At 61.1% G+C, this 57,671-nt stretch carries 46 protein-coding genes, 1 tRNA gene and 1 pseudogene (1 of these 48 cut by a window edge); 13 read left to right on the top strand and 35 right to left on the bottom strand.

Going from position 1 to position 57,671, the window contains the following annotated elements:
* Window positions 1-130 precede the first annotated feature (130 nt).
* From ACSSVH_RS14825 to ACSSVH_RS14775, 11 genes are all read right to left on the bottom strand, one after another.
* A complete protein-coding gene (locus ACSSVH_RS14825) occupies window positions 131-2,083 on the bottom strand; it encodes an acetoacetate--CoA ligase (protein WP_492633387.1) in 1,953 nt (650 codons plus the stop codon).
* A gap of 145 nt (window positions 2,084-2,228) precedes the next feature.
* A complete protein-coding gene (locus ACSSVH_RS14820; protein WP_492633386.1) occupies window positions 2,229-3,002 on the bottom strand; it encodes a 3-hydroxybutyrate dehydrogenase in 774 nt (257 codons plus the stop codon).
* A 7-nt stretch (window positions 3,003-3,009) separates the two neighbouring features.
* A complete protein-coding gene (locus ACSSVH_RS14815; protein WP_029293751.1) occupies window positions 3,010-4,401 on the bottom strand; it encodes a GntP family permease in 1,392 nt (463 codons plus the stop codon).
* 278 nt (window positions 4,402-4,679) lie between these two features.
* A complete protein-coding gene (locus ACSSVH_RS14810; protein WP_169956536.1) occupies window positions 4,680-6,086 on the bottom strand; it encodes a sigma-54 interaction domain-containing protein in 1,407 nt (468 codons plus the stop codon).
* A 105-nt stretch (window positions 6,087-6,191) separates the two neighbouring features.
* Window positions 6,192-7,769 (bottom strand): ABC transporter ATP-binding protein, encoded by a 1,578-nt coding sequence (locus tag ACSSVH_RS14805; protein ID WP_492633385.1) that lies wholly within the window; start codon window positions 7,767-7,769, stop codon window positions 6,192-6,194.
* A gap of 14 nt (window positions 7,770-7,783) precedes the next feature.
* Window positions 7,784-8,806 carry an ABC transporter permease gene (locus ACSSVH_RS14800; protein WP_170057146.1) on the bottom strand — a complete coding sequence of 341 codons (1,023 nt, stop codon included), beginning with the start codon at window positions 8,804-8,806 and terminating at the stop codon, window positions 7,784-7,786.
* Window positions 8,806-9,867, bottom strand: a complete 1,062-nt coding sequence (locus tag ACSSVH_RS14795) for a microcin C ABC transporter permease YejB (protein WP_492633384.1) — start codon at window positions 9,865-9,867, stop codon at window positions 8,806-8,808. The genes ACSSVH_RS14800 and ACSSVH_RS14795 overlap by 1 nt, the downstream gene beginning before the upstream one ends.
* Window positions 9,867-11,726, bottom strand: coding sequence for an extracellular solute-binding protein (locus ACSSVH_RS14790; RefSeq protein WP_492633383.1), 1,860 nt, complete (start codon window positions 11,724-11,726; stop codon window positions 9,867-9,869). The genes ACSSVH_RS14795 and ACSSVH_RS14790 overlap by 1 nt, the downstream gene beginning before the upstream one ends.
* Window positions 11,727-11,861: 135 nt before the next feature.
* The gene (locus ACSSVH_RS14785; RefSeq protein WP_032861429.1) at window positions 11,862-12,143 is read right to left on the bottom strand and encodes a peptidylprolyl isomerase; all 282 of its coding nucleotides are present in this window, start codon (window positions 12,141-12,143) and stop codon (window positions 11,862-11,864) included.
* An 80-nt stretch (window positions 12,144-12,223) separates the two neighbouring features.
* Window positions 12,224-13,294, bottom strand: a complete 1,071-nt coding sequence (locus tag ACSSVH_RS14780; protein WP_169956525.1) for a 3-deoxy-7-phosphoheptulonate synthase — start codon at window positions 13,292-13,294, stop codon at window positions 12,224-12,226.
* A 339-nt stretch (window positions 13,295-13,633) separates the two neighbouring features.
* Entirely contained in the window at window positions 13,634-13,768 is a 135-nt protein-coding gene (locus ACSSVH_RS14775) for a hypothetical protein (RefSeq protein WP_262376865.1), read from the bottom strand.
* Window positions 13,769-13,939: 171 nt separating this feature from the next.
* Here ACSSVH_RS14775 and ACSSVH_RS14770 point away from each other — a divergent pair, with 171 nt between their 5' ends.
* On the top strand, window positions 13,940-14,389 hold the full coding sequence (locus tag ACSSVH_RS14770) for a GNAT family N-acetyltransferase (RefSeq protein ID WP_169956618.1): 450 nt from the start codon (window positions 13,940-13,942) through the stop codon (window positions 14,387-14,389).
* A 36-nt stretch (window positions 14,390-14,425) separates the two neighbouring features.
* Here ACSSVH_RS14770 and ACSSVH_RS14765 read toward each other — a convergent pair whose 3' ends face one another.
* Complete coding sequence (locus tag ACSSVH_RS14765; protein ID WP_169956523.1) at window positions 14,426-14,665, bottom strand: DNA-binding protein; 240 nt, start codon at window positions 14,663-14,665, stop codon at window positions 14,426-14,428.
* An 81-nt stretch (window positions 14,666-14,746) separates the two neighbouring features.
* Between ACSSVH_RS14765 and ACSSVH_RS14760 the strand changes: the two genes are divergently transcribed.
* The 6 genes and pseudogenes from ACSSVH_RS14760 to ACSSVH_RS14735 all read left to right on the top strand — a co-directional run.
* Window positions 14,747-15,112: a helix-turn-helix domain-containing protein gene (locus tag ACSSVH_RS14760; protein ID WP_169956521.1), complete on the top strand. Its 366-nt coding sequence runs from the start codon at window positions 14,747-14,749 to the stop codon at window positions 15,110-15,112.
* Between the two features lie 151 nt (window positions 15,113-15,263).
* Window positions 15,264-15,905, top strand: a complete 642-nt coding sequence (gene gacA, locus ACSSVH_RS14755; protein WP_029293774.1) for a response regulator transcription factor GacA — start codon at window positions 15,264-15,266, stop codon at window positions 15,903-15,905.
* A gap of 16 nt (window positions 15,906-15,921) precedes the next feature.
* Window positions 15,922-17,745 carry an excinuclease ABC subunit UvrC gene (gene uvrC / locus ACSSVH_RS14750; RefSeq protein ID WP_169956616.1) on the top strand — a complete coding sequence of 608 codons (1,824 nt, stop codon included), beginning with the start codon at window positions 15,922-15,924 and terminating at the stop codon, window positions 17,743-17,745.
* A 32-nt stretch (window positions 17,746-17,777) separates the two neighbouring features.
* Entirely contained in the window at window positions 17,778-18,338 is a 561-nt protein-coding gene (gene pgsA, locus ACSSVH_RS14745; protein ID WP_029293776.1) for a CDP-diacylglycerol--glycerol-3-phosphate 3-phosphatidyltransferase, read from the top strand.
* 63 nt (window positions 18,339-18,401) lie between these two features.
* Window positions 18,402-18,477: transfer RNA gene (locus ACSSVH_RS14740), tRNA-Gly, on the top strand.
* Window positions 18,478-18,706: 229 nt separating this feature from the next.
* Window positions 18,707-18,952, top strand: a pseudogene (locus ACSSVH_RS14735) (Arm DNA-binding domain-containing protein); the annotation flags it as partial.
* 852 nt (window positions 18,953-19,804) lie between these two features.
* Here the strand turns inward: ACSSVH_RS14735 and ACSSVH_RS14730 are convergent.
* The 13 genes from ACSSVH_RS14730 to ACSSVH_RS14670 all read right to left on the bottom strand — a co-directional run bounded on the left by ACSSVH_RS14730 (window position 19,805) and on the right by ACSSVH_RS14670 (window position 34,681).
* Window positions 19,805-21,001 (bottom strand): MFS transporter, encoded by a 1,197-nt coding sequence (locus ACSSVH_RS14730; protein WP_169952905.1) that lies wholly within the window; start codon window positions 20,999-21,001, stop codon window positions 19,805-19,807.
* Window positions 21,001-22,041: an MDR family NADP-dependent oxidoreductase gene (locus ACSSVH_RS14725; protein WP_169952907.1), complete on the bottom strand. Its 1,041-nt coding sequence runs from the start codon at window positions 22,039-22,041 to the stop codon at window positions 21,001-21,003. Before ACSSVH_RS14725 ends, ACSSVH_RS14730 begins: the two co-directional genes overlap by 1 nt.
* Window positions 22,042-22,187: 146 nt before the next feature.
* Window positions 22,188-23,687, bottom strand: a complete 1,500-nt coding sequence (locus ACSSVH_RS14720) for a 4-hydroxyphenylacetate 3-hydroxylase N-terminal domain-containing protein (protein WP_492633382.1) — start codon at window positions 23,685-23,687, stop codon at window positions 22,188-22,190.
* A 256-nt stretch (window positions 23,688-23,943) separates the two neighbouring features.
* A complete protein-coding gene (phzG, locus tag ACSSVH_RS14715; RefSeq protein ID WP_275941748.1) occupies window positions 23,944-24,570 on the bottom strand; it encodes a phenazine biosynthesis FMN-dependent oxidase PhzG in 627 nt (208 codons plus the stop codon).
* A gap of 38 nt (window positions 24,571-24,608) precedes the next feature.
* Window positions 24,609-25,445, bottom strand: coding sequence for a PhzF family phenazine biosynthesis protein (locus tag ACSSVH_RS14710; RefSeq protein WP_492633381.1), 837 nt, complete (start codon window positions 25,443-25,445; stop codon window positions 24,609-24,611).
* A 2-nt stretch (window positions 25,446-25,447) separates the two neighbouring features.
* Complete coding sequence (locus ACSSVH_RS14705) at window positions 25,448-27,361, bottom strand: anthranilate synthase family protein (protein ID WP_492633380.1); 1,914 nt, start codon at window positions 27,359-27,361, stop codon at window positions 25,448-25,450.
* Window positions 27,358-27,981, bottom strand: coding sequence for an isochorismatase family protein (locus ACSSVH_RS14700; RefSeq protein WP_170041205.1), 624 nt, complete (start codon window positions 27,979-27,981; stop codon window positions 27,358-27,360). Before ACSSVH_RS14700 ends, ACSSVH_RS14705 begins: the two co-directional genes overlap by 4 nt.
* A complete protein-coding gene (locus ACSSVH_RS14695) occupies window positions 27,978-29,195 on the bottom strand; it encodes a 3-deoxy-7-phosphoheptulonate synthase (protein WP_169952920.1) in 1,218 nt (405 codons plus the stop codon). Before ACSSVH_RS14695 ends, ACSSVH_RS14700 begins: the two co-directional genes overlap by 4 nt.
* Window positions 29,196-29,218: 23 nt before the next feature.
* On the bottom strand, window positions 29,219-29,707 hold the full coding sequence (locus ACSSVH_RS14690; protein WP_492633379.1) for a PhzA/PhzB family protein: 489 nt from the start codon (window positions 29,705-29,707) through the stop codon (window positions 29,219-29,221).
* A gap of 23 nt (window positions 29,708-29,730) precedes the next feature.
* Complete coding sequence (locus ACSSVH_RS14685) at window positions 29,731-30,219, bottom strand: PhzA/PhzB family protein (protein WP_492633378.1); 489 nt, start codon at window positions 30,217-30,219, stop codon at window positions 29,731-29,733.
* 43 nt (window positions 30,220-30,262) lie between these two features.
* Window positions 30,263-31,363, bottom strand: a complete 1,101-nt coding sequence (locus tag ACSSVH_RS14680; protein ID WP_169952926.1) for an acyl-CoA dehydrogenase family protein — start codon at window positions 31,361-31,363, stop codon at window positions 30,263-30,265.
* Between the two features lie 18 nt (window positions 31,364-31,381).
* Entirely contained in the window at window positions 31,382-32,647 is a 1,266-nt protein-coding gene (locus ACSSVH_RS14675; RefSeq protein ID WP_492633377.1) for an MFS transporter, read from the bottom strand.
* 9 nt (window positions 32,648-32,656) lie between these two features.
* On the bottom strand, window positions 32,657-34,681 hold the full coding sequence (locus ACSSVH_RS14670) for a TonB-dependent receptor (RefSeq protein ID WP_172311667.1): 2,025 nt from the start codon (window positions 34,679-34,681) through the stop codon (window positions 32,657-32,659).
* A gap of 162 nt (window positions 34,682-34,843) precedes the next feature.
* Between ACSSVH_RS14670 and ACSSVH_RS14665 the strand changes: the two genes are divergently transcribed.
* On the top strand, window positions 34,844-35,779 hold the full coding sequence (locus ACSSVH_RS14665; protein ID WP_169952932.1) for a helix-turn-helix transcriptional regulator: 936 nt from the start codon (window positions 34,844-34,846) through the stop codon (window positions 35,777-35,779).
* 106 nt (window positions 35,780-35,885) lie between these two features.
* Here the strand turns inward: ACSSVH_RS14665 and ACSSVH_RS14660 are convergent, their stop codons facing one another.
* The 3 genes from ACSSVH_RS14660 to ACSSVH_RS14650 form a co-directional block, all read right to left on the bottom strand.
* Window positions 35,886-37,229 (bottom strand): MFS transporter, encoded by a 1,344-nt coding sequence (locus ACSSVH_RS14660; RefSeq protein WP_492633376.1) that lies wholly within the window; start codon window positions 37,227-37,229, stop codon window positions 35,886-35,888.
* A 336-nt stretch (window positions 37,230-37,565) separates the two neighbouring features.
* Entirely contained in the window at window positions 37,566-38,957 is a 1,392-nt protein-coding gene (locus ACSSVH_RS14655) for an FAD-dependent oxidoreductase (protein WP_172311663.1), read from the bottom strand.
* Between the two features lie 41 nt (window positions 38,958-38,998).
* Window positions 38,999-39,349 carry a RidA family protein gene (locus ACSSVH_RS14650; RefSeq protein ID WP_170041213.1) on the bottom strand — a complete coding sequence of 117 codons (351 nt, stop codon included), beginning with the start codon at window positions 39,347-39,349 and terminating at the stop codon, window positions 38,999-39,001.
* Between the two features lie 133 nt (window positions 39,350-39,482).
* Here ACSSVH_RS14650 and ACSSVH_RS14645 point away from each other — a divergent pair, with 133 nt between their 5' ends.
* The 4 genes from ACSSVH_RS14645 (at window position 39,483) to ACSSVH_RS14630 (ending at window position 45,825) form a co-directional block, all read left to right on the top strand.
* A complete protein-coding gene (locus ACSSVH_RS14645) occupies window positions 39,483-40,364 on the top strand; it encodes a LysR substrate-binding domain-containing protein (protein WP_170041214.1) in 882 nt (293 codons plus the stop codon).
* Between the two features lie 162 nt (window positions 40,365-40,526).
* Window positions 40,527-42,245, top strand: coding sequence for a hydrogenase maturation protein (locus ACSSVH_RS14640; protein WP_170057175.1), 1,719 nt, complete (start codon window positions 40,527-40,529; stop codon window positions 42,243-42,245).
* A 149-nt stretch (window positions 42,246-42,394) separates the two neighbouring features.
* Complete coding sequence (locus tag ACSSVH_RS14635; protein ID WP_407073415.1) at window positions 42,395-44,764, top strand: DUF3772 domain-containing protein; 2,370 nt, start codon at window positions 42,395-42,397, stop codon at window positions 44,762-44,764.
* A 92-nt stretch (window positions 44,765-44,856) separates the two neighbouring features.
* Window positions 44,857-45,825, top strand: a complete 969-nt coding sequence (locus ACSSVH_RS14630; protein ID WP_492633375.1) for a DUF2931 family protein — start codon at window positions 44,857-44,859, stop codon at window positions 45,823-45,825.
* A gap of 44 nt (window positions 45,826-45,869) precedes the next feature.
* Here the strand turns inward: ACSSVH_RS14630 and ACSSVH_RS14625 are convergent, their stop codons facing one another.
* From ACSSVH_RS14625 to ACSSVH_RS14605, 5 genes are all read right to left on the bottom strand, one after another.
* A complete protein-coding gene (locus tag ACSSVH_RS14625; protein ID WP_492633374.1) occupies window positions 45,870-47,096 on the bottom strand; it encodes an MFS transporter in 1,227 nt (408 codons plus the stop codon).
* Window positions 47,097-47,326: 230 nt separating this feature from the next.
* Window positions 47,327-48,250, bottom strand: a complete 924-nt coding sequence (locus tag ACSSVH_RS14620; RefSeq protein WP_432754261.1) for a LysR family transcriptional regulator — start codon at window positions 48,248-48,250, stop codon at window positions 47,327-47,329.
* Window positions 48,251-48,292: 42 nt separating this feature from the next.
* The gene (yghX, locus tag ACSSVH_RS14615; protein WP_170041219.1) at window positions 48,293-49,180 is read right to left on the bottom strand and encodes a YghX family hydrolase; all 888 of its coding nucleotides are present in this window, start codon (window positions 49,178-49,180) and stop codon (window positions 48,293-48,295) included.
* A 46-nt stretch (window positions 49,181-49,226) separates the two neighbouring features.
* On the bottom strand, window positions 49,227-49,721 hold the full coding sequence (locus tag ACSSVH_RS14610) for a PaaI family thioesterase (RefSeq protein ID WP_172311651.1): 495 nt from the start codon (window positions 49,719-49,721) through the stop codon (window positions 49,227-49,229).
* A gap of 52 nt (window positions 49,722-49,773) precedes the next feature.
* A complete protein-coding gene (locus ACSSVH_RS14605) occupies window positions 49,774-50,664 on the bottom strand; it encodes a DMT family transporter (RefSeq protein WP_432754260.1) in 891 nt (296 codons plus the stop codon).
* 91 nt (window positions 50,665-50,755) lie between these two features.
* Here ACSSVH_RS14605 and ACSSVH_RS14600 point away from each other — a divergent pair, with 91 nt between their 5' ends.
* A complete protein-coding gene (locus ACSSVH_RS14600) occupies window positions 50,756-52,078 on the top strand; it encodes an aminotransferase-like domain-containing protein (protein ID WP_169952959.1) in 1,323 nt (440 codons plus the stop codon).
* A gap of 19 nt (window positions 52,079-52,097) precedes the next feature.
* Here the strand turns inward: ACSSVH_RS14600 and ACSSVH_RS14595 are convergent, their stop codons facing one another.
* Window positions 52,098-57,092 (bottom strand): glycosyltransferase, encoded by a 4,995-nt coding sequence (locus tag ACSSVH_RS14595; protein WP_492633373.1) that lies wholly within the window; start codon window positions 57,090-57,092, stop codon window positions 52,098-52,100.
* A gap of 140 nt (window positions 57,093-57,232) precedes the next feature.
* Window positions 57,233-57,671: the 3' end of a TonB-dependent siderophore receptor gene (locus ACSSVH_RS14590; RefSeq protein ID WP_169952963.1), read on the bottom strand. 1,973 nt of this gene lie beyond the right edge of the window; only the last 439 of its 2,412 coding nucleotides appear in the window; its start codon lies off the right edge, out of view — the gene reads right to left on this strand; its stop codon occupies window positions 57,233-57,235.

The following is a 57,671-nucleotide window of genomic DNA, read 5'->3' as shown; positions in this document are numbered from 1 at the left end:
CGTAACGTCTTGAAGAATGACAGAAGCCGATTATCCCGTGCTGCGGAAACGGCTGGCTACCCCTCGAAAAATAGCATGCTTGAGGGGTTTATCTTCAAATGAGTGTGTGGGCGCTGAAACCTTTCATCTTTTATGCCAGCTCAGGGCGGTCGCGAAACTGCTCCAGGGCCTCGGGGTTGGCCAGGGCATCGGTGTTTTTCACCGGTTCGCCATGCACGACATTTCTTACCGCCAGTTCGACGATCTTGCCGCTGATGGTGCGCGGGATGTCACTCACGCTGAGAATCTTCGCCGGCACGTGGCGCGGCGTGGTGTTGGCGCGGATCACCTCGCGGATCTGCTGTTCGAGGGCGGCGTCCAGGTGTTCGCCGTCATTGAGCCGCACAAACAGCACCACGCGCACATCGTCCTGCCAGCGTTGGCCGATGGCCAGGCTTTCCAGGACCTGCGGGACTTTTTCCACCTGGCGGTAGATCTCCGCCGTGCCGATGCGTACTCCGCCGGGGTTGAGCACTGCATCCGAACGCCCGTGGATCAGCAGGCTGCCATTGGCGCGTTGCTCGGCATAGTCGCCCTGGGCCCACACACCTGGGAACTGGCTGAAATACGAGGCGCGCAGTTTTTCCCCCTGGGGGTCATTCCACAGGCCGATGGGCATGGCCGGGAAGTGCCGGGTGCACACCAGCTCACCTTTTTCGCCGACCAGCGGCCGGCCCTGGTCGTCCCACACTTCGATGGCCATCGCCAGGCTCTTGCATTGCATTTCACCGCGCCGTACCGGCAGCACCGGGTTGCCGATGACAAAGCAGGAGACGATATCGGTACCGCCCGACATCGACGACAGGCACAGCTCCTGTTTGATCTCGCGGTACACGTAGTCGTAGCTCTGGGGCGACAGTGGCGAGCCGGTCGAGATCAGGCCCTTGAGGCTGCCCAGGTCATGGCTGCGGCGCGGTTGCAGGCCGGCTTTTTCCAGGGTGGCGAGGAATTTCGGGCTGGTGCCGAACACGCTGATGCGCTCCTGGTCGATCAGGTCAATCAGGCGCTCGGGCCCCGGATGAAACGGCGAGCCGTCATACAGCACCACCGTGGCGCCGATGGCCAGTACCGAGACCAGCCAGTTCCACATCATCCAGCCGCAGGTGGTGTAGTAGAACAAGCAGTCGTCGCGCGACAGGTCGGCGTGCAGGCCGTGTTCCTTGAGGTGGGTCAGCAGCACGCCACCGGTGCCGTGGATGATGCACTTGGGCACGCCGGTGGTGCCGCTGGAGTAGAGGATGTACAGCGGGTGGTCGAAGGGCACGGCGACAAACTGTGGTTCGCCGCCCGGGCGGTAGAAGTCATCCCACAGGGCTACGTTGGCCTGGGTCTGGTAATCCTCGACGCGCGCCTCGGGCCGGGCGTAGGGCACGATGATCAGGTGTTGCAGGGTGGGCAGGCGCTCGAGGATTTCATTGAGCTTGGCGCTCTGGTCGATCAGCTTGCCAGCGTAGCGATAGCCGGCGCAGGTGATCAGCACCTTGGGTTCGATCTGGCCGAAGCGGTCGATCACCCCTTGGGTGCCGAAATCCGGCGAGGAACACGACCAGATCGCCCCGAGGCTGGTGGTGGCGAGCATGCCCACCAGGGTTTGCCAGGTATTGGGCATGCACGCCGCCACCCGATCTCCCAGGCCCACGCCGGCTGCTTGCAGGCTGCGCTGCAGGCCGGCGACGTGGCGGGCCAGTTCGGCATAGGTCAGTTGTTCGCGCTGGCCGTCTTCGCTGATGGCGACCACGGCGGGGTGGTCATCGCGGCGGCGCAGCAGGTGCTCGGCAAAGTTCAGGGTGGCGCCGGGAAACCACTGCGCGCTGGGCATCTGCGCGCCTTCCACCAGCACTGTGCCGGGCGGCGTACGAAACTGCACGTCGAAGAACTCGACAATCGCCGCCCAGAACGCCGGGCGCTGGTCGATGCTCCATTGGTGCAGGCTGGGGTAATCGTTGATCTGCAAGGCGTGGCGATCATTGATAAAGCGCCGGAACTGGTCCATCCGGGTGTTGTGGATGCGTTCCGGGCTGGGTTGCCAGAGGATATCGGACATGGCGCACTCTCTTGTTCTTGTATGAAATCTGCCAGGCATCACACATCCAAACTGTGGGAGCTGGCTTGCCTGCGATAGCAGTGGTGGCTGGCCGACCGCTATCGCAGGCAAGCCTGCTCCTACAGAGGGGGTGCGGTGTTTGGGTTTACTGGGCCAACCACCCGCCATCGATGTTCCACGCCGCGCCACGCACCTGGCTGCCGGCCTCGCTGCACAGGAACAGTACCAGCTCACCCAACTGCGGTGGCGTGACAAATTCCAACGACGGCTGCTTCTCGGCCAGCAGGTCATGCTGGGCCTGTTGCGGGTCGACGCCTGCGGCAATGCGGTCATCGATCTGCTTTTGCACCAGCGGGGTCAAGACCCAGCCCGGGCAAATGGCGTTGCAGGTCACGTTGCTGCTGGCGGTTTCCAGGCCAACGACCTTGGTCAGGCCGATTACCCCATGCTTGGCCGCGACGTAGGCCGCCTTGCCCACCGAGCCGACCTGGCCGTGCACCGAAGCGATGTTGACGATCCGCCCCCAGCCCTTGGCCTTCATGCCCGGCAGGCTCAGGCGCGTGCTGTGGAACACCGACGACAGGTTAATGGCGATGATCGAGTCCCAGCGCTCCACCGGAAAATCTTCCACCGCCGCCACATGCTGGATGCCCGCGTTATTGACCAGGATGTCGATGCCACCGAACTCGCGCTCGGCGTAGGCGACCATCTCGGCGATCTGCGCCGGGTCGCTGACATCGGCCGGGTGATGGCCGACCTTGCCGCCAAACGCCTGCACTTGGGCGATCACCGCGCTGGCATCGCCGAAGCCGTTGAGGATCAGGTTGGCGCCGGCCTTGGCCAGGCTCAGGGCAATGCCCAGGCCGATGCCGCTGGTGGAGCCGGTGACCAGGGCGGTCTTGCCGTTCAATGTCGTCATGAAAACCTCACACAATGCCGGTGGCGTAGAAAGTACCAATCACCACGAACACCGCGAGGGTCTTGATGATCGTGATGCCGAAAATGTCCTTGTAGGCTTCGCGGTGGGTCAGCCCGGTCACTGCCAGCAGCGTGATGACCGCGCCGTTGTGTGGCAGGGTGTCCATGCCGCCGCTGGCCATGGCCGCGACCCGGTGCAGCACTTCCAGGGGGATATTGGCGGCATGGGCCGCGGAAATAAAGCTCTCGGACATGGCCGCCAGGGCGATGCTCATGCCGCCGGAAGCAGAGCCGGTGATACCGGCCAACAGGGTCACGGTAATCGCCTCGTTGACCAGCGGGTTGGGGATGCCCTTGAGCCAGTCCGCCAACACCAGGAAGCCCGGCAGCGAAGCGATCACCGCACCGAAGCCGTATTCCGAAGCGGTGTTCATCGCCGCCAGCAACGCGCCGCTGACTGCGCTTTTACTGCCTTCGGCCAACTTGCTCTTGATCGCCGAAAAGCCGAACACCAGGACCATGATGATCCCCACCAGCAACGCCGCCTGCACCGCCCAGATTGCGGTGAGCTTGGCGATTTCCGTGGTCACCGGCGCGCTCATGCCCGGCAGGGCAAGGCTGTGGGTCTTGCCGTACCACTGCGGGATCCAGTGGGTGAACAGCAGGTTCATCACCCCCACCAGAATCAGCGGCGACAGGGCGATCCACGGGTTGGGCAGGCTCAGGTCTTCGGCGGTTTCCGGCTCGTTGCGCAAGTCGGTGCCATAGCCTTCGCCGGCACGCTGGGCCTTGTTGCGCTGGCGTGCCAGGTACAGCATGCCGGCGCAGAACACAAAGATCGTGCCGATCAGACCCAGCCACGGCGCGGCCCAGGCGGTGGTGTTGAAGAAGGTGCTGGGGATGATGTTCTGGATCTGCGGCGTGCCGGGCAGGGCGTCCATGGTGAACGAGAACGCGCCCAGGGCAATGGTCGCCGGGATCAGGCGCTTGGGGATATTGCTCTGGCGGAACATCTCGGCGGCGAACGGGTACACCGCAAACACCACCACAAACAGCGACACGCCGCCGTAGGTCAGCAGGGCACACACCAGCACGATCACCAGCATCGCCTGGCGGGTGCCGAGCAAACGGATGGCGGCCGCGACGATCGAGCGCGAAAAGCCTGACAGCTCGATCAGCTTGCCGAACACCGCGCCGAGCAGGAACACCGGGAAGTAGAGTTTGATAAAGCCGACCATTTTTTCCATGAACACCCCGGTAAAGGCGGGGGCGACGGCGGAAGGGTCGGTGAGCAGTACGGCGCCAAGGGCGGCGATGGGGGCAAACAGGATGACGCTATAGCCACGGTAGGCGGCCAGCATCAGCAGCGCGAGCGCCGCCAGGGCAATGATCACACTCATGGTGTGTCTCCATCGGATTGTTATTGTTGTGGGGTAATGCTGTAGGAAGGGGCTATAGCGGGAATTGTGCCAAGTTTGTAAGCTATTGATATATATAGATATTTATAGTTTGTGGTCAAGCCGTGTCTCTATATCAAGACAAATCCAGATCAAATGTGGGAGCGGGCTTGCCCGCGATGGCGGTCTACCTGGCACGGATTTGTTGCCTGACACACCGCTATCGCGGGCAAGCCCGCTCCTACAGGGGGGAGTGTCTTGGTAAATAGATTTTCGTCTCTTTATTGAGATTGAGCGATGCCCAGCGCCACCATCTTCTTGTACAGCGTCGAGCGCCCAAGCCCCAATTGCTTGGCCGCCTCGATCACATTGCCCTCGCACTGGCGCAACGCGGCCGCAATCAACTGCCGGTCAAACCGCTGCCGTGCCGCGCTGAAGGTCTGGACCTCGACTGGCGCCACGGCGCTGCGCTCTACCGGGCTGAACGTACCAATCGCCGCACGAATTTCCCGCGCATCCAACACCAGGTCATCGCTGAGCAACGCAGCGCGCTCCAGCACGTTGCGCAACTCGCGGATGTTTCCTGGCCAGGCATGCTCGGCCAGCAGCGCCAGGGCTTCGCGGTCCAGCTCATGCTGGCTGCGCAGTTCTTCCAGGATCGCTTCGCTCAACGCCGGAATATCATCCAGGCGTTCGCGCAGGGGCGGGACCTGGATCGGCAATACGTTGAGGCGGTAATACAAATCGGCGCGAAATTCGCCGCGCTTGATCGCGGCTTCCAGGTCGGTGGAGGTCGCGGCGATCACCCGTACGTCGCTGTGGATCATTTCGTTGGAGCCCACCGGCTCGAACTCTTTCTCCTGCAGCACCCGCAGCAGTTTGCTTTGCAGGGGCAACGGCATGTCGCCGATTTCATCGAGAAACAACGTCCCGCCCTGGGCGATTTGCAGTTTGCCGGCGCGGCCCTTGCGGTCGGCGCCGGTGAATGCGCCGGGCGCGGTGCCGAAAAACTCGGCTTCCAGAAGGTCGTGGGGGATGGCGGCGCTGTTGATGCTGACAAAGGCCTTATGGGCGCGTGGCGAGGCGCCATGGATGGCCTGGGCCAACAGCTCCTTGCCGGTGCCGGTTTCGCCCAGCAGCAACACCGGCGACTCGGCACTGGCACTGCGCCGCGCCCGGCGCTTGACCTCCAGGCTGGCAGCGCTGGTGCCGATAAAGTGCGCGAAGTTGTATTTGCTCTGGCGCGAGCGCAGCAGCGAACGGGTCGAGGCCAACTCCTGTTGCATGCTCAGGTAGCGCTCGATCATCGGCGAGAGGTTGCGCAACTCATCGAACAGGGCAAAACCGATGGCGCCGATGACCTTGCCGGCATCGTCGTGGATCGGCAGGCGCATCACCACCAACGGGCCTTTGGGCGTGTCCTGGATATCCAGGAGGATCGGCTGGTCACTGCGCACCACCTGGCGCAGCAGGCTGTTGGAGATCACCTGCTCGCACGGCTGGCCGATGGCCTGGTCGGCGCTTTTGAGGCCGAAGCGCTTGGCGTAGCGCTCGTTCATCCACACGATGTTGGCGTCGCGGTCGACAATCACCGTGCCTTCGCTGGACTGCTCGATGATCTCGAACAGGGACTGGATCGCCAGGCCACGAACGTGCGGGTAGTCCTTGAGGCTTTCGGTGGTGTTCATGCTCGGGGCGCCAACAAAAAAGATGAATGAATGACCTGATCCCCTGTAGGAGCCGGCTTGCCGGCGATGGCGATTTTACTGGCGCCATCGCCGGCAAGCCGGCTCCTACAGAGGGAGTTGCGTTGCGGCCAGCAGTTCCTGGGTGTAGGGGTGCTGTGGTGAGTCGAACACCGCCTGGCTCGGCCCGCGCTCGACCACCTTGCCGTCCTTGATCACGATCATGTCGTGGGCCATGGCCCGCACCACGGCCAGGTCATGGCTGATAAACAGGTAGGTCAGGCCGTACTTTTCCTGCAATTCACGCAGCAGCGCCACCACTTGTTTTTGCACGGTGCGATCCAGGGCCGAGGTGGGCTCGTCCAGCAGCATCAAGGCCGGGCGCAGCACCAGGGCGCGGGCGATGGCGATGCGTTGGCGCTGGCCACCGGAGAATTCGTGGGGGTAGCGATGGCGGCTGGCCGGGTCGAGGCCCACATCTTGCAGCACCTTGATCACCTGCGCGTCACGCTCCTGCAGGCTGCAGGGCGCGTGCACTTCCAGGCCTTCGCTGATGATCTGTTGCACCGACATGCGCGGGCTGAGGCTGCCATAGGGATCCTGGAACACCACCTGCATCTGCTTGCGCCACGGGCGCATCTGTTTCTGGCTGAGGCTATCGAGGGCCTCGCCCTGGAAGCGGATGCTGCCGCTGGAGTCGAGCAAGCGCAGGATCGCCTGGCCGAGGGTGGACTTGCCGGAGCCGGACTCGCCGACGATCCCCAGGGTCTTGCCCCGTTGCAGTTCCAGGCTGATGCCGTCCACCGCTTGCAGGTACTGCTTGCGCCGGAACAGCCCGCCAGCGATGGGGAAACGCACACTCAGTCCGTCGACCTGCAACACCGTCTCGCGTGCATCCTGGCACAGTGCCGTGCCGACCGGTTCGGCATCCAGCAGCAGGCGGCTGTAGGGGTGTCGTGGGACGTTGAACAGGGTTTGGCAGTCGGCCTGCTCGACGATTTCCCCGGCCTGCATCACGCACACGCGCTGGGCAATGCTGCGCACCAGGTTGAGGTCATGGCTGATCAGCAGCAAGGACATGCCCAGGCGTTGCTGCAAGGATTTGAGCAGCAGCAGGATCTTGCGCTGCACCGTCACATCCAGGGCGGTAGTCGGCTCGTCGGCGATCAGCAGTTCCGGCTCGCAGGCCAGGGCCATGGCAATCATCACCCGCTGGCGCTGACCGCCCGACAACTGATGGGGGTAAGACTTGAGGCGTTCCTGGGGATTGCGGATGCCCACCAGGTCCAGCAGCTCGAGGATACGCGCCTGGGCCGCCTTGCCGCCGAGGCCCTTGTGCAGCAGCAGGGTTTCGCCGATCTGCTTTTCGATGCTGTGCAAGGGGTTGAGGGAGGTCATCGGCTCCTGGAAGATCATCGCGATACGGTTGCCCCGCAGTTTTTGCAGGGTGCTGGCGGTGGCGCCGAGCAGTTCCTGGCCGCGATAGCGCACCGACCCTGTGGTAGCGGTGCCGGCCTGGGGCAGCAGTTGCAGGATCGAATGGGCCGTCACCGATTTGCCCGAGCCCGACTCGCCCACCAGCGCCAGGCACTCGCCGGGGCGGATATCCAGGCTCAGGTTGCGCACCACGGTCTGGCCGCTGAAGGCGACGCACAGGTCGCGGATCTCGATCAGGTTGTCAGTCATGGATGCATCGCCCTTCATGATCGTGGGTCGAAGGCGTCACGCAGCGCCTCGCCGATAAATACCAGCAGCGACAGAATCAGCGCCAGGGTGAAAAAGGCCGTGAGCCCGAGCCACGGCGCCTGCAGGTTTTGCTTGCCCTGGGCGATCAGCTCACCCAGGGACGCGCTGCCCGCCGGCATGCCGAAGCCGAGGAAATCCAGGGCGCTGAGGGTGGAAATCGCCCCGGTCAGGATGAAAGGCAGGTAGCTCAGGGTGGCGGTCATCGCGTTCGGCAGGATGTGCCGGCGGATGATCTTGCCGTCACTCAGGCCCAGGGCTCGCGCGGCTTTCACATATTCCAGGTTGCGCCCGCGCAGGAATTCGGCGCGCACCACATCCACCAGGGCCAGCCAGGAAAACAGCGCCATGATCCCCAGCAGCCACCAGAAGTTGGGCTCGACAAACCCCGAGAGGATGATCAGCAGGTACAGCACCGGCAGCCCCGACCACACTTCGAGGATGCGCTGGCCAAGCAGGTCGACCCAGCCGCCGTAATAGCCCTGCAAGGCACCGGCGGCAATGCCGATGACGGCGCTGATCGCGGTCAGGCCGAGGGCGAACAGGATCGATACCCGCGCGCCGAAGATCACCCGCGCCAGCACATCGCGGGACTGGTCGTCGGTGCCCAGCCAGTTCACCGTGGACGGCGGGCTGGGGGCAGGGCGGGTCAGTTCGTAGTTGGGCGTGTCATCGCTGAAGGGGATCGGCGGGAACAGCATCCAGCCGCCGTCTTGCTTGATCAGTTGCTGCACGTAGTCACTGCGGTAGTCGGCCTGGAATGGCAGTTGCCCGCCGAACTGCTGCTCGGTGTAGCGCTTGAACACCGGGAAATACAACTGGTCCTGATAGCTCAGCACCAGCGGTTTGTCGTTGGCGATCAACTCGCCGCCCAGGGTCAGGATAAACAGGCCGATAAACAGCCACAGCGACCACCAGCCCCGGCGGTTTTGCTTGAAGCGCTCGAAGCGGCGACGGGCCACGGGAGACAGATTGAGCATCAGGCGTTCCTCGCGGCAAAGTCGATACGCGGGTCCACCAGGGTGTAGCAGAGGTCGCCGATCAGTTTTATCAAGAGGCCAAACAGGGTGAAGATAAACAGTGAGCCAAACACCACCGGATAGTCCCGCGACACCGCCGCTTCGTAGCTCATGCGGCCCAGGCCGTCGAGGGAGAAGATCACCTCGATCAGCAGCGAACCGGCGAAGAACACACTGATAAACGCCTGGGGGATCCCGGAGATCACCAGCAGCATGGCGTTGCGAAACACATGGCCGTAGAGCACGCGCCGTTCGCTCAGGCCCTTGGCGCGTGCGGTGACCACGTACTGACGGGTGATTTCATTGAGGAACGAGTTTTTGGTGAGGATGGTCAAGGTGGCGAAACCACCGATCACCAGGGCGCTGACCGGCAGCACCAGGTGCCAGAAATAATCGGCGACCTTGCCCAGGGTACTCAGTTGCTCGAAGTTCTCCGACACCAGGCCCCGCACCGGGAACCAGTTCAGGGTGGTGCCGCCGGCAAAGACTACGATCAAGAACATCGCGAACAGGAAGGCCGGCATCGCGTAGCCAATGACGATGGCGGTGCTGCTCCACACATCGAAACTGCTGCCGTGGCGCACCGCCTTGCGGATCCCCAGGGGGATCGATACCAGGTAGGTGATCAGCGTGGCCCAGAGGCCGAGGGAAAGGGTCACCGGCATCTTTTCCAGGATCAGGTCGATCACCGTGGCGCCGCGAAAGAAGCTGTTGCCAAAATCCAGCTGGGCGTAGTTCTTGAGCATCAGCCACAGGCGTTCGGGCGCGGATTTGTCGAAGCCGTATTGTTTTTCGATGTCCTTGATCAGCTTGGGGTCCAGGCCGCGACTGGCGCGTGAGCCACTGCTGACGCCGTCGCCGGCCGAGCCGCCGACGCCCCCGCCGCCAATCCCCTGCAAGTGGGCGATGGCTTGCTCCACCGGCCCGCCGGGCGCGGCCTGGACGATCACAAAGTTCATCAGCAGGATGATCACCAGGGTCGGGATGATCAGCAGCAGGCGCCGCACGATATAGGCAAACATCAGCGGGCACCTCGCGGCTGGTTCAGTTCGGCTTTCATCTGCTCATTGGTCAGGGGTGTGGGGCTGACCTCCCACCACGACTCCAGCGCCTCGTCGTTGCTGGCCTCGATGGCCGGGCGACCGAAGCGGTTCCACCACGCGGCCGAGGTGCCGGGCGGGTAGTAATTGGGGATCCAGTAGTAATTCCATTGCAGCACCCGGTCCAGGGCATGGGCGTAGCTGAGCATCTGCGCCTGGGTGGTGGCACGCACCAGGCCGGTGACCAGGGTGTCGACCGCCGGGTTTTGCAGGACGATGTAGTTGTTGCTGCCCGGGTCGAAGGCCGACGAGGAACCGAAGAAGTTGTACAGCTCCATGCCCGGCGAGGTGGTGACCGGGAAGCCGGTGACGATCATGTCGTAGTCGCGGGTCATCAGGCGGTTGACGTACTGGGATGAGTCGATGCGCCGGATGTTGAGGGTAATGCCGATCTGCGCCAGGTTGCGTTTATAGGGGAGCAGCAGGCGTTCGAGGCCGTTTTGCACATTTAGGAAGGTGAACTCCAGGGGTTCGCCGGCAGCGTTCACCAGCTTGTCGCCCTTGGGCGTCCAGCCGGCGTCTTCCAGCAAGGCCAGGGCTTGCAGTTGCTTGTCGCGGATCATGCCGCTGCCGTCGGTGGTCGGCGCCTTGAACACTTGGGTGAAGACTTCGTCGGGGATCTGCCCGCGCAAGGGTTCGAGAATCGCCAGTTCCTGGGCGTCGGGCAGTTGGGTGGCGGCCAGCGGGCTGTTGGAAAAGTAGCTTTGCTGGCGGATATACAGGTTGCGCATCATCTGCCGGTTGGCCCACTCGAAATCCCAGAGCATGGCCAGGGCCTGGCGCACGCGGCGGTCCTGGAATATCGGCTTTTGCATATTGAACACGTAGCCCTGGGCCGCTTGCGGGGCTTGCTTGGCCAGGTGCGCGCGTTGCAGGCGGCCATCGTCCAGGGCCGGGCCGTTGTAGCCGATGGAATAGCCGGTGGCGGAGAACTCGCGGTTGAAGTCATAGGCGCCGCCGCGCAGGACCTGGCGCGCGACTTCGGTATCGCCGAAGTACTCCAGGCTCAAGCGGTCGAAGTTGTACAGGCCGCGGCTGACGGGCAAGTCCTTGCCCCACCAGTCGGGGTCGCGCTGGAAGGTGATAGTGCTGCCGGAATTGATCTTGCTGACTTTGTACGGACCGCTGCCCAGGGGCACCTCATAGCCGCCGCCGTTGGCGAAGTCGCGGCTTTTCCACCAATGTTCGGGGAACACCGGCAGGGTCGCGATATCCAGGGGCAGGGTGCGGTTCTCGTTGCTGGAGAAGTCAAAACGCACTTGCAGCGGGCCTTCGACCTCGACGTGCTTGACGTCGGCAAACAGCGTGCGAAAGCGCAGGCTGCCCTGGGTCATCAGCAGGTTGAAGCTATAGCGTACGTCTTCTGCGGTGATCGGCTTGCCGTCGGCAAATCGCGCCTTGGGGTTGAGGAAAAAACGCAGGTACAGGCCGTCCTCGGCGCGCTCCATCTTTTGCGCGACCAGGCCGTAGACGGTATAGGGCTCATCCAGCGAGCGGTAGGCCAGGGGCGAGTACACCCAGCCGTCCAGCTGGCTGACGCCGATGCCTTTGTCGATATACGGCAGTACATGGTCGAAGCGGCCGACTTCGAGGGCCGAGCGCTTGAGGCTGCCGCCCTTGGGGGCATCGGGGTTCACATAGTCGAAATGCTTGAAATCGGCGGGGTACTTGGCAGGTTCGCCGTAGACGGTCAATGCCTGTTGCGGGGCAGCAAACGAGATGGAACTCGCCAACAGCAGGGCCAGGGTAGAGCCAACTAACGTGAGTAAGTCCAGTCGCATTATCAGCCTTGAGCGCCGGGTGAAGAAGGAAGGGGACTTGTACCCTAACCGCACGCGGGTCGCCAGTCACCCCACTGGCACACAAACACAACGGCCCACCAAAAGGCGGGCCGTTGTGTTTTGCAAAGATGTGGATCAGTCCTGGCGGCTGGTCACTTCCAGCAGGTGATAACCGAACTGGGTTTTCACCGGGCCCTGCACGGTGTTGACCGGGGCGCTGAACACGACAGTGTCGAATTCCTTGACCATCTGGCCAGGGCCGAACGAACCCAGGTTGCCGCCATCACGGCTCGATGGGCAGCTGGAGTTGGCTTTGGCGATTTCTGCGAAATCAGCGCCGCCTTCGATCTGGGCTTTGAGTTCGTTGCACTTGTCTTCGGTGGCAACCAGGATGTGACGGGCGGTAGCTTTAGCCATGATGGGTAACTCCTTGAATAAAAAAGGTGAGCGTACCGGATTCAGGCGGTTATTTCCCGGCAAAGTTCCACTGATTTACATCAGGCTTGATCGCGCAGACGTGCGGCCGCTTCACGCAGCAACTGCTCAGTCCCATCCCAACCCAGGCAGCCGTCGGTCACCGAGACGCCGTAGCGCATCGACGGGCTGAGCGGCTGGCAGCCTTCGAACAAATGACTCTCCAGCATCATGCCGATCAGCGAGGTGTCGCCCTGCAAGCGCTGCTCCAGCACGTCATTGAACACCGCTGGCTGGCGCATCGGGTCCTTGCCGCTGTTGGCGTGGCTGCAATCGACCATGATCCGCGTGGCCACTTTGCTTTTGGCCAGGTCGGTCTTGACCTGGGCCACGCTCTGGCGGTCGTAGTTCGGGCCGCGATGGCCGCCGCGCAACACCAGGTGGGTGTCGGCGTTGCCCGGAGTCTGGATGATTGCCGGATGGCCCTGGCTGTCGACGCCAAAGTGGCGGTGCGGATGGGCTGCCGAACGCATGGCGTCGCAGGCGATGGCCACGCCGCCGTCGGTGCCGTTCTTGAAGCCGACAGGCATGCCCAGGCCGCTGGCCATTTCCCGGTGGATCTGCGATTCGGTGGTGCGGGCGCCGATGGCGACCCAACTGAGCACATCGTCGAAGTAGCCGGCGGCCATTGGTTGCAGCAACTCGGTGGCGACCGGCAAGCCCAGGCGCAGCATTTCGCGCATCAATTCCCGTGACAGCGTGAGGCCGGCGGCCATGTCATCGCTGCCATCGAGGTGCGGGTCGTAGGCCAGGCCTTTCCAGCCGATGGTGGTGCGCGGTTTTTCGACGTAGGCGCGGATTACCAGGAGCATTTGGTCACTGACGTCATTGGCCAGTTTCTTCAGATTGCGCGCGTATTCCATGGCGGATTCGGGGTCATGGATCGAGCAGGGGCCGACGATGACCAGCAGGCGCGAGTCTTCACCCGTGAGAATCGCGCGGATCGCCTGGCGATGAGCGTTGACTTGCTCGGTCAGGAACGGGCTCAGAGGCAATTGGTGCTTGAGCTCAAGGGCGCTGGGCAAACGCTGGGTCAGCGCTTCATTGGCGCTGGACAGGGTGGTGACGGGCAGGGCGGCGATGGAGGAGTTCATATGTTCTGCTTCCTGGGCAAGCGGCGGGCTGTTCCCGCGCGCTCTGCCCTACTGGGGTGTTCGACAATTGGCCGTATTGGCTGCGTGTGTTGGCTTGCCACCAAGAGGTGACCGATCGGAGGCGGCAGGCTGTCCCGAACGGAGCTTGCTAAATCGCCAGGCGGTGCAGGTGTCGTAACGGTAATAAGTGCTGAAGTTCATGGTGTGGTTTCCTTTAAGTTCGGTGTGTAGCAAAAAATGTTCAGGGCTGAAAAAACAAAACCCCCGGTCGGGGAGCCGACCGGGGGTTAGATTTCTCTGGCAGGCGACCCCTTGAGTAGTGGGCGCCGATTTCAGGTATCAGGCGCGCCAGTGGCTAAACCAATACCCAAAATAAAAGCTGGCCAGTGCGCTCAAACCGTTCACGCGGGTAGCCACGACCGAACGCTGTGCGTTGGCAGTAGGGCAAGCCTGGGTGAGGGTGAGTTGCAACATGGTGTTTCTCCAAATGATGGGGTGGAGCTTAACTGACGCATGCCGCTGGATTCAATCAGTAATTTCTATCGCGAGGAGGGGCTTACCACTATGGCGGATGTCCCGATATGCTGGATGGATACTCACAATGATTGCCTGGACGCGACCTGTGACGCAATGGAGCCCACTGCTATGGCATTCACCCTCAAGGCAGCATCGGATCAACACCTGGCCTTTGCGCGCAGCCTGACACACCAGGCGATGGGCCATTACTATCGGCAGTACGATCTGACATGGTCCGACAAAGGCTTCGACACCGCCTGGGCCGGGCGGGAAAACTGGTTGATTTGCCAGGATGACAGGCTGGTAGGGTTCGTCAGCCTCAGCCGCGATGACAATGCGCTATACATTCGCGAACTGCACATTCTCGAGGCTTTTCGCCGCCAGGGCGCAGGCAGTTGGGTGCTGGAGCAGATGATCTGCAAGGCGCATGTCGAAAAGCGGGGTTATCTGCGCTTGACGGTATTCAAGACCAATCCGGCTAGAAGGCTGTATCAGCGACAGGGCCTGAGTATTGTCGGTGAGGAGGGGTGTTTCTGGCGCATGGAGTCCGTTTGTCTATCAGCGCAGTCGTCCCGGTAAACCTCGCGCTCGACTTGAATCGGTGCATACTGCTCTTTAGGAGCCAATCTCCTGATCATTGCCCGGGCTTTTTGCCTCGTTAAGGATGATCCCCTCTTTCATGCCCAAAAGGACCGCGACCTTATGGGCTTCTCCCCGCCGCCCCTTTTTACGCCCAGCGAGCACTTGATAGGTGGTCGCCGGATCCACGCCATGTTCCCTGGCGAATGCCTGGACCGATTTGCCTTGATGTTCCAGCCAGGCTTTGGCTTGTGCAGCGGTACGGATTCCGGGCATAGTTCAAAACCGTTCAAGTTTGTGTAAAACGAGATGACATCGTCACCTCTTGGGGTGTGCCAGAAAGGATATTACATCCAAATGAGTGGAATAGGTTCGCGCTTACGGCAAGAAAGAGAGCGACTTGGCTTGTCGCAAAAGGTTTTTGGTGAAATAGGAGGCGTGGAGGCTAACGCGCAAGGTAAATATGAAAGTGGTGGCCGCGCACCCAAGGCCGATTACTTATCCCGCGTCGCAGAAAAAGGTGTCGATATTCTGTTTGTTTTGACAGGTAGCCCAACTCCCATCCAGTTGGACAACCTGAGCCAGATCGAAGAAAAAGTCCTGGGCAACTACCGCGCGATGTTTAAAGAGGATCAGGATGCAATCCGCAGGCTGACCAGCACCTTGGCAGAGCATTGCTCTGTGGCAAACGGAAAATCCCGGCCGATCCCCAAGGAATCCTGACCTTTTGCCCAGGAAACAACCCCGCCTGCCGCTCGGCAGGCGTTCGTAGTGGATTGAAACTCTATATATATGACGCGTTCAGCTAGGTCTGTGCCGTGGTTTTTTGCTAAGGTGTCCGGCAACCTATAAGACCATTTCGCGAGGTGTCTGCTTGATTAGGGTGCTAGTAGTCGATGACCATGATCTCGTTCGTACAGGCATTACACGAATGCTGGCTGACATCGATGGCCTGCAAGTAGTCGGTCAGGCCGAGTCGGGGGAGGAATCCCTGATCAAAGCGCGTGAATTGAAACCCGATGTGGTCTTGATGGACGTCAAGATGCCGGGGATTGGCGGTCTTGGCGCGACCTGCAAGTTGCTGCGCAGTCATCCGGATATCAAGGTTGTCGTGGTTACGGTTTGTGAGGAAGACCCTTTTCCTACCAGGCTTCTGCAGGCAGGTGCAGCGGGTTACCTGACTAAAGGCGCGGGGCTCGCGGAGATGGTCCAGGCTATCCGCCTGGTATTTGCCGGCCAGCGCTACATCAGCCCGCAGATTGCCCAGCAATTGGCGATCAAGTCTTTCCAGCCGGTCAGCGATTCGCCGTTTGATGCCTTGTCCGAGCGCGAGATCCAGATCGCCCTGATGATTGTCGGTTGCCAGAAGGTCCAGTCGATTTCGGACAAGCTCTGCCTGTCGCCGAAAACCGTGAACACCTACCGTTATCGAATCTTCGAGAAGCTATCCATCAGCAGTGATGTTGAACTGACCTTGCTCGCGGTTCGCCACGGCATGGTGGACGCCAGCGCCTGAAATGCAAGCCACTGAAATAACCGCAGCGTTTGATCCCAGTGCATTTCTAGCGACCTGCAGTGGCCGGCCTGGCGTGTATCGCATGTTCGACAGCGAGGCGCGCCTGCTGTACGTCGGCAAGGCCAAGAACCTCAAGAAGCGCCTGGCCAGTTACTTTCGCAAGACCGGCCTGGCGCCGAAGACCGCCGCGCTGGTGGGGCGTATCGCCCAGGTCGAAACCACCATCACCGCCAATGAAACCGAGGCGTTGCTGCTTGAGCAGACGCTGATCAAGGAATGGCGGCCGCCCTACAATATTTTGTTGCGTGACGATAAGTCCTACCCGTACGTGTTTCTGTCGGACGGTGACTTTCCGCGCCTGAGCATCCATCGCGGGGCGAAGAAGCGCAAGGGCAAGTATTTTGGCCCGTACCCCAGCGCCGGGGCGATCCGCGAGAGCCTGAGCCTGCTGCAAAAGACCTTCTTCGTGCGCCAATGTGAAGACAGCTTCTACAAGAACCGTACCCGCCCGTGCCTGCAATACCAGATCAAGCGCTGCAAGGCGCCTTGTGTCGGGCTGGTCGAGCCTAAGGAATATGCCGAAGACGTGCGTCACTCGGTGATGTTCCTCGAAGGGCGCAGCAATGCCCTGGCCGACGAACTGTCGGGGGCCATGGAGCAGGCGGCCAGTGTCCTGGATTTCGAACGGGCCGCCGAGCTGCGTGACCAGGTGTCGCTGTTGCGCCGGGTACAGGACCAGCAGAGCATGGAGGGCGGCACCGGTGACGTCGACGTGATTGCGGCCTTCGTCAACCCGGGCGGGGCCTGTGTGCACCTGATCAGCGTGCGTGGCGGTCGGGTGCTGGGCAGCAAGAACTTCTTTCCCCAGACGGGGATCGAGGAGGAGGTGGCCGAAGTCATGGCTGCGTTCCTCGGCCAGTATTACGTCAGCAGCCCCGAGCGCGACTTGCCGGGTGAATTGATCGTCAACGTGGTTCACGAAGACTTCCCCGCGCTGATCGATGCGATCCATGCCCTGCGCGGCCGCGAACTGGACATCAGCCACCGGGTGCGCGGCACCCGTGCGCGCTGGCAGCAATTGGCGGTGACCAACGCCGAGCAGGCCCTGAGCGCGCGCCTGGCCAACCGCCAGCATGTGGCCGCACGCTTTGAGGCGCTGGCCGACGTGCTCAAGCTCGACGAGCCGCCGCAACGCCTGGAGTGCTACGACATCAGCCACTCCAGCGGCGAGGCGACCGTGGCGTCCTGCGTGGTCTTCGGTCCGGAAGGGCCGATCAAGTCCGACTATCGACGCTACAACATCGAAGGCGTCACCCCTGGTGATGACTATGCCGCCATGCACCAGGCCCTGACCCGGCGCTTCAGCAAACTCAAGGACGGCGAGGGCAAGCTGCCGGATATCCTGCTGGTAGACGGCGGCAAGGGCCAGTTGTCCATGGCCCGTGATGTGCTCAACGAACTGGCGGTGCCCGACCTGATCCTTCTCGGCGTGGCCAAGGGTGCGACGCGCAAGGCCGGTTTTGAAACGTTGTACTTGAATGATGCGGCCCATGAGTTCACCTTGAAGGGCGACTCACCGGCGCTGCACCTGATTCAGCAGATCCGCGATGAAGCCCACCGCTTTGCCATTACCGGCCACCGTGCCCGCCGTGGTAAGACACGGCGCACCTCAACCCTGGAAGGGGTTGCGGGTGTAGGACCAAAGCGGCGGCGTGAACTGTTGAAACATTTCGGTGGATTGCAGGAATTGTCCCGTGCCAGCATTGAAGAAATAGCCAAAGCCCCTGGTATCAGTAAAAAGCTCGCTGAGTTGATTTATGCAAACCTACACAGCGAGTAGAATGCCCTCTCACCTCGTAGCCAGTTGTGCCGATGAATATCCCTAATCTGATCACCGTTCTACGCGTCCTGCTCATTCCGATTTTCATTTTGCTGTTTTACCTGCCCTATGAATGGAGCTACATGGCCTCCAGTTCGGTCTTTGCCTTCGCGGCCGCGACCGACTGGCTAGACGGCTACCTGGCACGACGCCTGGAGCAGAGCACGCCGTTTGGCGCGTTCCTCGACCCCGTAGCCGACAAGCTGATGGTCGCCGTGGCGCTGGTGCTGCTCGTACAAGAGCACGGCAACCTGTGGCTGACCCTGCCTGCCGCCGTGATCATCGGTCGTGAAATCGTCGTCTCGGCCTTGCGCGAATGGATGGCCGAAATCGGCGCACGCGCCCATGTGGCCGTGTCCAACATGGGCAAATGGAAAACCGCCGCGCAAATGCTGGCGCTGGTCATCCTGCTGGCCAACCCGTCGAATTTCACGTTCTGGGTGCTGCTGGGCTACGCCTTGCTGCTGATCGCCGCCGGCCTGACCTTGTGGTCCATGCTGCAATACCTGCGCGCCGCCTGGCCCCATCTGCGCACCACCGTGGAAAAGAAATAAAACTTTTTTGAATCAAGGGGTTGACGGGTGGTGAGGATTCTATAGAATGCGCATCACCAAGACGCGGGAATAGCTCAGTTGGTAGAGCACGACCTTGCCAAGGTCGGGGTCGCGAGTTCGAGTCTCGTTTCCCGCTCCAAATATCGATCTACAGGGTTCCATTGAAGTCTGTAGATCATTGAAAAAAGACGCTTAGGCGTCTTTTTTCGTTCCGTCAGTATCCATCGAAAGCCACGGGTATCCGGACGTGTTCAGTCCAGAATCTAGTCCATGAAAATGGCGGGCTTCGAGATCGGATTGTTGTAGGAGCCCAACGAGTCGTTTGCTGAACATCTAGCCCTGAATTCAACCTTCAGGAGGCTAGAAGCATGGCTCTTTCATATGCTGCCGTGCGGCAGGCCACGCCCACTGGCAAAGACTACACCCTCGGCGATATTGACGGCCTGTCCTTGGCGGTGACAGCCTCGGGCGGGCGCTCGTGGCACCTCCGTTACTGCTGGAACGGCAAGCAAAAACGCATGTCGCTGGACAGCTATCCGCAGGTCAGATTGCGTGACGCGCGTTCCCTTCGGGACGAAGCGGGCAAATTATTGGCTCAAGGGGTCAATCCCCAGGCGCGTCCTTAGGCAGTTACTGGATCAGCAGTTCGGCGGTGGCGGTCTCGCGCACGCGCATCATGATCAGGCTGTTGAAGTTGCCCAGGCGCGCTTCGATGTAGCTGAGGGTCTGCAAGGTCGGGGCCGTGGAAGCAGCGCGTGGCTTGGCAGCTCGAGGACGCGGTTTGGTCGCGGCAGATTTGGCGGTTGAACCAAGGCGTCGAGAGTAGGACGGGTTATCAGTCCTCTATTGCGCTGTCCGTAAAGAAGGCAAAAGTAGAAAGGGATGTTCGGAATAAAGATCGCCCACCAGGAGGGGCGGTGATTAATCGTGGGCAAATACTCCGTAGATCACCTGCACCACGATTCCCGGATTTGGGTGGCTGTCGTCATCCACCGTCGACGCAGCGTTTGAGGTGATGATCAGCGCATGGGTGTCATTGAACAGACAAGGTCGACGTTCGAGTTGCTCGTCATCCAGGTGCTGCTGCGCCGTAGCCTTGAAGATCTGGGCTACCTAGGCGGGTGCGGAACGAGTCGGTAGTGCTGGGCGCTAGCCTGGAGAGGATGGTGGGTGGCGGGGCAGCGTCAATCGGCAACGGGCGCAGCCCCTTATCCAACTGGTACCGCAGGTGGGTGCCTGTGAGCAGACCGCATTGGCGGGGGAAAGTGGTCGATCATAAAGTGCCGACCCAAGTGTTCACCTGCAAGGCGAGCTCCTTTCCTTTCAGCGCGCAATGGCTCTTGGCTGTGGCCGAGGCCACCCGAACCGCATTACCCTGCCCAAGCGTTAGCCCAACTTCGCAGGGGCAATACTTCAAGCAGCGCCCCGGTTGGAGCGAGATCTGCGCAAAATCCCGCTCCGAAGGCTCACACCTTGACGTTACGCCCCGCCGGCAGCGCCACGATCAATTCAATCAGCAAAATCCCCACCAGCAACAACACCGGCAGGTTCCAGTCTCCACTGTGTTGATAGAGTGCCCCGACTACCAGGGGCCCCGCGACGGCAATCAGATAACCCACCGTTTGCGCCATGGCCGAAATACGCGTGGCGGTGTCGATGCTGGCGGCCTTGGCAACGAACAGGAACGTCCCCAGAGAAAGCCCGGCACCTTGCCCGAAGCCGAGCACACCGGCCCACACGATGGCGCTGGGCAAAGGCGCATACATCAACCCCAGTGTTCCGGCCAGGCACAACAGGATGACTGAAGTGATGTGCGGGCGATGGTCCTGGGTGCGCGCAGCCAGCAAAGGCGTGAAAAAACTGGCGACCATCAGGCTCAGTTGCGAGACTGAGAAAATCAGCGCCGCAGTAGCCACATCGGTGCCACGGTCCCTGAGTAGGGTGGGCATCCACGGCAGAAACACGAACAGGTTCAGCACTTGCAGTCCGAAAAACAGCGTGATTGCCCAGGCCGTGGGGTTGCGATAAACGTTAACGCTCGGCCCGCTATGACCGCTGCCCAACCCATGGTGCGCGGCGTGCCGCAACTGTGGCAACCACAGTAACAAGGCCAGCAAGGCCGGGACGGCCCAGAGCCCGAGGGCATGGAACGCCGAGGCGCGATCAGCCCCCAGCCATTGGAACAGCGGCAGCGAAACGCTGGCACCCAGTACCGCACCGGCTCCAAGCATCAATGCATAGATCCCCATCACCATACCCATGCGTTGCGGACCGAAGCGTTTTCGTGCGAGCACGGGCATGATCACGTTCATCACGGCAATACCCACACTGCCCACTACGGTGCCCACGATCAGCCCGGACTCACCCAGCCCGCGAACGCTGCAACCGATGCTTAGCAGGATCAGCGCGAAAAACAGCGCACGCTCCTCTCCCAGCCAGTGTCGCAACCTTACGCCGGCCATGGAGAACAGACCCAGCAGTGCCAGAGGTAAGGTCGTCACCAGCAAGGTGGAGGTAAAGCCAAGTTGCAGGTTCTCCAACAATGGGCCAACTGTTGTGAAGATCAGCCGCAGGTTCAGCGACACCAGGATAAAACCCACCCACAGCAGCCATGATTGCGCCGCGGTGGTATTGACTTGAGGTGAAACGGTTGAGGTGTCCATCACTGTTCCAACTCCACCAGGACCAGGCTCTTGAGGTGGCCCGCGCAGGCTTCTTGCAACGCCAGCGGTGCCTGGTCCAGGCCTTTGACCAATGTGTGGGCAATCCGAATACCGCTGCCGCGCTGCCACAGCGCCAGTTGCCGGATCCAGGCGTCAAACATTTCTGGTGCCTCTTCGTCGGCACTGAAACCGCGTATCGTCACGCCCTTGAGAATCAGCTGGAAGGTGTCGAGCTCCACCGGTGCCTTCAGGGTTGCGCTGTGGGGGTTCAGTTCCGCTGACACTGCACCGAGCAATACACAACGTGCACCGTGCCGGGCGATCTCCAGCGCGGCCGCCAGTTGTTCGCCGCCGACCATGTCGACGATAACGTCAATACCCTCTGGAGCAACGCGGGCCAGTTGCTCGCGGATTGGCTCGCCTTCGCGTGTGACCACCGCGTCATAACCCAACTGCGCCTGCATCCAGCGGGCTTTCTCCTGGTTGCTGGTCGTGCCGATGACTCGCGTAGCACCCAGCAGTCGGGCGATTTGCCCGGCCATTGAGCCAATCGCGCCTGCACCGCTGGTGACAAAGACCGTATCGCCCGGACGCACTTGCACGCCCTTGACCAGCGCGGCAAAGGCGGTCCAGCCATGCCCGAGCCACGCGGCGGGGTCAACGACCGGGCTGTCGATGTACGTGCATTGTGCGACCGGCACCATTGCATAATCGCGCCACCCCAAAGGATGCATGACCAGGCTGCCGATGCTCAGATCAACGCCGGCGCCGACCTGTACCACCTCGCCAATGGCGCCATCGGCGAGCGTGTCGCCAGGCTTGAGTGGTGGAAAGGGAATGCCCTTTACCTCCTCGGCACCCGCTTCGGCCATCAAGCGGGTAGAGATAGAGACACGAAACCAGCGGTTGCGCACCAGTACTTGCCCGGGGCCGGGTGCTGCAAGCGCGGTTTCGACCACCGCAAAATGTTCGGCCTTGAGTGCGCGTGAGTTGTAACCGAGTAGTTTGACCTCGCGCGCTTTGAGTGTTTGTTCCGTCATGAACGGGCTCCTGCTGTATTCATTTGGAGGTTCCTGGGGCGGTGTAGCCGTTGAAGGTTGGAAACTACGAGATGCCAGAGGCCGCAAGGCGGGCAACGCTGATCGAGCGCCGGGCTCATTGCGCGGCGCCTGCGCGGCAGTTAGGTCTATTTGGCGTTGAGCCCCACCATGCGGCGTATCAGGCTGGTGCTTTGGTGGTAGTCGTAGTCCAGCACCAGGCGATCGCGCAGCAGGGGCTCGCTGAGTGCGTGCTGCTCTTCAAACACCAACGCCCGTGTGGAGTGCTCACTGGCGGCCACGTCCCACACCAGATTCATCAGCAGGTTCTTCTCTCTGGCGCCCACGCTTTGCGTGTCAAGAAACCAGGAGAACTTCTGGCCAAAGGCGGCGTCGGCGGCCAAGTCTTTCTCGTTGAACCTGAGGATCAGGCCTTGTCCGCACAGCTCTCTGAGCAGATGCAGCACCCGGGGCAGTTTTTCCATGGCAAATACCCGTCCGGCGGCCAGTGCGTTGGGGCCAGGCAGCAGTATGTCGCCGTCGGACATCTCGACCGTTTCGATGGACGCGATGCACATGCCTTTGAGTATTTCTGAAAACTGCACTATTTCGCTGACCCGCTGGCGAACCACCGCAATACCCTCAAGGCCCAGGACTTCCATGATCACCTTGGCCAGTCCGGCGTACAGGTCCGCCTTGGTTTCCAGACGCACCAGCGTGTACCAATGGCTGTATGAGGTCCACAGGTTGAAGAAACCGGCGTTGGCCAGTTCTGGGACGTTTGCCGCCATGATTCGCCAGCGTGGAATGAACACGTTATCGAATACCACCATCGCCTCGGCTTCTTCGCCTTTGGACGTGAGCGGGTGGTCGTAGGCGCTGGCGTGGGGCTGGGAGACAATCTCCCGGCAGAAAATCTTCACCCCCGGCGCATCGGCAGGGACGTAGGCCCAGAATGACTCGTCGGGCGCCGCGGGGTGCAAACTGCCGACAAATATTTCATTGGATTGCGGTGCTACCGTGCCCACGCCTTTGACGCCGCTGATCCAGATGCCCTCGGCGTTTTGCTTGTTGATCCGCATCACCGCACGATCGGGCGGCGGCAGGTTGAGGTCGGTGCCGTGGGTCCGTGCCCGATAGCCTTGAGGGTCAACAATGGCCTCGGACAAATACAGGCTGTTGCGCTCGGCGTAGTCATGGTAATCGGTGATGTTTTCTGCGTACTCGGGGCATTTTTTCCTGAATGTCGGCAGATGTCCCATCATGCCCACGGCGAAGCTGGCGATCATGTCCAGGCTACGGCAGTGGGTGCCCCAGGTTTTTTGCGCAACGTACATGATTGCGCGGCGTCGCGACGCCAAGTCTGCTTTGTTTCTGGGGGGCATATAGGCAGAAGAGGCCAGGTAACCGTCCGGGCGTACGTACGTCAGAATGTCGTCGTGTTTACCGCTGAACTGTTCCTCGTAGATTTCTGCAACTTGCGATATGCCGCCAGCCGTAGAGAAGTGTGTAGTCACATCTTCAACAACTTGGCCTTGATAAATAACAGTGCGGTCATCACGCAGTGAAGCTTTGAAGGATTCTGCACTTTTCAGATATTTACGCTTGTTTTGCAGATCTGGCATGGTAGCAACCTCAGTAATGTTCAACGTTGTTTGCGTAGGCTCTGGCCCGCTGTCTAGCGCTGGATCAAGGACAACGTTCTAGCGCCACTATAAGATTCAGATGGGAATTAATGTCGTTACAGACTTTGGCGATCCGGATTCTCTGTTTGGCATTTCGAGTACGCGTTGTTTCCCACCCGGACTCTTGTCTTGTTGACCGGGTGTCATGAATATTGAAGTTCGTGCAATGTGTTCGAAGTTGCAGCAACCCGGTATTTCAAAGCGTGTTTATTGCACTGTCCTACGGCTGTAGCCGGCGATGTTTCCAGCCTTCGGCGCAGCGGTCATAGCGCAGCCGCTCATGCATCCGCCCGCTGCCGTTGGCCCAGAACTCAATTGACTCAAGGCACAACTCGAACAGGCAATATCCGGGTGGGCGTGGCAGCGGGCCGCCGACTAGTGCCAGACGCTGGGCTTGCGCGCGCAACGACTCAATATCGATGAGTTCTTCACTCTGGCGCGAGGCCACCGACATGGGGTGGGTTGCATAGGGCCGACTCTGCCACTGTGCGTCGGCGCGCTCCGACGAAAGCTGCTCGGCGATACCATTGAAAATGATCTGCTGACTGGTTTCACGCCAATACAGCACCCCCGAGGCCCAGGGATTCTCCAGTAGTTCGCGCCCTTTCTGGCTGCCGGCATGGGTGGCGAACACCAGGCCACGCGTACTGATTTCGCTGATCACGATGATGCGTGTCGATGGCCGGCCCTGGCTGTCGGCGGTGGCCAGCGCCAGCGCCCGAGGTTCGCGGATGCCCACGCGGCGTGCACGCTCCAACCAGTTGGCCAGCACGACCATGGGATCGGCGGGCAGCGTCTGGTACTCGGGAAACGGCGCATCCAGCGTGCCGGTGAGAGACTCCGACATACCTTTGCCCAGCAGGGGCTTGCCTTGTAGTGAAGGGTTCATAGCACGATGGTCCCCCGGCCGAACGTGACGCCATTGCCCGATACTTCAACCCGCGTCAGTTGATCGGCCCGGCCCTCAGCCCTGGCGAACATCAGCGACGGCCGGCCGATTTCCACGCCCTGCAGAATCTCGATCTGCTGGCCGAACTCGATCTGGCCGTGGCGTGCCAGGTGAATTGCCAAGGGCCCGGCCGCAGAGCCGGTGGCGGCATCCTCGACCACGCCATAGGCCGGTGAGAACATCCGGCTGCGCCACTGCCGCCCTGCGCCGGCAAAGCAGTTGATGGCCATGTCATGGAAGCTGGCAAGGGCACGATGGTCGGGGTGCAGCGCTGACAGCGCGGCAATATCCGGCAAGCCGACAAACACATGGCGCGGGCCGTTGTGATAGATCTCGATAGGAAAGGTCGAGCCGCTGATCCCCAAGGCGCTGAGCAATTGCGCATCGCGTCCCAAGGTGGTCCAGGTCGGTATGGGCTGGTCCATGCTGGCGGCGATGACGCTGGTGTTGTGGCGCTCCAGTTCAAAAGTGATGGTGCCCATCCGGGTTTCCAGGTACAGCCGGTGATTGTCGGTCTGCGCACCCAACGCAATAGCGGTACCCAGTAATGGATGGCCGGCAAACGGCAGTTCGTTGACCGGGGTAAAAATCCGGATCAACGCATCGCCACCGTTGCGCGGCTTGAGCACGAAGGTGGTTTCCGACAGGTTCATCTCGCGGGCGATATGTTGCATTTGCGTGGACGACAAGTCATCGGCGTCAAAGAACACCGCGACCGGATTGCCTTCCAGAGGGACGCTGGCAAAGGCGTCGATGATGACGTATTGGTGCATGGTTATCTCCCGGCGGCCGAAGCGCTGCTGTCGACAGGTGTGTGGAGGAGGGCATGGCGTAGCAGGTCGGCGATGATGCGTGGGCCTTCCTGGGTCAGCAGCGACTCGGCATGAAACTGCATGGATGCAAACGATGGCCCACGCAGGGCATGTACTTCCCCGGTCTCGCTGTCGCGGCTGATTTCGACGGTTCCGATGCCGTTGATGTCTAGGCGGTCACTGCTGCTCTGGGCGGCGAAGGTGTTATAGAAACCGACCCGTTCGGCGTGGCCAAACAGGTCGATCTGTTTTTGCACGCCCTGGTTGGGAATGGCTCTGCGTTGCAGCTCCAGGCCCAGGCACAGACTCAGCACCTGATGACTCAGGCACACCGCGAGGAACGGTCGCTGCTGGCGCAGCAAGGAGCGGATGGCCACGTGCAGATGGTCGATTTTTGGCAGTTGGGTATCGCTCGGGTTACCGGGGCCTGGGCCCATGATCACCAGGTCATAACCATCAAAGCTGTATTCGTCGCGCAAGCTGCACACCGTTACCACCAGACCCAGGGCACGAAGTTGCTTGGCGATCATCGAGGTGAAGGTGTCTTCCGCGTCGACGATCAACACCTGGCGCCCGTTAAAATCGGCATGGGTCTGTTGCCGTTGCTGGCTGTCCATCAGCCAGAAGTTGGAAACGTAGGCATTGCGGCTGGCCAAAGCCGCCCGCACCTGCAGGTGGCTACCGAAGCGCGAGGGCGCCTGGTTTTTCAATGCGCTAATCAGCCCGGCGGCCTTGGCCCGGCTTTCGGCAGCTTCGGTCACTGGATCAGAGTGGCGCACGATGGTCGAGCCCACGCTGATCTGCACCTGGCCGTTGCCATCGATGTCGGCGGTGCGAATCAGGATCGCCGAATCCAGAGTACGCCCCCCCTTGCCGTCGCTGCCGATCAGCGCAGCCATGCCGCTGTAGTACCTCCGGCCTTGTGGCTCATAGCGTTGAATGACCCGGCAGGCGCTTTCCAGTGGACTGCCGGTGACGGTAGGGGCGAACAGGGTTTCGCGCAGGATTTCGCGTACATCGCGCCGGGTCTTGCCTTCGATGAAGTATTCGGTGTGGGCCAGGTGGGCCATTTCCTTGAGGTAAGGACCGAGCACGCGGCCGCCGTCGTCACAAATGCGCGCCATCATTTTCAGTTCTTCGTCGACCACCATGTACAGCTCGTCGGCTTCCTTGCGGTCGGCCAAAAACTCCATGACCTCTGCCAGGTTGGGACCGGCGGGCGGATAGCGATAAGTACCGCTGATGGGGTTCATCACCGCAAGCCCCTCCTTGACGCTGATATGGCGCTCGGGGGATGCACCGACGAAGGTGCGGTTGCCGGTGTAGATGATAAATGTCCAATAGACACCTTTCTCCCGCTCTAGCAGATGACGAAAGAACGACAGGGCACTGGCTGGTCCGTATTCGCTGATCTCGGCGAGGAAGGTGCGCTTGATCACGAAGTTTGCGCCTTCACCGCAGCCGATTTCGTTGGTGATCACCTGGCTGACGATCTCGGCGTAGCTTGCGTCGCTGAGGTCGAAGCGCTCGTTGTTCAACTGGATGGGCACGTCGGGCAGCAGCCCCAGTAGCTGTTCGATGCCGATGGGCTGCTGTTCGGTGATTTTCATCGCCAGCAATGGCGACTGATCGTCCACGGCGTCAAAGCCACGCTCGGCAATCTGGTGGTAGGGAATCAGCGTCAATACATCCAGGCGAGGCGCGCCGATCGAGGTGGCGGGCAAGTCGATATCGGCCAGGACCGTGGGCTGCGACATCTCGCCTATCAACACGTCCAGCAGTCCCGGGCCGCCGGACTCCGGCCGGTACAGCAGGGCAAACGGCTCGGGCGCCGGTTGCAGGATGCGCTCCATAAGGCGGGCGGCGGCTTGGCTCATGACACCACCTCGTCAGTGGTGACGACCATGGCACAGCGGCTGGCGGCGTATTCGATGGCCATCCAGTGGTGTTCCTTGCTGAAGTCGGCAATAGCGTCGGCCACGAGGAACGGCTGGATATCGTTGGAGTAGGCATCTACGGTCGAGATCAGCACCCCGACATGGGCATACACTCCGCACAGGATCAACTGATCGCGCTCATTGGCGTGCATCCGCTCCAGCAGGTCGGAGTTGAAGAACGCACTGTAGCGCCACTTAGTCAGCAGCCAGTCGCCAGGCTTGGGCGTCAGGGCGTCGACCACCTCGCGGTCAGTGGCGCTGGCCTGCATGCCGGGCCCCCAGAAGTCCTTGAGCAGCCCGCGTTGCGCTTCGCTCATGCTGCCAGGCTGGGCGGTGTAGGCCACCGGCACGCAGTTGTCAGCCGCCCACTGGCAAATGCGCGCGGCGTTGCCCACCACTTCTTCACGCAGGGCGTCGGGCAAGGGCCGTAGGAAGTAGCGTTGCATGTCATGCACCAACAGTACGGCGCGCTCGGGGTCGATACGCCATTGTGCGAGGTTGACAGGCAGGTCGCGGGAGGTGGGTAGGGCATACGGGACGATGTTTGGAATGCCGGTCATGCGACAGTCTCCAGTGGGAAGTTTGCAGTGGGGGCTGCTTGCCAGCCGTTCCAGGCCATCACTGCGGCGAGTGCCTGCTGGGGATTGAGGCGTGGGTCGCAGAGACTGGTGTAGTGGCGGCTGACCTGGAGCAAACCTGCCGCGTCTGTCGCGCATTCGCTGACGTTGTCGGGGGTGGTTTCCAGGTGAAGGCCGGCGGCCACGCCACCGGCTGAAGTCACGGCATGCTTGAAGGTGCAGATTTCCTCGCTAATGGTTTGCACCATGCGGGTCTTGTTGCCGCAAGGGGCGACGATAGTGTTGCCATGCATCGGATCGCTCAACCAGATCACCGGATGGCCGGCTGCACGTACCGTTTCTACCAGCGACGGTAGGCGTTCGCCGACGGCCTGTGCGCCCATTCGCGCAATCAACGTCAACCGTCCTGGCTCGCGTTGCGGGTCGAGCCGTTCGCAAAGCCCCAGCAACTGCTCGCGACCCATCTGCGGGCCGACTTTGCAGGCCACCGGGTTGAGCACCTGGCTGAGCAGCGCCACATGCGCGCCGTTCAACTGTCGGGTGCGCTCGCCAATCCAAGGCCAATGGGTCGACCCCAGGTAGGCCCGGTGCTGGTGATCCTTGCGCAACATCGACAGCTCGTAGTCGAGCAACAGCATCTCGTGACTGGTCCACACCGGCGGGGCGCCTTTATCAAGATCGCGCGGGGCGTCCCAGCCCAGGTGACGCATGATGTTGCGCGCCGATGCATAGCCCTTGAGGATCCGCTGTGGGTTGGCCTGACGCTGTCTGGCATTCGCCGCATGACCGTTGACCATATCGCCGCGATACACCGGCAGCAGCTGTTCGCCGACCTGTTCATGGGGCTTGGATCGAGGCTTGGCATATTGCCCGGCAATCCGCCCGACCCGGATTACCGGGCGGCCCCCGGCCTTTTGCAGCGCCCCGGCGAGCGTCTCAAGCAGTGCGGTCTTGCGTGTCACGCTGTGTACCTGGTGGTCGTCGATGTCTTCGGCGCAGTCGCCGCACTGCATCACCAGCGCCTCGCCCGTGGCGACACGGGCAAGCTGTGCACGCAGTGCCAGGGTATCGCCAACCCGGATCAACGCCGGGCTGGCCCGCAGGCACTCCTGAACCTTGCGCAGGCACGACGGATCGTCCCAGTCGGGTTGCTGCAGCACCTCGCAGCGCTGCACGCGTTGCAATAAATCGTCCATTATTGACCCTGCTTGGCTGGCTATCAGGTGGGAATACCTTCGCGTTTGATTTGCGGCAACGTAATACTTAGTGCGCGCAGTTGCTGGAAGACGTTCATGAACTCGCGATTACGCTTGATCTTGCCGTCATCCAGCTCGAAGGAATGCAGGAAGTGGTTTTCGTAATAGCCGTCCGGGTAACCGGGGAAGAGGATCTTGCCGTGGCCTTTGCACTCGACCCAGAAGTGATTGGGGTCGTCGGTACCGAAGATCTTGATGTCGTACCATTCCCAGTCCGGAAAACACTTGAGCGACCAGACCGCATGTTCCGCGAGTTTCTGTTTACCGCTGATCACGATCGGTGCGCCGGTATCCGTCGTCCATAGACCGCCACTGCCATCTTCGACGAACAACTCATGTCGACGCAGGCGATCCTGGCCCTTGGTATTCATGTAGGTTGCAACGGTGACGCGATTCTTCTCGCGAAGATCGGAGGCGCCACTGAAGTCGGCTTGGTTAGTTGTGTCTGGCATCATCAATACTCCTTTGATGGTATTTAGACGGGAATGCCGTCGCGCTTTATTTGCGGCATGGCTATGCCTAGTGCGTGCAGCTTGGGCACAGGGTTCATGAACTCGCGGTTGCGCTTGATCCTGCCGTTATCGAGTTCGAATGAGTGCAGGTAGTGGTTCTCGCAGTAGCCTGGCGGATAGCCCGGGATCAGCACCTTGCCGCGCCCGTCGCACTCCACCCAGAGGTGGTTGGGGTCGTCGGTTTCGAAGATCCGTATGTTGTGCCATTCCCAGTCGGGAAAACATTGCTCGAGCCATACGGCAAGGCGTGCCAGGCTTTCGTGGCCCTGGAAAACCAGGGGCTCTCCGGTAGCCGTGGTCCAGTTTCCGCCGCAGCCGTCCTCGCTGAACAAGGTGTGGCGTTGCAGCCGTTCGGCGCCCTTCATGTGCATGTAGCGCTCGACGGTTGCGCGATTGATCCGACGCAACTGCAGGTGGTTTGCGAAGCCTGTCATTGGTGAGGTGTCCTGCATGATGTAAGCCTCCCTGTCTACCGCTGTCCTGGCGGGCATTGCGCTACGGCCTGTTCGCCAGGGCATGCCGGGTATAGCCGATGAAATTGAAGTCAGGCCTTAACGCGATGTGCGACGTCAGCGTTTGCACGTCGCGCCAGCTTTTCTGCACCAGATTGCTGCTGAAGTGGGCTTGGGCGCCGCTCAGGCGGAAGATGCGGTTGACGGCGTCCAGAAGCAGTTGTGCAGCGAAGCTCGCATCACGGGCGCAACGTCCGATTTGCAGTGGTGATAACTCACCCTGGTCAATCGCCTGGCAACTGTTGTGCAGCAACAGGCCGCAGGTCTCCAGTGCAGCTTCCGCGCTGGCATAGGCCATGGCCACTTCACCCACTGCCTCGCTGGGGAGGCTGTCACGCCATTGCTCAAGGCACTGCCAGCCGGCCCCCAGGCCACAGGCCAAAAACAGCTGGGCATCGGCGGCAATCGGTGAGGCCCGGTACTGCGGGCCCTGGGCGTGGCGGGAACCACCTTTCATCAAGTCGGTTCTGGCGAAGGTCATATGCGTCGGTACAACCACTGCGTCCAGGATGATCGAGTGACTGCCTGTGCCCCGCATGCCCAGGGTTTGCCAATTGTCGAGGACTTGCCAGGTGCCGGCGGGAATGGCGGCGAAGCGTTGCTCCCCGTCATCGACCTCAATGCACAGCAAAGCCCAATCAGCGAAATCAACGCCCGAGAGGTAGTGCCATGTTCCCGTCAAGCGCCAGCCCTGGGCGACGGCCTCGACCTTGCCGGTGGAGCGGAACGAGGCACAAATGCGTACGTCCTGGCTGTCTCCCCAGATTTGCTGTTGTGCAGCCACTGGAAGGTAGGCTGCCATGCGCCCCACGACCGCCTGGATGATGGCGCACCAGGCAGCAGAAGGGCATGCCTTGGCCACAGCCACGATGCGCTGTGACAGTTCGACGAAGGTGCCGGGGTGCCCGCCCTGTTCCCTTGGCACGAAGTAGCGGGAAAAACCGGCGCAGGTCAGCGCCTCCACCACTTCGGCGGCCAGCACACCTTGCTGGTCGGCGTTCAACGCGTGGCGGGCGGCAACTTCACGGACGCGCTCAAGGGGTATCAGTTGAGCGAGGGTGCTCGGCGCTTTCAGCTCTTGCATCGGGTCATCTCCTTGAAATTATTCAACCGACTGTGTGGGTGAGGGTGTTTGGCTGGCGGGTTTGCGCGGGGCGCGCAGGCTCCAGCCGAGCAGGTAGGCCAGCATCAGGCCAAGGGCGGCCAGCAGGCAGCCGAACAGGCCGCTGTAACCGGTGTGGTCCAGCAACACGCCGGCGAGAATCGGCAGCAGCGTGCGACCTGCTACGAACAGACTCGACTGGATGCCGTAGTCCAGCGCCGACAGCCCGGGCCGTACGTGGTACATCATCAAACCGAACACCAGGCCGCCGCTGGCGCCCATCATCAGGGCCACCAGCAACGCCGCGACGGCCATTGCGTCAGGCCCCCAGCAAAGCAGCGTGCTGGCGGCCAGCGTGCCCAGCGTCAGCAGGTTGCCGGCCGCAAACAAGGGCAACGCAACGCGCACTCCCCACTTTCGCGATACATAGCTCCCGGCCAGGCTGGAGAAAGCGGCGACCACCCCGCCACCCACGCCGACAATCTGTGCAATGCGTTCAGGGCTGAAACCCTGGTCGAGCATCAACGGCTTGAGGAACACCCAGACGGTGCCGATCAACGGGAAATACAAGATCAGCAATACGGTCCAGGTGCGGTGCCCGGGTTGTGTAAACCACGCCAGCCATTGCCCCATGCTGGGCCTGGATATAAAGGCGTCGCGCTCTTCGGGAACAGGGCAGGCAAGGGTGGTCGGTGTTCGCAGCAGCGGGAGCAGCAGCACTGCCGAAAGCACCCCGAGAGACAAAACGTACAAGGGCGCGGCCCAACCTGTACGGCTGTGCATGATCAGCATCAGGCCACCGCCGACGATTGCCGCCAGCGAGGTGGCTGTTGAACGAATCGCACCGGCCTGCATGCGCTGGGTTTGCGGCAGCATCCGGATGGCCAGCGCGTTGATGGGCAAATCGACCCAGGTACCGAAGAGGCTGACCGCCATGGCTAGCACGAACAACAGGGCAAATGGTGTCTCAGCCAAATCATGGAGGCCCAGCAACAGCAGGGTGGCGATGTAACCCACGCCCAGCAGCATTCCCCAATTGCGATAATTGTTCCGGCCTACCTGCCAGCGGTCGATGGGTGTCGCCAGCAGGAACTTGCCCAGCGCCGGCAACCCCGTCATCTGCATCAGGCCAATTTGTGTAGCGCTCCAGCCGTGTTCGCGCATCACCAACGGCAGGCCGATGAACAGATAAATCAACGGTGCCGTCAGGGCGAGGTTGATCCAGCCGATCAGCAGCTGTCGTGGCCACCAGAAAGTTGTGTTCATCACCACGCCTCACATGCGCCAGGTCAGTCGCGCGCCGACTTCACGTGGCGGGCTGTAGATGGTGTAGTAGCCGGCGTTGTAACCTTCGGCGTCGTACTTCTTATTGAGCGTGTTGTTGGCATAAGCCGCCACTTCCCACTGGCCGAAGGGATAGCCCACCACCAGATTCAGCAGGCCGTAGCCATTGCGTTCGTAACGGTTGCCGGCATCCAGGTAGATCTTGCTGGTGCCCACCACGCTGCCTTGGGCATACCATCTCTGTGGCGCGGTGTAGCGCAGGTCTACATGGCCATTCAGTCGGGGGGCAAAGGTGTTGTAGTTGCCCGCGTAGTTGGTCGCACCGTCCTGAAAACTGTCGTAAGTGGTGTGGTTGAAGGCCACGCCTGTGGTCACTTGCCAGCCGGCACCGAGCAGATAGTCCAGGTCCAGCTCTACGCCCTTGGACGTCGCCTTGGCGGCGCTGGCGGTGTAGATCACGCCCACCGCCGGCTGCATTTGCACTTGCATGTTGTCGATTTTCATCACGTAGGCCGCGAGGGAGTAACGCAGCTGTTTGTCCAGCGCCCAGCCTTTGAGGCCGGTCTCGTAGGACCAGATATCTTCCGGCGAATAAGAGGGGTAGTTGAGCCTGGAAACAAAGATGTTATAGCCGCCGGCGCGTACCCCTCGGCTGGCACTGATGTACCACTGGTTGGAGGCATTGATCTGGTACTGCAGGCTCAGCTTCGGCGAGACATAGGTCCAGTCCTGGCTGCTGTGTCCACCACCGGTGGGGGTGATGCCTGCCGACATGCGCTCGATGCGCGCGCCCGCCGAAACGCTCCAGTCATCGTTGAGCGGCACATTCCAGTGGGTGAACAGGGCCACCGAATCTGTCTTCAAGCGGCCGCCATAATCAGAGAAGACGGGGCTGCGCAGGGCAAAGTTGCGCAAGTCGTTGTTACCGTGATCACCGTATAGGCCTACTAACCAGTCGGCCCGCCCCAGTTGCCCCTCCACCCGGAACTCCTGCGACAGGGTGCGCATATGGTTGTCGCGCCCGATGTACAGGCGTTCTACCGGCATGAAGTCGGAGTCTTGCAGGACCTTGTCCTGGTAGTCGTTGTAGGCAGTGATGGAGCGCAGGCGCAGGCCCGTATCGAACAGGTGCGAGGCATTGATCGAGAAGGTCTGGCCCAGGGAGCGGTTCCAGCTGGGCGTGGTGGATGCAACGCGGTCGCTGGGCTGGCCGGCATTGCCCCAGAGCGCCGCACCATCGTTGTAATCCTGACGGGTGTAACGGGTGACCACTTCATCGGCGTCGGTTGGGGTCCAGCGCAGTCCCAGGTTCAGGTATTTGTGGTGGGTATGGTCCTCATCCCCGCCCGTATAGGTGTTATGAATGAACCCGGACTGCCGTGCGATCGAGCCGGAAACGCTGCCATACAAGGTGTTGGCAACCAGCGGGCCACTCAAGGCGAAGCGCACGTCCCGCTTGTCCCGGCTGCCCAGCTCGGTCGTTACCGTGGCCCGTGGGGTATCTTCCATCTGCTGGCTGTGGATGGCGACCACGCCGGTCTCTGCATTGCGCCCGTACAAGGTGGACTGCGGTCCACGCAGTACTTCGACACGATCCACATCCAGGAGGCTGTTCTCGAAGCCCTGTGCCATCAATGTGGGAACGTCATCGACCAGGAGCAGTACCGAGGAAGAATAGGAGTGGATACCGGCCGTCACGCCGCGCATCACCGGTGCTTTCATACCGGCCTGGCCAAAGGGCTGGAAGGACAACCCGCCAATGCGACCCTCCAGTTGCTCCATAGTCGTGATGCCCGATTGCTCAAGATCCTGGCCATCAATCACCGCGACACTGGCGGGTACCATTTCCAGCGGCCGCTCAATCTTGTCGGCCGTCACCACCACGGAGGGGAGGGCGATGCTGGTTGCATTTTCGGCAGAGTCCGACGCGGTTTGTGCATAAACAGCTGCCGGGCAGGCAAGGGCAGACAACGCAATGAAAACGGTGCGCAGCACCGAGTCAGGGGCATAATTCATGTGGTAGCCAGGCCCGAAATAGGCGCTAATTAAGGTCGGGCCACTATAGGATGCCAATGCGAATAAATCTTGTTACACTTTTTTGGAGGTCCGGATTATCTGTTTGGCATTTCGGAGATCTCCCCCCGTCATTGGGTAAGCGCAACACAAGGAATGATGAAAATGAGCTATCGGTTTTCTTCCACGGACAGGGCCGCACCTTCTCGCCTGGGGCAATCGCCTTGGCGTCGCTCCCAGTTACCGGAAAGCCTGGGAACCTGCTTCAGTGACTCGCTGACATTCGAGGATGGCCTGGCAGTGACCTACTCCAGTTTCAATCCAAACTTTGACCTGGTGGAAGTTGGGTCGTTTGAAGGGGAGCGTGCCCTGACGGTGGCGATTGCGTTGTCCGGACAATCGAGCAGTACCGGTATGGACGGGCAGCGTTACGACTTCATAGGCGGCCACAGTACCGTCGCCACCTACGGCAGTTTGCGGGGAGAGCGGTGTTATCCGGCCAAACAGGCTATCCGCCAGTTGCGTCTGGTGGCCAAGGCGCCACTGCTGCAGCGGTACGGCTTGGAATACTTGCTGTTGGACAATGCCAAGGACCTGTCGGCCAACCATTTATTTTGCGGCAAGCACGGTGCGGCCACCCAGAGGCTGGCCGATTCATTGGTCCATCTGCACGACCAGGCTGGAGGGCTGCTCGATATCCACATTGCCGCACTCGGGTTGCTGTCGGAGCAGATCCGCCCGCTTGCCCCCGCGCCAACGCCTGTAGAGGACAAGATCCGCGCAAAAGACCAGGATTTGATGCTGAGCGCACGGGATATCCTGATGAGCCAATTCGATCGGCAATTAACCGTCGGGTATCTGTGCGCTACGTTGAGCACCAATGAATTCAAGCTTAAACAGGGCTTTCGCAAGGTGTTTGGCACCAGCCCTTACCGCATGCTCACGGATATCCGCATGGCAAAGGCCAGGGAGCTGCTGGAGTCGGGCATGTATGTGTCTACGGTGGCGTACAAGGTCGGGTTTCAACACCTTTCGAGCTTCAGCGCTGCGTTTGAAAAGTATTACGGGCGCACCCCCAAATCATTGCGCCAGGCAAAATGACCGGCCCTGCGGCCCCAAGTGCCTCATAGGTCTGGCCTGACGCATGGCCGGAGCAGGCCAAGGCGACCGTCTCCATGCCTGCGCTTGGGCCTTGCAGGGTTGGCGATCAAGAGGCAGTGCTGACCCTGGCCGGCGGCGTCGGGGTTGAGACCAATTGCGGGTTTTCCAAGGTCTTTGGCCGGCTGTTCCAAAATGGCACCAGCATCAGGCTGGCCAGCAGGGCCGTGGCGGTGAACACCAGGAATACGGTGATGGTGTCGAAGTAACCCGGCAGCAAGCCGCCCAAAACCGCACCGACCGAACCACAGCCATTGACGAAGCCGGCAGCCGAAGCCGCGCCGTGCTTGCTGCCGAAGTCAATCGCCGCCGAGCCACAGATCATCGAGTCCGGCCCGTAGAGTGTCAGGCCCATCATAAATAGCAGGCCGACCACCATGTACAGGCTGCCGCTTTGCATCGCGGGAACAAACAGCGCCAGGCAGATAGTCAGCAGAACCAGGCTAAGGACACAGGCGGGCACACGACGCGCACCGAAGTATTTATCCGATGCAATACCGATGAGGATGGGGCCGACTAAACCCGCAAGCTCAAAAGAGGTAGGCACGATGGCAGAGGCTACCTTGCCGATCTCGGGCATGCGCTCGTAGATAATCACCGGGCCCCACAGCAGGATCGCGTAACGGGCGGGCTTGAGCATGAAGTAGGCAAGGCCGAGCACCAATACCGTACGATTCTTCATCACGATCCGTAAACCGGCCCACATGCTTTCCCGTGGTACTACGACGTTACTGACCGGTTCGAGCTCGACTTCTACAGCCGGCAGGCCTACGTCTTCCGGACAGTTGCGTTGCAGGAAAAAGAACAGCATGGTCGCCACCAGCACCACGATCGCGCTGCTGATGAACGCTACGCGCCAGTCGTGATAGACCTGGTAAGCCCACCAGCCGGCAAATGGGGTAGCCACCAAGCCGCCAAAGGCGTAGGAGGTGCTCCAGTAGCCAAGTACGCGGCCGCGTTCTCCCGTACTGAAGAAGCTGCTGACGTTCTTGCACAAGCCTGACCACCCGGTCGATTGCGCAAGACCCTGAATGATCATGCAAGACGCGAAGATCGGCAGGGTGGCGTAGGTCCCCATCAGGAGCGCTGCCCCCGCCGAAATGGCCAGGCCGCTCAAAACTACGATCCTGGGGCCGAAACGGTCCGAGAAGTTTCCCCAGAGAAACTGACCTATGGCGTAGGCGGCCAGATAGAGGGCGTCGAGGTTGGCCATCATGGTCTTTTCGAGCATAAAGCCTGGGTCTTCGCCAATACCAAGCTTGGCGACGGAGAACGCCTTGCGGGTGAAGTAGAAGGCGGCATAAGCCACCCAAGTGATCAGGAAAACCTGCACGCGCCAACGCTGGAGGGAGTGCCAACTGCTTGCAAGGACCGACGGATTATTTTTGTTCATGGTGTTCTGATCCCGTAAAAGGTGCCAGACAGCGCAAAAGAGGGTTTTTTTGTTTTTGTTTTTGCGGTACGAGCCCGTCCAGGCCCACGGCATCGATCAGATGGCCGTGAGAATGGAGTCAGGCTGTCAGTGGTAAAGGGCGCCTTGTCGCCAGCAGGCAGGGCCTGCTGAAGGCTCGGGGGGGCAGTAGAGGTGCATATCCAAACGCAGTGTGGGTCATGATCTTCTCCAGCAATATTATTGTTGTGAGGAGTGATGCATGGAGCCGATAAAGCCATCGCTGAAACGGTGGCTAAGATCGTTGTGGTGCCTGTTATGCGGGCTGACTAAGGTGGGTCAACCCTTGTCGGCCTTGCCGGCGGCGGCAGCGAATTTGGCCAGATGCACATCGAATCGACGAGGGTGCCGGTTGTGGTCTTCGGCATGCTCTTTACGCCGAATGGCGTTGCGCACCATCAGGGAGCCGAGGTAGCGGATCGGTTCGGGAGGGAAGTGGCCTAGCGGGCCTTGCAGCAGTGGCGAGCGCGTCCACGGGTTGTCCAGGCCCAGCACCAGTGACGAGAGGATTTGCCCGCCCATATGGCAAGGGCCAACGCCGCTGCCGGAATAGCCGAAGCCATAGAAGACATTGCCTCTTGAGCCCATGCGGCCGAAGAACGGCAGCCCCGTGACTGATCTGTCGGAGGGGCCATTCCAGGTGGCGGCAATACCGACGTCGGCGAAGTCCGGAAAAAAATCCTTGAGTGTGTTGCGCAACAGTCCTGCATAGGGCGACGGTTGGTCGAACACCGGCAGGATACGTCCGCCATACGCGAAGGTGTTGCCACCTTTGCCGAGCATGATCCGACCGTCCGGGGTGTTGTGGTAATAGTGGACGAATATCCGCGAGTCCAGAACCGTGACCCCGTTGGTCAGGCCGATTTTTTCCAGCAGGTCAGGCCGTGGCTCGGTGATGATCATGTCGCTGGAAACGATCGCCACAGAACGCGCGAATTGTGGAAAAGCCCGGGCCATCCAGGCGTTCATCGCCAACACGACCCGGTCGCACGTTACGCTCCCGTTGGGGGTATGGATGATCGCTGGTGCGCCTTCTTCCAGGCGGGTCATTGGCGAGCTTTCATAAATACGCACGCCCAGGTCCAGGGCCACTCGGCGCAGCCCGCGGACCAGCTTGCCCGGCTGTACGCTGGCCGCCGCTGGCGAGAACCAGCCCTCAAGGTGGCGGGTCGAGCCAGCCAGGCGTTGTGCATCGGGCAACGCACATTTGGAAAACGAGTTGATACCGTTGCGTTCCAGCGCGGCGATCACCCCGTCGGTGGAGCCGATCTGCGCACGGTTGGTCGCCGTGTAGAGCGTACCGTCGAGACGGTACTCGGCATCGACCGCGTACTTGTCGCAAAAGCGGCCGATGGCGTAGATGCTTTGCTCCGACTCCTGGACCAGGCGTATTGCCTCCTGGGTGCCGAACAAGCGCTCCAGGGTGAAGTACTTGGCCGACCAGGACAGTGCGCATCCGCCATTGCGCCCACTGGCACCGGCGCCGCAGATGTCGGCCTCGACAATCACCACGTCAAGCTCGGGGTTCTGTTCCTTGAGCATGATGGCAGTCCACAACCCGGTATAGCCTGCGCCAACGATGCAGACGTCGGCGCGCGTGTTCTGGCGCAGGGGCGGGCAAGGCGCAGCGGGTTGATGTTTTAAGGCCTGGTCCAGCCAGTAGGGGCGCATAGGGTCGTCTCCGTTGGATCGTTACGAGGCAGGTTTATGAATCAGTCGCACGCAGCGACTACGATCATTTCCACGCGCCAGCCGGGGTCGATCAATTGCGCCAGGGTGCAGGCACGGGTGGGTGCGTGGCCGGCAGGAAAAAACTCATCCCAGATCCTGTTCAGCCCTGCATAGTCCTCGCGATCGGCGAGCAGAATGCGCACCGAAAGGACCCGCTCGCGGCTACTGCCGGCACTGAGCAGAAGTTGTTCGATACCCAGGAGCACTTCAAGGGTCTGCGCTTGGATATCTCCTGCGAGGTCTTCGGCAACCTGCCCGCCGATGTACAGGTGATGGTTGTAGCGGACCATGTCCGAACGGCGTTTTGACACAGCGAAACGTTCAACTTCCATAGCGCATTCCTTGTAAGCGGCTGGGCATAACGGCTTGGGCATCTTGTGAAAAACATGCTTGCAGTTTATTTTCCATAAATGAAATCGATTTAGCGTATGCATGAATAAGCTGAAACTATAGATAGGTGCTGCAATGACGATCTCCCATACACAGCTCAAGGCCTTCCATGCGGTCGCGATGAACGGCAGCTTCACCCGGGCGGCCAACCAGCTGTGCCTGTCCCAACCTGCGGTGTCAGACCAGGTTCGCAAGCTCGAGGACTACTACGGGGTGATGGTGTTCTACCGCGACAAGCGCCTGGTGCGTCTTACGGAGGTGGGCGAGCGGCTGTTCGGCCTGACTCAGCGCCTGTTCGATATCAGTATCGATGCCCACGACATGCTGACGGACTACCGGACCTTGTCGACGGGCACGCTGAACCTGGCCGTGGATGCGCCGGTGCATGTCTTGCCCTATGTCTCTCGCTTCTGCAGCCGATACCCAGGCGTGGATGTGAAGATTGAGACCGCCAATACCGATGAAGTCCTGCAGCGATTGTTCGGCCATCAGGCAGACATCGCCTTGCTGGGGCGCAGCATCGACGACGATCGCCTGCTGACGCTGCATCTGCGCAGCGATCCCATGCTTGTGTTCGTGGCGCATGACCACCCCTGGGCCCAGCGTGAATCGGTTTGCCTGGCCGATCTGGACAACACTCCCATGGTTTTACGCGAGCAGGGCTCGGTCACGCGGCTGTCCCTCGAGGAAGAGATGGCGGCGGCGGGCTTGCGCATTCGCAAGGCGATCGAAGTGGAGGGGCGTGAAGCCGCGCGCGAGGCGGTAGCCATTGGCATGGGCGTCGGTGTCGTTTCTGCGGCCGAATTGGGCTCGGACTCCAGGCTTCGCGGGTTGCCGATCATCGATTGTCAGCGCCAGTTCACCGAGACATTGGTGTGCCTGCGCGCGCAGAGCTCCCGGCGTATCCTGACGACCTTTCTGGACCTGGTTCGAGAAGGGCTGGACGGGCACGATTGATGCCCTGCGTGGCAACCCCCGCAGCCGATCAACCACTGGCTGACACAAGATTGATCTCGGTCATCTACCCTTCCTGACACTCCCTCTACCCTTGGGTTTCCATAAAAGGCCAAGGATGGCTCAAGGAGCCTGCGGCCATGCATTCTCAAGGAAGAGTCAGTCATGCAGTCATTGAAGATTATGTTGTTGTCGTCGGCGTTCAACGGCTTGACCCAACGGGCCTGGCTGGATTTGCGCCAGTTGGGCCATGTGCCCAGTGTGGTGCTGTTCACCGATGAAGCCACGGTCTGCCGGCAGATCGAGGAATCGGCGGCGGACCTGGTGATCTGCCCGTTTCTCAAGGACCGGGTGCCGCAGCAGCTCTGGAGCAATCCGGATCGCCCGGTGGTAATCATTCACCCGGGGATTGTTGGCGACCGTGGCGCCAGCGCACTGGACTGGGCCATCACCCAGCAGGTCAAGCGCTGGGGCGTCACGGCCTTGCAGGCGGTGGAGGAAATGGACGCCGGCCCGATCTGGTCGACCTGTGAATTCGACATGCCCGCCGATGTGCGTAAATCCGAGCTGTACAACGGCGCGGTGAGTGACGCGGCGATCTATTGCATCCGCGATGTAGTAGAAAAATTCGCCCGCGGTTTCGTGCCGGTGCCCCTCGACTACACGCAACCTGACGTCATCGGGCGTTTGCAGCCGAACATGAAGCAAGCTGACCGCACCTTCAGTTGGTACGACTGCGCCCGGTTCATCAAACGCACCATCGACGCCGCCGACGGCCAGCCCGGTGTGTTGGCGAGCCTCGCCGGCGGCCAGTATTACCTGTATGACGCGCATCTGGATTCGCGCCGGGGTACGGCGGGGGAAATCCTCGCGGTACAGGATGACGCGGTATTGGTCGCGGCCGGTGATCACAGCCTGTGGATCGGCTCGCTCAAGCGCAAGGCCCAGCCCGGCGAGGAAACCTTCAAGTTGCCGGCCCGTCACGTGCTGGCTGGGCAACTGGCGGGTGTACCGGTGCTGGACGGCTCGATTGCCCACCAAGGGTTCGATGAGATGGCGTATCAACCGATTCGTTATCAAGAGTCCGGTCACGTTGGCGAATTGACCTTTGAGTTCTACAACGGTGCCATGAGCACCGAACAGTGCCAGCGCCTCGTCGCGGCACTGCGCTGGGCCAAGGCGCGGGACACCCAGGTGCTGCTGGTCCGGGGCGGGCGTGGGAGTTTTTCCAATGGTGTGCACCTCAACGTGATTCAGGCCGCCGAGGTGCCGGGGCTGGAGGCCTGGGCCAATATCCAGGCGATCGACGATGTCTGCCAGGAACTGCTGACAGCCCGGCAACTGGTGGTCAGTGGCCTGACAGGCAGCGCCGGAGCCGGCGGTGTGATGCTGGCGCTGGCGGCCGATGTCGTATTCGCCCGGGCGGGGGTGGTGCTCAATCCGCATTACAAGACCATGGGCCTGTATGGCTCCGAATACTGGACCTACAGCCTGCCGCGCGCGGTCGGCAGTGAAATCGCCCACAGGCTCATCGAGCAATGCCTGCCGATCAGCGCCTTCCAGGGCCGCCAGTGGGGGATGATCCAGGATATCGGCCCACGCTGCCCACGGGCATTTGGCTCATGGTTGCTGCAACAGGCCAGCGACGCGTTGACCGATGAAAAGTACGCCTTGCATCGCGCGCGTAAAGCCCAGATGGACCTGGAGCAGATTGCACACCTGCGCGAAAACGAGCTGGCACAGATGCGCTTGGACATGGTGGAAAACCGCCAACAGTTCGCCGAGAAGTGCCACAACTTCGTGTTCAAGCGCAAGACCTGCCAGACCCCGCAGCGCTTGATGGCGCCGTGGGCATTGGTGCCCAAGGCCACGCTGGTTGACTGAGAGGAACACCCCGCATCTACTCTTTTGCCGCCAGGGCGGAATTTCCTTTCGGCCCTGGCGGTCCATAATGCCAATGGAAAAAAGACAGAAAGGGTGAATTGTTGATGCGGCGAATTTATAGGGGCGTCATCTGCCAGGCCTTGTTGGCCATGGTTTTGGCTATCAGCCCGGCGGGATGGGCAGAGGCGGGCGCCACACCGGCGCCAGTCGAGGTCGTCGACAGTTTGCCGCTGTTGCCCGAAGACGCCGACCTCAAGCAGCTCAGCCAGCAGCTTGAGCTGATTCGCCAGAGCGTGCCGGTCAGTACCAGTGACGAAAAGCTGGCGGAGTTTCGGCAGGGTGCGCTGCAGGTGCAACAGCTGGCCGCGGCCTTGCTCACGGTGCGCGCCACCGAGATGGAGCGCCTTGACGATCAACTCAAGGTATTGGGCGCGGCCCAGCCCGGCGAAGCGCAGAGCCTCACCGAGCAACGGGATGCCCTGACCCGCAAGAAGAACAGCCTGCTTGAGGATGAGCAGCAGGCCAAGCAACTGAGCCAGACGAGCCGCGACCTCGCCGCGCAGATCGTCAACCTGCGGCGCAATCTGTTCAACTCCCAAGTCACTTCACGTACCGACTCGCCCTTCAGCCCCACCTTCTGGTCGACCCTGATCCGCCCCACCAGCGAGGACTTGCAACGCCTGGACAACCTCAAGGCCGAAGGTATCGTCGCCCTCAAGAGTGCCGTCAGCCCCGAGAACCGCTGGGCGTTCTTCAGCACGCTGCTGGCGGCGGTGCTGATCTGGAGTTTCGGCCGGCGACTGCTCGAGCATCTGCTCACCTGGGCAATGATCCGCTGGCTGCCGGAGGGGCGCCTGCGGCGTAGTACGTTGGCGGTGGCGGTGGGGTTGTCGTCGATCCTGACGATCATGGGGGCGGTCTCGCTGATGCGCTGGGGGCTGGAGAGCAACGCGGTGTTGAGCGAAAACCTGGCCCGGCTTTCCGATCACCTGGTCACCCTGGCCACGTTCTGTGCGTTTATTGCGGGCCTTGGCCGCGCCTTGCTGATGCTGCCGCGACCGTCCTGGCGGTTACCGGCCATTGCCGATGAAATCGCCAGTGCCCTGGGGCCTTTCCCGGCGATTCTGGCGGTGGCGCTGATGCTGGTGGCCACCGAGGAGCGCATCAACAACGTCACTGGCGCCAGCCTGGCGCTGACCGTGGCGCTCAATGGCCTGACGGCCCTGACCACCGCGTTGATCTTTATCGCCGCGATGCTGCGCGTGCGCCATGTGCGCAAAAAACTCGAGCTGCCGCGCCCGGGTGGGCTCGCCGGTATGCTGCCCTTTGTGGCGTCAATCTGGGTGGCGGTGATTGTCCTCGCGTTGTTCACCGGGTATCTGTCCCTGGCCTACTTCCTTACCGTCAAGCTGCTGTGGGTCAGCGTCGTGGCGGCGTCGGCCTACCTGCTGATCGCCTTTTTCGGCGACGTCTGCGAAACCCTGCTTTCGCCCAAGCAGCCCAGCGGCCTGGCACTGGCCAATGCCCTGGGGCTGTCGCCACGGCACCAGGCCCAGGCCTGTACGGTGCTGGCGGGCGTTGGCCGTACATTGCTGCTGCTCACCGCCGTGATGGCGGCTTTCCTTCCGGCAGGCTCCAGCCCCAGCGAATTGCTCCAGGGCTTCAGCCAACTGGGCGAGTCCAGCAAGACCCTGGGCAACCTGCACATCATTCCCCAGGACATCCTCATTGCGCTGCTGATGTTTGTCATCGGACTATTCGCCGTGCGCACCTTGAAGCGCTGGCTGAGCGAGCGGCTGCTGCCGGAAACCAACATGGACGCCGGCATGCGCGCCTCCCTGGTGACCCTGGTGGGCTACCTGGGCTTTGTGCTGCTGACTCTGTTGGTGATGTCGATCCTGCGGATCAACCTGACCAGCCTGACCTGGGTGGTCAGTGCCTTGTCGGTGGGCATCGGCTTCGGCTTGCAGGCGATTGTGCAGAACTTCATCTCCGGGCTGATCCTGCTCACGGAGCGGCCGGTGAAGGTTGGCGATTGGGTCAGCCTGGGGGGCGTGGAGGGCGATATTCGGCGGATCAACGTCAGGGCCACCGAGATCCAGATGTCCGACCGCTCGACGGTGATCGTGCCGAACTCGCAATTCATCTCGCAAAACGTGCGCAACGTCACCATGGGCAACGCCCTGGGCGTGGTGGGCATTACCCTCACGTTGCCGCTGGATACCGATGTATTGAAGGTTCGCGAACTGCTGATGCAGTCGTTTACCGAGCACGAGGCGATTCTCGATACGCCGGCACCCTCGGTCACGTTCAAGGACCTGGCCAGGGACGGCCTGATCATTGGGGTCAGCGGCTACGTCAACAGCCCGCGCTCGGTGTCCGGTACCCGCAGTGACTTGCTGTTCATCCTGCTTGCCCGCCTTCAGGAAATGGGCATTACGTTGTCTTCGCCCCAGAGCTTGGTATTGGTTCCGGGAGAGGGAAGCGCAGTGGCGGGCGATGTTCCTGTAAAGCCATGACGAGGTAGCGCTGCGTGACAATAAAAACCCCGATAACTGTGATTGCTGCGCTGTTGTTCTGTTTTTCGATGGCCGCGTGCAAGAGTAAAGACATGCCTGAAACCTACAGCTGGACGGGAACGGTATCTGCACCACAGGAATACCCGATGGAGGTTTACCGTGGCGCCATAATCGCTGAGGGTTTTACCTACGGTTTTGATGCGATCTGGGGCACGCAGAACACCGGCTGGGGCAGCCAGGGCGGAACGATGACCACCGCGATCGAAAAAAAGGGCGTGCCCTATCAGCTGGAATTTACCTGGTACTCGCTGGTGGAGCGCACGTTCTATAGCGGTCACTGGGCCTTGGACAAAGACGCGATCAAGCGCCTCTTAGATGAGGGTTTTATCGATCAGGACACCCATAAAAAAGACACCTACAGCACCTTTGTCGTGGGCTTGGCGCCACAGGGCCGGGTGGTGCTGTGGCTGAGCGGAGCGGGGCATCAGAAGGAAGTCGGGGCCTTTCAGGCGCATGCTACAACCATTACCAAGCAAAGCGCCTACAGCAATGCCCAGTACATGTTTAAAGACGGCTATGCAGAGCGCATGCTCAATGATCCTTCCTATAAGACCTTCAGCCCGCAAATCCGGCAAAAAATACTGACGCAAGGCTATCCTGCGCCAGAAATCTATGGCGTCTACCGGGAGAAATATAGCTGGAGACCGGTGGTTGTCCTGGAGAAGGGCGAGTGGCTCGATTTTGGCTTCAGTGCCTACAACGGCGAGCAGGAAAATTTATTCGCAAAGGATCTACAGGATAACCACTACGCCAAAAGGGCCATCCCAAAGTTCTGTGGCCTCTATTGGCGCAATGGAAACGGCCGGTATGGCGTGTGGATTGGCGCCTTCGATGAAGAAGAAATCTTTGAGGCTTTCCAGAAACTGGGCAAGCAAAAAGATATCGACCTGGTGGTGAAGGTTGACGCGCAAAACACCAGGGTTTCCCTGGCATTGAGGTCGGGCGCGCAGGAGTTGCCCATCGGCAAAGCCAAAGTCAGGCTATCTCGCAGGATCGAGTAGGCTCCCCCTGCCGATGGGAGAGCCCCACTGCAATGCTCAGCCAGCTAGCAGGGCTGGGCCGCAAGGCTGTTGCTGACATTGCGTCCCAGCACCAACACCGTCACAAAACCCAAGCCCACCAGCACTGTGGCGAGGCTCAGCAGCACCGAGCTGCCCAGTTGGTCGACGATCCGCCCGCCAAAGAACGAGCCCAGGGCAATGATCACCTGGAACAACGCAACGAACAGCGGCATGCCGCGTTCGACATCCTTGGGCGCCACGACAAACATCCAGATACTGGCGCAGGCCGGAAAGGCACCGAAGGCGAAGCCCCAAAGCGCGATCAGCATGGCTGCGCCGCTCATGCCGGTGGCGAAATGGGGGAACAGCGCAGTGCTGGTGCCGATCATCAGCGCCACCAGCAACAGGGTGTGGCGTACGCTGCGGTTGGCAGCAAAACCGGCAAAGATATTGCCCATCACCCCGGCCACGCCAAACAACAGCAGCAACGAGCCAATCGTTGGTCCATCGAAGCCGGCACTGTGCTTGAAGAAGGGCGCGACGTAGGTGTACGCGGCAAAGTGCGCCAGGCCGATCAGCAACACCGCGATTAACCCGACCCGCGCTTGGGGGTTGATAAACAAGGCGGGCAGGTCGCTGACGCGAATGGCCTTCTCCGGATTGAGTCGTGGCAGCAGGAAAATCTGCGCCAGGAGTACCGGTACGCCCATCAGTGCGGTGATCAGGAACGTCATGCGCCAGCCCATCAGGCCGCTCAGCCAGGTGCCTACCGGCACGCCCAGCACGGTGGCGAGGGTTACGCCGACCATGATGATCGAAGTGGCCTGGGCAACGCCCACACCCCTGGGCGCCAGGCGGCCGCTGAGGGCGATGGCGGTGGCCCAGAAACCACCGATGCTGATGCCCAGCAGCACACGACCGAACAGCAGCAGGCCAAAATCACTGGCCAACGCCACCACCGAGTTGGCAATGATCATGATCAGCGTCAGGCCGATCAGCAGATAGCGACGGTCCATGGTGCCAATGCTGACCGACAGCAAGGGCGCGGCGAGGGCGGCCATGATGCCGGGCAGGGTCACCATCAAACCGGCGTGGCCGGCACTGATGCCCAGGTCACTGGCGACATCATTGAGCACGCCCACCGGCAGAAACTCACTGGTCACCAGGGCAAAGGCCCCCACGGCAACCGAGAGAATCGCCAGCCACTGCTGTTTGACGCTCTGTTGATTATGTTCGGGAAGGCTATGAGGGGCCTGGCTAGCGCTTGGCATGGGGCGAAGATCCGGGGGGAATGCAGCCTGAAGCCAGGCCGGGGAAGAATGTGGAGGCGATTATAGGAATCAGCGTTGCCAATTAAACAGGCCGCTCGGTTTGATAGTCATCATCACTGCAATCAATGCGACCCACGGTTTTGACATGTCCAGCCCCCGATTCGACTCGCCAGCGCCAGCGATCACCCGTCTCTGCGGTGCTAATGCCGTGGCACGCTCACGGGCAGCGACTAATCGGTGGTCGAAGGCACAGCAGTGGCGCTGAAGTCGAGCAGGGCGATAAAGCTGTCCAGCAACGGTGATGGGTTGTCGGTGTTCCAGCTCAGGTACAGGCCGATGGCTGGGTTGGGGAAAGCGCTTACCGGGGCGATGCGACGAAACACGACCTTGTCGCGCAGGATCGAGTTGGCAATCGACTCCGGCACCAGGGCAACGCCGAAGCCACAGGCGACCAGGCCGATCAGCGTATGGAGTTGCGCGGCTTCCTGTACCACCCGAGGGTAAAAGCCGGCGGCCTCGCACAGAGCGATAAGCTGGCTGTGATAGCCGCTACCCAGGGCTTGAGGGGTGAACACAAAGTCTTCGCCGGCGAAGTCCCGCAAGTCGATCTGGCCGTCGCCGGCCCTGGGGTGATCGGCCGGCAGGGCCATCACGATCTGCTCATCCAGCAACAGGCGCGACGCAATGTTTGGTGCGGCCATCGGCAATTTGCGTATGAAGGCAATATCCGCTTCCCCCGACGCAATGGCCTGGGCCTGGCTGGCGGAAGGCATCTGCTTGATGATCAATTGCACCTTTGGGAACGTCTCGCGGAACCGGCGCAGGCTATCGAGCAGTGGCTCGTAGTAGGTGATCGACACGGCAGTCACCGTGAGTTTACCGGCGATACCCTGCGCCACCTGGCGCGCGTGTTCGATGCCCAGCGCCAACGCCTTGAGGGTGCCATAGGCGGCGTCGAGGAATGCGCCACCGGCTGGGGTCAGTTTTACCCCGCGCTTGCTGCGGGTAAACAGACTGAACCCCAGCTTGCCCTCCAGGCGATTGATGGCCTGGCTCAGAGGGGGCTGGGCCATGTGCAGGCGCATGGCGGCCCTGTGAAAGTGCAGTTCTTCAGCCACAGCGATGAACTGGCGTAGCAGGCGGGTTTCGATCATGTCTGCTGCTTCTTGATTTGAATTGATCAGGGGGCGGTGTGATTACACGAGGTACTTACGGAACCAGCCCAAGGTGCGTTCCCAGGCCAGGTTCGCCGCGGCCTCGTCGTAGCGTGGGGTCGAGTCGTTATGGAAGCCGTGGTTGGCGCCCTTGTAGATGTAGGCTTCATAGGTCGTGCCTGCGGCTTTCAAGGCGGTTTCATAAGGCGGCCAGCCTTCGTTGATCCGTGTGTCCAGTTCGCCAAAGTGCAACATGATCGGCGCCTTGATCTTCGGCACGTCCCTGGTGTCAGGTTGGCGCCCATAGAACGATACGGCCGCGCCCAGTTCCGGGTAGGCCACAGCCGCGGCGTTGGTCACGCCACCGCCGTAGCAGAAGCCCGTGATGCCGACTTTGCCGGTGCTGGCGTCGTGATGCATCAGCCATTCGATAGCGGCGAAGAAGTCATTCATCAGCTTGGCCGGGTCGACGGTCTGTTGCAGCGCCACGCCTTTTTCATCATTGCCGGGGTAGCCGCCCACCGAACTCAGGCCATCGGGCGCCAGGGCGATAAACCCGGCTTTGCCCAGGCGCCGGGCAACGTCTTCGATATAGGGGTTGAGCCCACGGTTTTCGTGGACCACCACCACCGCCGGCAGCTTGCCTGTGGCCTTCGCCGGGCGGACCAGGTAGCCGCGCACCGAGCCGTTGCCCTTGGGCGAGGGGTAGGTGATGTAGTCGGCAACGATGTCCGGGTCGGTGAATTTCACCTGCTCGGCCAGGGCGTAGTTGGGGCTCAGGGAAGCCAGCAGTGCCGAGGCGGTCAGGCCGCCAAAGGTGAACAGGGCCGCGCGGTCGAGAAACTCGCGGCGGTTGATCTTGCCGTGGGCGTAGCCGTCGTAGAGTTCCAGCAGCTCAGGGGCGAAGTCTTTAGCGGTCAGGCGCGTCATCGTCAGGTTCCTTTTTTCGGCACGTGGCGTTGAATGTAGACCATTCTCAGGCCTGGCGGCCATGGGCCGTATCGGCCAGGCGCCCGGTATCGACACGCACGAAGATCGAGTCGCCAATCGCCGTCAGCACGCCATCGGCGTACACCTCGCAGATCACGCGGCTCTTGCGCCCGACGTCACCCTCGACCTTCGCGCGCAAGGTCAGCGGCACGCCCATGGGGGTGGGCTTGATGAATTTGATGCCGAGGTTGCCGGTCACGCAGTCGATACGCGGCAACTCGCCAGGTGTGCGCTGTTCGGCACGGTAGTGATAGGCCATGGCGGTCCAGTTGGAGTGGCAGTCGACCAACATGGCGATCAGGCCGCCGTAGACCAGGTCGGGCCAGCCGCAGTATTGGGCGTCGGGCAGGTGCTCGGCGACGATATGCACGCCGTCCGCATCCCAGCGGCTCTTGATATGCAGCCCGTGGGCGTTGCTGGGGCCACAGCCGTAGCAGACGCCGTCCGGCGCCGTGGTGTCTTGCAGGGAAGGGGTGTGCATCGTGCATCCTTATTGTTCTTGGGCCAATCCATGAGCCTAAAGGCCCACGCCCCTATCGCGCAAACTTCTTAGCCAAGGCCACGCAGGCAATCACCGCCACGGTCACGGCGAGCATGCCCAGGCTCACCGGTTCATGCAGCAGGCTGGCCGCCAGCGCCAGGCCGAAGAACGGCTGCAGCAACTGCAACTGCCCGACCGCCGCGATGCCGCCCTGGGCCAGCCCGCGATACCAGAACACAAAGCCGATCAACATGCTGAACAGCGCCACGTAAGCCAGGCTTAGCCACGCCGGCAGGCTGATGCCGGTGAAGGAGGCGGGGGCCAGGAGCAAGGTCAGGGGCGCGACCACCGGCAGCGAAACCACCAGCGCCCAGCAGATCACCTGCCAGCCGCCGAGGGTGCGTGCCAGCTTGGCCCCTTCGGCATATCCCAGCCCGCACACCAGCACCGCCAATAGCATCAGCAGGTCGCCGGCGGGGGCGGCGTTCAGGCCCTGGGCCAGGGCATAGCCCACCACCAGCAGGCTGCCCAGGATCGAAAACAGCCAGAACACCGGGCGCGGTCGCTCGCCGCCGCGCAGCACACCGAACACCGCGGTGGCCAGGGGCAGCAGGCCGATAAACACGATGGAGTGGGCCGAGGTCACATACTGCAAGGCCAGGGCGGTGAGCAACGGGAAGCCAATCACCACCCCCAGGGCGACAATCAGCAACGGCCCCCACTGGTTGCGCGCGGGGCGACGTTCCCGCAACAGCCACAACAGGCACAGGCCCAGCACGGCGGCAATGCTCGCCCTGGCCACGGTCAGGAACACCGGTTCGAATTCCAGCACCGCCAAGCGGGTGGCGGGCAGCGAGCCGCTGAAAATCAGCACGCCGATCAAGCCATTGATCCAGCCGCTGCGGCTATGTTCGGGGGGGATGGTCCGGGACGTTTGTTCCATGCAGGGGGCGCTCGACAGGGGAGGGTTGCGTTTCGGGCATCCTAGGGCTGAAGATTGCGACAATCAAAAAATTGTCATGGATACATCGCCCATGCCCCGTGCCCGCTACAAGTCCCTGGTGGATGCTTTTGCCAGGGATATCCGTGCTGGAACCCTGGTGCCCGGCACCCGCCTGCCGACCCACCGCCAATTGGCGACCACCCATGGCCTGGCCCTGGTCACGGCCAGCCGGGTGTACAGCGAACTGGAGGCCATGGGCCTGGTCAGCGGCGAGACCGGGCGTGGCACTTTTGTGCGGGAAATTGCCCTGGCGCCCGGCCAAGGCAGTGGGCAAATGGCGGTGGCGGCGGGCATGCTCGATCTGAATTTCAACTACCCGTCCTTGCCCGGCCAGGCCGACCTGCTGCGCACGGCCTTGCGCCAATTGGCGTTGTCTGGCGACCTGGAAGCGCTGCTGCGTTACCAGCCCCATGCCGGGCGCGTCCATGAGCGGGCGGTGATGGCGCGGCATCTGCTGCACCGTGGCCTGAGTGTCGCGGCCGAGCAGGTGCTGGTGGTCAGCGGGGCCCAGCATGGCCTGGCGGTGAGCATGATGGCGTTGCTCAAGCCCGGCGATGTGGTGGCGGTGGATGCCTTGACCTATTCCGGTTTCAAGGTGCTGGCCGAGACCTTGCACTTGGAGCTCGTTGCGATCCCGGTCACGCCGCGCGGGCCGGACCTGGCAGTGTTGCAACAGCTGTGTCGCCGACGCCCGGTGCGCGCGCTGTACTGCATGCCGACCTTGCACAACCCCCTGGGCTGGGTGCTGGGGCTCGACCAGCGCGAGGCGCTGGTGCGCATCGCCCGCGAACACGAGCTGATCCTGATCGAAGACGCCGCCTATGCCTTCCTCGTCGAGCACGCGCCACCGCCCTTGGCGCACCTGGCGCCGGAGCGCACGGTGTACGTGGGCGGGCTGTCCAAGAGTGTCGCCACCGGCCTGCGGGTGGGGTTCGTCGTGGCGCCACTGGCGTGGGTTGCGGCGCTGGAAAGGACGGTCATGGCCACGGTGTGGAATGCGCCGGGGGTAATGACGGCCATCGCCACCGGCTGGATCGAGGACGGCACGGTACTCCAACTGGAGGTACAAAAACGCCAGGACGCCCAGGCCCGGCAGGCGCTGGCGGCTGAGGTGCTGGCGGGGGTGGAGTACATCAGCCATCCCTCGTCGTATTTTTTATGGCTGCCGTTGGGGGAGGATGCCCGGGCGGATCAGGTCACCATGGCGTTGGCGCAGGAGGGTGTTTCGGTGTCCACTGCCGAGCCGTTTGCGGTGTCAGGGCATGTGCCCCATGCAATCAGGCTGGCGTTGGGCTCGGTGGACAAGAGCGCGTTGCGCGCGGCGTTGCTCAAGGTACGGCGGGTGGTTGAGTAACCACCCGCCGCACGCGGTCTCAGCCGTCGATCCAGGAGTGTTCGGCGCCTACTTTGACCTTGAACTGATGGAACAGCGGGTAGTAGTGCTCCTTCATTTGCTTGATCCGCAGGCCCAACAGCTCGGAAGGGACAATGCCCTTGCTCGTGTAAAACTGGCGCAGGCGCGCTTCAATGTTGACCACCGGCCCGGATGAGACGACTTTGTTATCGACAACTTTTGATTCTTTGGCAATGCCATCGAAACCCAGGTCATACATGTCCGGTCTTTTCGATTTAAGTACGTCGTTAAACAAATTGGGGCCCACCGTCTGAAAGATTTTGCGCTCATAGGCGTTGAACTCAGGGGTGTATTGCACCTGCCCATTTGACCCTCGGGTAACGGTGGGGCGATTGGCTGCGAAGTAGGGCTTGTTGGCGGAAAACCGCTGGTTCATTTCGGCGATCATATCGGTAATGACAGGGTTGCCAGGCTGCGTTGCAAAGTTACTGGTGTTGTAGAACGGGTGGTAGTCAGTGAGGCTATGAGCCACAGGTTTATTCAGGAGGACGTCATTGGCGCCCGCTTTTAGTAGCGTATTGCCGATGTCAGCTTGAATGACATCATCGGTATCGAGATAAATGCCACCGTATTTATTCATGATGGGATAGCGTGCAACATCCGACGCGGCGGCCAGGTTTTTCCCCTGGCCTTGGCGAAAGTAGTTATACAGTTCGCCGTTTTTCAGCTGTTTGAAAACCTCGTCTTCATTGAGGTTCATCACCGTCAGGCTAGGGGCCTTGCTTTGCAGTTTGCTTTTTATCTGTTGAAAAACCGCTGGGTTATCGGCATCCACATGCAGCACAGATTTATACCCCCATGCTTTGCTCGCATTGTTGGCCATGTTGTCGACCAGGTTGGCGGGGATGTCCTGGCCAGCCCAGAAATAATGCAGTTCTCTGGGTAAAGGCTGCACATCTTTGGGGACATTTATCGTGATCGGCGCGGGGGCCTCAACAAAATGGTAGTTGTGTGCGTCGATCCGCTTGGCTTTTTTAAGCTCATCGATGGTTCCCCGCTGCCATTTGCCTTTGCCGGTTCTCCAGTAGTAGAGATGGTTTGGCCGTTCGGCGCCGCTCAATAGGCGGGTGGCTTTCCATGTACCGATGGAGCTATTGAAGCTGACACTCTGGTCTTCGCCCATGTAGTTGATGGCATAGGGCGACGCTGGGTTGCCCGTTGCCTTGATATCGTCCATTGGCACTACATACGTACTGTCGCCAAGTTTCCAGGGTGTTGGCGCGCTGCCGGCCCCTCCCAGCAACTGGTTGGCCCTGGATGTGGGGGCCCACCCAGCCATGCCCAGATCCTGCACGGGGATATCCGCGCCCGCGCCGCCGGGGTGGACGATGACCCGCTGTCCCTCTTTCAAACGCGACTCATAAAACGCACCATCGACCCTGACGTATTCCTTATGGCTCTGGCCCGTGTAGACATTGCCTTGCAGCCCTTTAGTCCTGAGCTCATCCGCCGCGATATGTTTGATTTCGTAACCCAATAGGTCGGTATTGAGCGATTTCACCTCACCATTGGCGGCCACCCGGCTGGGTTTGAAATCATTCAGTGGGGGGCCAAAGGCTCTTTTCTTGAGCACGTCGTATTGATGCCAGTTGCCCTGGAACAGTACGACGTTCCCCTCGACTGTCTCTTGCCCAACCCGGAACGTACCGGTTGCTGCCAGACCGTGCTGCTGGCTGGCGGTCTTTGCCACCTCGGCGCCGATGGCCGGCAAGCTGTTGGGGTCGTTTAACCTGGGTGTATCAACGACGAAATGGTCCAGTGATTTGCCGTACGCCTGTTGCGTGCGAGGGTCAAAGGCATACCACTTTTGGCTCGCCTCATCGAACTTGGCCAGGGCCTTGTTTTCAAGTGCGCCGCTGGCTGCTTTGTAGGTGCCTTCGGCAATGTCAGGTTTTTTTGCCAGTTCCAGCAGGTTCACACTGCGGTAGCTGCCGCGCAAGGATTTGACGCCCTTGTGGGCGGTACGCCCCAGGCTTACGACAGAGCGCGCCAAGTCATCGATACCCCCTACTGGATTGAGCGCACCAACCGCCGCGCGCCCAATGATCTGCCCGGTACGCCCCAGTTTCGACAGGGCCGATGCCCCGGTGGCAAGGGCTTTTGCACCTTTGGCTGCCGGCCCCAGGCCGATTGCAAAACCGAAGATATCAAACGCCAGATCGACAATGCCGCTGCCGATGTTGCCCTCGATAAAGTTCTTGATGGCCGACCTGAAGGGAATGAGATTGAGCGCAATCTCTTCAAGGATCTTATAGGTCGGTACTTCCGTATCAAAGGTGGTGGCGCCCTTGGCATAGCGTTCTACAGCAGGCAGTTCCATGTCCTTGATCAAGGCATCAGCAATGTAGCGGGTCCTGGCACTGCTGAAGCTATTGGGGGCGTCTTCTACACCTGGGGTTTCCTGGGTTATGCCCGCTGCGTACTGACCCGAGGGTGTTATTGCATCGAATCTTTTACCGCCAGAGGAATGCATGAAACTGCTCTGGGGAGCGTACTCCTTGTAACTCTGGTCTGGCCGCCGGGTCACCGTGCCCTTCAAGCGGTCAATGGCATAGGTCATGACGCTACCGTTGCGTTCGGTCTTGACCAGGACAACACCCGGTTCAACCTGAATGGGCTGATCGTCCCGTGTGTAGCGCATCTCCTTGCTGATGGTTATTTTTCCGAACTCCAGGTTCTGCCTGTCGGTGAGCGGCAGTTTGGAAATCAGTAGCTTGATCTGGGTAGCCGTGGTTTTTTTGACGTCGTTGGCGTAGTCGGCAAATGTCCTTTTGAACACTTCCAAGGGGCGCGCCAGGTTTTTGAGCTTGGGCATGACCTCGTTGAGGTTGATCGCAGTCGATGAGCAAACCCACGCCGCAGGTTTGCCATCAGGCTCAATGTTGATGGTGCCATACGTCTGGTCCCTTACAAAGGCACGGCCGGTCTCTCCCCAGTTGTCCGCCGAGTCGGGTGCCCCGTTGAGCCCGCGACCATCGATATACAGGTCCAGGATCGAGTAGGGGCCGGGGAAAAACCTGCTGGCGGGCTGCGAGGTAATGCATTTTTTGTCGAAGAGTGCCGGGTCCATCTCCGGCAGCGCATGCTTGAGCTGTTCCAGGGCAATGGCTTTGGTGGTGGGCATGGGCGGCAGTTGGGTTTCGGAGGCCTCCTTGAGTTCGCGCACTTGCGCGCTGAATGCCTCGCGCACGGCAGTTATTGCGGCGGGCGTCACGGGGTAACCCATGCCGCTGGCTGCCCCCCAGTCTTTGATCGCCTCGCTCTGGGCCCTGTATTCCACCTGCCGTTCTTCTTCCGTGATGGGCGCTGTACCCGCGTCGAGCATGATCTGCGCATAGCTCATCGTCGCCGTTGCCCCGGGGGCTTTTGCTTCAATGCGCGCGGTTGCCGTGGCCAGGCTGACCCAACTGTGGGTTCCCACCACTACCTGCTCCGGAATGTCCTTGACCAGGAACGCCGGCGCCCGGCTGGCCAGTAGCAGATGGGCTTGAAGCGTGGCTTGCGCGGGCGAGGCTGCACGCCCCTGGGCCAGCAGGTGCGCGGCCAATTCCTCGCAGACCGTGGTCGCCGACTTACCGACGTTGCCGGGCGAAACCAGCCGGTAGCCCGCGATCTCGCCGGGGACTTGGCCGGTGGGTGCGCTGGTGCTCTCCACGTTCAAGGCCGCCAGCAGCCAATCAGCGGCACTGCCTTTGACGGCGCGAGCCGCGAAGGTGGCTTGGATGGCACTGCCCAGTGCCTGGCCTCGGGCAGAATTGATCAAGGTATCAATCAACAGGCGTGGATTACTCTGCTCTTGAGGCGAGACTTGCCTGCCTTGCAGCAGATAATCCAGCACACGGTGAAAGGGCCGCAGGGTCAGATCGCCGAACTGGCCTGCGCGTATATCCGACTGCAATTGTTCCTGGCTGTCCTGGTCAAGCGATACGGGCCAGGCCAGCGCGCCACCCAGGTTGCCATTGCTCGCAGCCTTGGGGGGTGGCGTGGCGAGGGCGCTGGCAAGGTTGACCAGTTGTGCGTGATCTGTCGGGATATCCCAGCCATGGTCTTGGATAAATTGCAGTAGGCTGACCCTATTGGGTTGGCCGCTGGTGCTGGGTTGGTAAGTGCTGTCGGCCGGCAGGTCGATCATCGTTTTGGTCAGCGCATTCTGGATTTGCCCCACATATTCGCTGCCGGATTCGACGCCAGACGCCAGGTGACGAAGCTCGGCGATGGCTTGATGGCGGCTGACAATGTCCCCCAAGTGCGCTTTTTGCACGTACAGAGCGCTGTCGCTGCGCGCCTTGATCAAATCGGCGCTGGTGGTGGGATCGAGCTTGGTAAAGCCTTGCTGTTGATCGATTTGTTCAGCACGCAGGCGCATCGACGGGCCCGTCAGGTCCAGCCGCTCATTGTAAAAGTGCCCGACCAGCCAATAGGGAACCGGGTCATGGATATCGCTTGCGGGGGGCGAGAACGTCGTGTCAGTGTGGCCCGCCGCAATGACTTTGCCGGCCTGCAGGATGGGCCCACTGATGGCTGCCCAGCGTGCGTCGTCGAGCCCGACTGTGTGGCGCTTCTGTTCGGGGTCAAGGTAGTGCTGGCGCTTGAAAGAGAGCGTTCCTGACTCCGGGTGGAGGGTGATCGAGCGGGTGTTGATGCCTTTTTCTTCAAGCCACTGACGGACGTCGGGCGACTTGAAGGCATTTTGCAGTTGTGCCCACCACTGGCCGAATGTGGAGTCGGGAGCAATCGTGTTGATCGTCACATTCTTTTGGCGATTGGCGACCTCCAGTAATGCCGAGCTATACGCCGTCGCCAATGCGCGGTCACCCACGGTGCGAGGATGTTCTGCTGATTCAGATGGGGTGGGAGTTTCACGCTTGTGCCGCGAGGGCAACGGCGTGACAGGCAGATTGAGTAGCTGGCGTGGGGGGCGCTGCGCAGGGCTGGGCTGGGAAATACTGCTCATATGGATTGCTGCCTCAAAGTTCGGGAATGGGCCTGGGTGTCAACCGCTACCGGGCGTTAGCCTTGTGTAGCGGTTTGCCCCAGGTTGATTCCCTTGTTTTGGCAGCCGATGACTTTCCTTATGTTTCAATTATGTTCTGATCAGAAATCCCAGCGGGTCGTCAGCATCACGTTGCGCGGATCGCCGTAATAGGCGGTGTTGTAGAAGCCGATATTGGTGTAGTACTTCTTGTCGAATGCGTTGTTCAGGTTCAGCGTCGCCGACAGGTTTTCGGTGACCTGGTAACGCGCCATCACATCCACCAGCCAGTAGGCTTGCTGGGCAAACTCCTCGTTCTTGGCCTTGTAGCGGTTGTACAGTTCCTGCCAGCTTCGGTTCTGCCAGCGCGCGCCGCCGCCCACGGTCAAGCGGTCCAGTGGGCCCTTGAGTTTGTAGGTGGTGTAGAAGCTGAGTTGGTCCTCGGGCTCCCAGGTCGAGACCTTCTGCCCACTTTGGTCACGGATGATCTTGTGGGTGTAGCCAGCCTGGGCCTGCCAGCCGGGCAGCAGTTCACCGGACATTTCGGCCTCCAAGCCCTTG

The sequence above is a fragment of the Pseudomonas sp. HC1(2025) genome, from assembly GCF_058742075.1.
The sequence above is the reverse complement of the archived record's forward strand: the minus strand, read 5'-3'. Positions and strand labels throughout refer to the sequence as shown.

Coding starts and splice junctions, on each gene's coding strand:
- ACSSVH_RS14825 (WP_492633387.1), bottom strand. CDS start 2,083: ATGTCCGATATCCTCTGGCAACCCAGCCCGGAACGCATCCACAACACC.
- ACSSVH_RS14820 (WP_492633386.1), bottom strand. CDS start 3,002: ATGACGACATTGAACGGCAAGACCGCCCTGGTCACCGGCTCCACCAGC.
- ACSSVH_RS14815 (WP_029293751.1), bottom strand. CDS start 4,401: ATGAGTGTGATCATTGCCCTGGCGGCGCTCGCGCTGCTGATGCTGGCC.
- ACSSVH_RS14810 (WP_169956536.1), bottom strand. CDS start 6,086: ATGAACACCACCGAAAGCCTCAAGGACTACCCGCACGTTCGTGGCCTG.
- ACSSVH_RS14805 (WP_492633385.1), bottom strand. CDS start 7,769: ATGACTGACAACCTGATCGAGATCCGCGACCTGTGCGTCGCCTTCAGC.
- ACSSVH_RS14800 (WP_170057146.1), bottom strand. CDS start 8,806: ATGCTCAATCTGTCTCCCGTGGCCCGTCGCCGCTTCGAGCGCTTCAAG.
- ACSSVH_RS14795 (WP_492633384.1), bottom strand. CDS start 9,867: ATGTTTGCCTATATCGTGCGGCGCCTGCTGCTGATCATCCCGACCCTG.
- ACSSVH_RS14790 (WP_492633383.1), bottom strand. CDS start 11,726: ATGCGACTGGACTTACTCACGTTAGTTGGCTCTACCCTGGCCCTGCTG.
- ACSSVH_RS14785 (WP_032861429.1), bottom strand. CDS start 12,143: ATGGCTAAAGCTACCGCCCGTCACATCCTGGTTGCCACCGAAGACAAG.
- ACSSVH_RS14780 (WP_169956525.1), bottom strand. CDS start 13,294: ATGAACTCCTCCATCGCCGCCCTGCCCGTCACCACCCTGTCCAGCGCC.
- ACSSVH_RS14775 (WP_262376865.1), bottom strand. CDS start 13,768: ATGTTGCAACTCACCCTCACCCAGGCTTGCCCTACTGCCAACGCACAG.
- ACSSVH_RS14770 (WP_169956618.1), top strand. CDS start 13,940: ATGGCATTCACCCTCAAGGCAGCATCGGATCAACACCTGGCCTTTGCG.
- ACSSVH_RS14765 (WP_169956523.1), bottom strand. CDS start 14,665: ATGCCCGGAATCCGTACCGCTGCACAAGCCAAAGCCTGGCTGGAACAT.
- ACSSVH_RS14760 (WP_169956521.1), top strand. CDS start 14,747: ATGAGTGGAATAGGTTCGCGCTTACGGCAAGAAAGAGAGCGACTTGGC.
- pgsA (WP_029293776.1), top strand. CDS start 17,778: ATGAATATCCCTAATCTGATCACCGTTCTACGCGTCCTGCTCATTCCG.
- ACSSVH_RS14730 (WP_169952905.1), bottom strand. CDS start 21,001: ATGGACACCTCAACCGTTTCACCTCAAGTCAATACCACCGCGGCGCAA.
- ACSSVH_RS14725 (WP_169952907.1), bottom strand. CDS start 22,041: ATGACGGAACAAACACTCAAAGCGCGCGAGGTCAAACTACTCGGTTAC.
- phzG (WP_275941748.1), bottom strand. CDS start 24,570: ATGTCGGAGTCTCTCACCGGCACGCTGGATGCGCCGTTTCCCGAGTAC.
- ACSSVH_RS14710 (WP_492633381.1), bottom strand. CDS start 25,445: ATGCACCAATACGTCATCATCGACGCCTTTGCCAGCGTCCCTCTGGAA.
- ACSSVH_RS14705 (WP_492633380.1), bottom strand. CDS start 27,361: ATGAGCCAAGCCGCCGCCCGCCTTATGGAGCGCATCCTGCAACCGGCG.
- ACSSVH_RS14700 (WP_170041205.1), bottom strand. CDS start 27,981: ATGACCGGCATTCCAAACATCGTCCCGTATGCCCTACCCACCTCCCGC.
- ACSSVH_RS14695 (WP_169952920.1), bottom strand. CDS start 29,195: ATGGACGATTTATTGCAACGCGTGCAGCGCTGCGAGGTGCTGCAGCAA.
- ACSSVH_RS14690 (WP_492633379.1), bottom strand. CDS start 29,707: ATGCCAGACACAACTAACCAAGCCGACTTCAGTGGCGCCTCCGATCTT.
- ACSSVH_RS14685 (WP_492633378.1), bottom strand. CDS start 30,219: ATGCAGGACACCTCACCAATGACAGGCTTCGCAAACCACCTGCAGTTG.
- ACSSVH_RS14680 (WP_169952926.1), bottom strand. CDS start 31,363: ATGCAAGAGCTGAAAGCGCCGAGCACCCTCGCTCAACTGATACCCCTT.
- ACSSVH_RS14675 (WP_492633377.1), bottom strand. CDS start 32,647: ATGAACACAACTTTCTGGTGGCCACGACAGCTGCTGATCGGCTGGATC.
- ACSSVH_RS14670 (WP_172311667.1), bottom strand. CDS start 34,681: ATGAATTATGCCCCTGACTCGGTGCTGCGCACCGTTTTCATTGCGTTG.
- ACSSVH_RS14665 (WP_169952932.1), top strand. CDS start 34,844: ATGAGCTATCGGTTTTCTTCCACGGACAGGGCCGCACCTTCTCGCCTG.
- ACSSVH_RS14660 (WP_492633376.1), bottom strand. CDS start 37,229: ATGAACAAAAATAATCCGTCGGTCCTTGCAAGCAGTTGGCACTCCCTC.
- ACSSVH_RS14655 (WP_172311663.1), bottom strand. CDS start 38,957: ATGCGCCCCTACTGGCTGGACCAGGCCTTAAAACATCAACCCGCTGCG.
- ACSSVH_RS14650 (WP_170041213.1), bottom strand. CDS start 39,349: ATGGAAGTTGAACGTTTCGCTGTGTCAAAACGCCGTTCGGACATGGTC.
- ACSSVH_RS14645 (WP_170041214.1), top strand. CDS start 39,483: ATGACGATCTCCCATACACAGCTCAAGGCCTTCCATGCGGTCGCGATG.
- ACSSVH_RS14640 (WP_170057175.1), top strand. CDS start 40,527: ATGCAGTCATTGAAGATTATGTTGTTGTCGTCGGCGTTCAACGGCTTG.
- ACSSVH_RS14635 (WP_407073415.1), top strand. CDS start 42,395: ATGGTTTTGGCTATCAGCCCGGCGGGATGGGCAGAGGCGGGCGCCACA.
- ACSSVH_RS14630 (WP_492633375.1), top strand. CDS start 44,857: ATGCCTGAAACCTACAGCTGGACGGGAACGGTATCTGCACCACAGGAA.
- ACSSVH_RS14625 (WP_492633374.1), bottom strand. CDS start 47,096: ATGCCAAGCGCTAGCCAGGCCCCTCATAGCCTTCCCGAACATAATCAA.
- ACSSVH_RS14620 (WP_432754261.1), bottom strand. CDS start 48,250: ATGATCGAAACCCGCCTGCTACGCCAGTTCATCGCTGTGGCTGAAGAA.
- yghX (WP_170041219.1), bottom strand. CDS start 49,180: ATGACGCGCCTGACCGCTAAAGACTTCGCCCCTGAGCTGCTGGAACTC.
- ACSSVH_RS14610 (WP_172311651.1), bottom strand. CDS start 49,721: ATGCACACCCCTTCCCTGCAAGACACCACGGCGCCGGACGGCGTCTGC.
- ACSSVH_RS14605 (WP_432754260.1), bottom strand. CDS start 50,664: ATGGAACAAACGTCCCGGACCATCCCCCCCGAACATAGCCGCAGCGGC.
- ACSSVH_RS14600 (WP_169952959.1), top strand. CDS start 50,756: ATGCCCCGTGCCCGCTACAAGTCCCTGGTGGATGCTTTTGCCAGGGAT.
- ACSSVH_RS14595 (WP_492633373.1), bottom strand. CDS start 57,092: ATGAGCAGTATTTCCCAGCCCAGCCCTGCGCAGCGCCCCCCACGCCAG.